Genomic DNA, 57269 nt, shown 5'->3' on the forward strand with positions numbered 1-57269 from the left:
TTTCTGTGGAGGAGCCGTTAGAGGAAGGGGTGGAGTATACCTTTATTCCAGAAGGCGAGTATGCATGCATGTATCATAAAGGCCCATATGAAGAGAATAAGGAGACGTATCAATTTTTTCTCGAGGAAATCCACCGTCAGTCGTATGAAATCGTTGGAGATGCCATTGAAATCGGCATCATCGATACCTCAGTCTCCGCAGAGGAACAGGAATTTGTGACAGCCTACCAGATTCCAGTCCGGAAAAAATAAGGAAGCACCTATTTGTTTTGCAAAAAACTCTTTTTTCTTTTTGAACACCCTTGACCTTAAAGTTACTTGAAGGTTTACACTGAATATCGTTGGTCAAGGAGGGCTTAAGATGACAGAATCATCAGCAGTACTTAAAGAAACACCTGTAAAAAAATTATTTTTATCCTATTTGATTCCTTCGGTACTAGGCATGCTGCTTATGTCCGTGAATATATTGGTTGACGGTATATTTGTCAGCCACGGTGTCGGGGAGGAAGCTTTGGCGGGAGTCAACATTGCGGTTCCAATCTTTTCTGTCTTTTTATCTGTATCCCTTTGGATCGGAATGGGCGGAGCCACTATGTATTCCATATCTCTGGGCAGAAGTGAAATAAAGGCAGCCCGTTCCATCTTCACGCAGTCTTTTGTAGTGGCCATTGGAATTGTCAGTGTAATGGCGGGGCTGAGTTTATGGAAGGAAACAGAGCTTGCTTATTTCTTTGGGGCTAATGACCATATTCTTCCTTACGTGTTGGATTATCTGCATATTATATTGTTATACGGAATTGTGTTTGTCCTTGAAAATATGTTAAGCATTTTTGTCCGCAACGATGGAAATCCTCGTTTGGCTATGGTTGCGCTTATCCTGACATCCCTGTTCAATATTCTATTTAATTATATGTTCATATTTAAATGGAACTGGGGTATTCAGGGTGCCGCTTATGCAACGGTTTTATCTGCGGGCATCGGATTTTTCGTCCTATTGTTCCACTTTCTTCGTAAAACAAAAACATTGAAGCTGGTGAAATGTAAGCTTGAGTGGAAAGCCATCAAGCAAATCATGATCATCGGTTTTCCTAGCTTCATTGTTGAAAGTTCCAGTGCCGTCTTAACGATGGCATATAATATAACATTTATGCATTACACCGGAGAACTTGGCGTTACAGCATTCGCGGTCGTCAATTACATCCATGTCATGTTCTTGTTGTTATTTTTCGGGGTAGGGGCGGCACTTCAGCCAATATCGAGCTTCCATTTTGGCGCAAAGCTGTTCTCGCGATTAAAGCAATTCCTGAATTTAGCCGTTAAGACAGGCATCGCATTAGGGATTGGAACACTGCTATTAGGTTGGCTCTTCGGGGATGTATTCGTCTCTATGTTCGGAGTGAAATCGCAGGCTGTATATGAGTTCACCATTAAAGGAATTGGCTTATTTTTTATTAGCTATCTATTCATGTCATATAATTTGGTATATGTTGAATATTACCAGTCCATCAGCCGTATCCGCTTATCAGTGATGATCGTTTTGATGCGCAGTATCATCCTGTTATTGCCGCTATTATGGATATTGCCCGAAATCTTTGGTGTGAATGGGATCTGGCTTGCTTTCCCGGTTGCTGAAGGGATAACGGCCGTATTATTGTTTATCTGGAATAAAAAACATCATCCTGTACCGGAACCGGTTTAATGGAAGGGCTGTATCGTCAAAGATACAGCCCTTTCGGTTATTTTATGCACCGAATGGATGAGCCCGCGAAAAATATGTCATAATGGATTGTAACAACATACGCAAATCGAGAGAGAATCGCGAAAGGTGACAATAAATAGATGATTACATTACAAATGAAAAAAAAATATAGCGATAAAATCCGTAAAGGGTATCCGTTAATTGAAAAAGAAGCTATTCAATCGCCATTTAAGCTGAAAGAAGAAGGGGAGCTTATCCATCTTGCCGATGAGAAAAATAACTATCTTGCTACCGGCTATTATGGCATTCAGAATAAAGGAATCGGCTGGGTGTTGACTCGCAATAAAAATGAACAAATCGGCCGCTCCTTCTTTTCCGAAAAAATGGGGGAAGCCTTTCGCGCGCGAAAGCAGTTGTTTGAAGATGAACAAACGACGGCATTCCGTGTTTTTAACGGTGAAGGAGACGGTATAGGCGGTTTCACCATCGATTATTATGACGGTTTTTATATGATCCAATGGTATAGCAAAGGCATTTATTCATTCCGTCCAAATATTCTGGAAGCATTGGAGGATATGGGCGACTATAAGGGAATCTATGAGAAGAAGCGTTTTGACCATAAGGGCCAGTATGTGGAAGATGATGATTTTGTTTCAGGCGAAAGAGGAGACTTCCCGATCATTGTGAAGGAAAATGGCGTGAACTTTGCCGTTAATCTGAATGACGGGGCAATGACCGGCATTTTCCTCGACCAGCGTGAAGTCCGCAAGGCGATTAGGGAAAAGTATTCAAAGAATGCCGAAATGCTGAACATGTTTTCGTATACAGGCGCTTTTTCAGTGAATGCCGCTCTTGGAGGAGCCAGTATGACGACAAGCGTGGACGTTGCGAACCGAAGCCGTGCCAAGACCGAGGAACAATTTACTGTGAATGGCATTGATCCGAAGCAGCAGCAAATTGTTGTGGATGATGTATTCCAATACTTCAAATATGCTGCACGTAAACAGCGCAGCTTTGATTTAGTTGTCCTAGATCCGCCAAGCTTTGCCAAGACAAAGAAACGAACATTCAGTGCGGCCAAGGACTATAAGGAACTATTGAAAGAGACCATCGCCATTACGAAAAATAGTGGTGTGATTGTAGCATCTACAAATAGCTCGGCTTTCAATATGAAGCACTTCAAAGGTTTTATAGAAGCGGCCTGCAAGGAAATGAAAGTCCGCTATACCGTTTTGGAAGAGTATAGTCTGCCTTCTGATTTCAAGCATATCCGCTCCTTCCCGAAAGGCAATTATTTAAAGGTCGTTTTTATCAGAATAACGAAATAACACACGATAATCATGGAGTGGATCCGTCTCGGGTCCGCTCTTTTTTTGTAAGATATGAAAGGGGAATCCCGCTTTTGTCAATGCCCCGTCTTAAGCTTGTCGGGTAGGCAGGCGCTTTCCGCTTTAGTTTTTATCCAGCTGCAAGCGCCACCTCCTCGAGGTCTTAAGCCTATCTCTGTTAAAGGCAAAGAGCAGCCTTTAAGCAGAGCTTTTCTTAAGCTTGTCGGAGGTAAACGGCGCTTTCCGCTTTAGTTTTCATCCAGCTGCAAGCGCCACCTCCTCGAGGTCTTAAGCCAATCTCTGTTAAAGGCAAAGCCCAGCCTTTAAGCAGAGCTTTTCTTAAGCTTGTCGGAGGTAAGCAGGCGCTTTCCGCTTTAGTTTTTATCCAGCTGCAAGCGCCACCTCCTCGAGGTCTTAAGCCTATCTCTGTTAAAGGCAAAGAGCAGCCTTTAAGCAGAGCTTTTCTTAAGCTTGTCGGAGGTAAGCAGGCGCTTTCCGCTTTAGTGGAATAGGATACAATTGCTTTTTTATGCGAACGGTTGCATAATTGGTTTATTGAATTTTTAGAATAAAAAAAGTGTTTGTTCTGATTGATTAACTGCAGTATTAAGGAGAGGGGATTGCTTACTATGATTACAAGAACAGCTTTATACCACCGCGGGGAAAATAATTACTGCTATGGGTACGATAAGAATACCTTACATATACGAGTCCGGTTGGCTAAAAAGGAAGCCACTCAAGTATCTTTAAGAATCGGGGATCCATATAAATGGGCTTCGGGTGGCGGGGGCGGAAATCTGAATGCTGAAGGGGCTATGGGATGGATAGGCGGCACGACGATCCCTATGCAAAAAGAAGCTGAGACAGAGTTATATGAATATTGGGTTGCTTCTTACATGAATGATACTAAACGGTTCCGTTATGCATTTATTGTGGAGGATAGCGATGAAAAACTTCTTTTCGGCGAGAAGAAGATTGTGGAATTAGAACCGGAAAATGAAGAAGCCGCCTTACAGGAAATGAATAATTTCTTTTGTATGCCTTATATGAATGGCGCTGATGTCGCTGATATTCCTTCATGGGTAAATGAAACTGTATGGTATCAAATTTTCCCCGAACGCTTTGCAAACGGCAATCCTGATATTACTCCAAAGGATGCAGTTGAATGGGGAAGTGAACCGACGCCCTCCAATATGATGGGGGGAGATTTATATGGAGTGCTCGACAGGTTGGATTATTTGCAGGAGCTCGGCATAACAGGCATCTATTTCTGCCCGATTTTTCACGCTGAAAGCAACCATAAATATGACACTATAGATTATATGGAGATCGACCCGCAATTCGGGGATAAGGCGGTCTTTAAGAAATTGGTGGAAGAGGCCCATAAGAGAGGTATCCGAATTATGCTGGATGCGGTATTCAATCATGCCGGCTGGCAATCGCCTTTTTTCCAGGATGTCCTGAAAAATCAAGAGGCATCTCGTTACAAGGATTGGTTCCATATAAAAAGCTTCCCTGTATCCCACGAAGCAGGCAATTATGAAATGTTTGCATTTTGCCATGAAATGCCGAAGTTCAATACAGAAAATGAAGAGTGTAGAGCATATTTGTTGGATGTGGCCCGCTATTGGGTGGAGGAATTCGATATCGACGGCTGGCGCCTGGATGTGGCGAATGAAGTCGACCACGTCTTTTGGAGGGATTTCCGCAATGCTGTGAAAGCGATCAAGCCCGATCTCTATATTTTGGGAGAGCTTTGGCATGATGCCATGCCTTGGCTGCAAGGAGACCAATTCGATGCGGTGATGGACTATCCGGTCGGGGATGCGATTACTGAATTTATCTGCCACGGTAAAATGAATGCCGAACAATATAAACATGCCATAAGTGAAGCTGTAGTCCGATATCCAAGAAATATGAATGAAGCGACTTTTGCCTTATTGGACAGCCATGATACAGATCGAATTGTGACGAGGGCTGGAGGCAATCTGGATAAAGTCAAATTGGCTTATTTACTCTTATTTAGCTATACAGGCTCACCTTCTATTTATTACGGTGGAGAAATCGGCCTTGAGGGAGGCGCAGATCCTGGATGCCGACGGGCAATGCCGTGGAAGGAAACGGAGAAACCGAATGATTTCAATCTGTTTATGAAAAAGCTCATTCATTTACGTAAAACAATACCTGCCTTCCGTTCCCAAACATTCAAATGGATAAAGGCCGATCGCAGCGATGTCCTGATATTTTGTAAGGAAGCGGACCAGGGCGATGTCTATTTCATGATAAATACAGGGAATAAAGCTGTAAAATTGCAGCTGCCGGAGGTATTGGACGACAAGCTTAAAGATCTGTTCAATGAGGAGGAAATTACATTGCCGGCTACTTTTGAATTGGGCGCTAATGAGTATTATGTGCTGCAAAAGTAGGGGCTTTATCCCATTAAAGGAATGGCTTAAAGTTGATGCAATATTCAATGGGTTGTATAGTAATGTATAGTTCTCGGCGCTGGAGGTTCGAGCAACTGTTAGAGGGGGGAATGATGTGGCTACGTTATCAGACGTTGCAAAGAAAGCGAACGTGTCCAAAATGACCGTGTCCCGTGTCATTAACCACCCAGAGCAAGTGTCCGAGGAATTAAAGGATCTCGTGCATAAGGCCATGGAAGAATTGAACTATGAGCCGAATTATGCGGCCCGAGCGCTTGTTCAGAATAGGACACAAGTGGTTAAGCTATTAATCCTTGAAGAAATCGATACAACAGAACCTTATTATATGAATCTATTGACTGGCATCAGCAGGGAATTGGACAAGTATTATTATTCCCTGCAGTTGGTTACCCGCAAATCACAGAGTATCGGTGCCTATGACGGGTTGATTGCTACAGGGGTCCGTGAGGCGGATTTTACAGATTTGTCATGGAAATTCAACAAGCCGATTATTCTGTATGGCGAAAACAATCACGGATTTGATTTTATCGATGTGGATAACAGTGCAGGAACGGAGATGGCTGCAAGGCATGTGTATGAATGTGGATTCCGTCACATCCTGTTTTTTGGCATCGATTATAGAAACGAGTTATTCATGCAGGCCAGGCTGTCCGGATATCAACGTGTAATGGATGAAACAGGGCTCGAGAAGGATGCTTATTTTCTGAAAAATAGCTCTAATGTGGCTGAAGAGAAAATGAAGGAATTGCTTGAACACATACCGGGCAAGTTTGCTGTCGTATGCGCCTCCGATCGATTAGCCATCGGTGTGGTGCGGGCTGTTGCTGCATCAGGAAGAGCGTTCGGTAGTGATATTGCGGTCACTGGTTTTGACGGTGTCTTTCTTGATAGGATTTCTTCTCCGAAGATTACGACCGTCCGTTCGCCCGTCATTGAAATGGGAGAAGCATGTGCACGGATGCTGCTGCAAAAAATCAATGATAAGGGAAAACCACAGCAATCCATCCGGTTTAGGCCGGAGTTGATTATAAGAGGTTCTACAACGGGGCAGCCTGACCATTAGAACGATTTTGGCCGCAGGGATTTATACCTGCGGTTTTTTGTGTGCGCTGTACAGGAAAATATAGATACGATGCCTTATTTCATTCTGTTATCGGTAACAACCATAATCATGTTGCAACCGTTTTCAGTATTGGATAATAATAGATATATAGTTAGTAAGTGTTATTTGAAAATAAAAATGGAAAAAAGATAAAGGTAGAAACGAATGTCTTTTTTCGAAATAAACTAGGGGGTACGTGTCATGAAGTCCATGAAAAAATATGGATTGCTTATTATGGTTTTTGCATTAATCTCTTTAATGGCGGCCTGCGGCAACGACAAAAAAGAGGAAGGCACAGCTAAAGACAACGACAAGACGTTAACGATTTCTGTGGAAGAAAGCTACAAAGGCTATATCAATGACATTAAAGATAAATTTGAGAAGGATAATAATGCTAAGTTGAAAGTCAACTATAAGAGCAGTTTCGACCAGTTAGATGCTCTTGCATTGGATGGACCGGCAGGAAAAGCGCCGGATGTTATGCTGTCCCCGTATGATCGTGTGGGTTCTCTTGGGCAGCAAGGCCATTTGATGGAAATTAAAGAAAACGACCAAAACAAATTGGATGCAAAAGATTTAAAGACAGTAACAATTGACGGCAAACGCTACGGCAATCCGTTCACTATTGAAACATTGGTCCAATTCTATAATAAAGATTTAGTAGATAAAGCTCCTGCAACAATGGATGAGGCTGAGGCGCTTACAAAGGATCCGCGTTTTGCTTTCGCGAATGAAGCAGGCAAATCGACCGCATTCCTAGCGAACTGGAATGATTTCTATGTACTGTACGGGGAAATGGCAGGATTCGGCGGTTATGTATTCGGAAAAGACGGCACTGACCCTAAAGATGTAGGCCTTGCCAACAAAGGGTCAATCGAAGGGCTTGAATATGCGGCTAAATGGTATAAAGAACATTGGCCAAAGGGAATGCAGGATGTAAAGAGCGCGCCTGATTTCGTCAATAAAATGTTCATCGACAAAAAAGCGGCTTCCATTATTGGCGGACCATGGTCTGCTGCCCAGTTTAAAGAATCTAAGGTTAATTACGGAGTAGCTGAAATCCCAACATTGCCGAACGGTAAAAAGTATACGCCATTCGCTGGCGGTAAAGCATGGGTAGTCAGCGCTTATACGAAACACTCCGACTTGGCGCAAAAATGGATCGATTATGTAGCGAATGCCGATAACAGCTACAAATTCTACCAAGCTACTAACGAAATTCCTATCAATAAAGAAGCGCAGGATAAAGTGAAGCAAGACAATAATGAATTGGCTAACGCAGTTATCAGTACGTACCAGGTGGCTCCTCCAATGCCAAATATTCCTGAAATGAGCGAAATTTGGGCAGTTGGCGGTACATTGATGTCTGATGTGAATGCCGGTAAGAAAGACCCTAAACAAGTGGCTAAAGCAGCAGTAAAGACGATCAATGAAAATATCGAACAAAAATTTAACAAGTAAAGCTGATAAGAGCCAAACAGTGACAATGCTGTTTGGCCTTCTCTTATCATACGGGCACAAAATGAACAGAAGAGGGGAAAGGCTATGAACAAAGGACAGGTGCGGCAGATTCAACCTCGTAAAGCTATGCTGTTGTCTCTCATTCCAGGATTGGGGCAGTTCTATAACAGGCAGGCCTTTAAAGGTGCAGTGTTTCTTATCATTGCGGCTTTATTCGTTGCAGAGATGGCGGCTTACGGATGGAATGCGGTAGAAGGGCTGATTACACTGGGAAGTATCCCGATTCAGGATAACTCCCTTTATTTAATGATCGAAGGCGGATTGCAGCTGATTATCATGGTTATATTCATAGGCTTTTATATCATCAATATGGCCGATGCGAAGAAAGTGGCTATGAAATGGAAATTGGGCATAGATGTCAATACATCCATGAGAAGTATATTGAGCAATGCAGCGGATAGCGGCTTTCCGTACTTGCTGACATTGCCGGCTTATTTGTTGATGACATTCGTCATTATTTTCCCTGTGCTGATTACATTTCTGATGGCTATGACCAATTATGATTTCTATCATATCCCGCCTGCGAAGCTGCTGGACTGGGTTGGACTGAAGAACTTTACCAATATTTTTATCCTTAGTTCTTACAGGGAAACCTTTATCTCTGTCTTTTCCTGGACATTGATCTGGACAATATGCGCCACGACATTGCAGATTGCATTGGGCATTTTGACAGCGGTCGTCGCTAATCAATCTTTCATAAAAGGAAAGCGGCTTTTCGGAGTTATTTTCTTGCTTCCATGGGCGATTCCCGCCTTCATTACGATTATGAGCTTTTCAAATATTTTCAATGACAGCCTTGGCGCCATTAATACGCAGGTCATTCCGCTCTTGAACGCTATTCCGTTCGTGCATATCGATTCGATTGCTTGGAAAACGGATCCTTTCTGGACGAAGACTGCGCTGATCATGATCCAGGGATGGCTTGGCTTCCCATACATTTATGTAATGGTATCGGGTGTTCTTCAATCCATTTCCAATGAATTGTATGAAGCGGCCAAAATAGACGGAGCAAGTGCTTTTAAACGGTTTACGAAGATTACGCTGCCGATGATCCTATTTGTGACAGCACCTGTGTTCATTACGCAATACACGTTTAATTTCAACAATTTCTCTATCATTTATCTGTTCAATAATGGAGGTCCGGGAACGGTCGGTTCGGGAGCCGGCTCAAGCGATATCCTTCTTTCCTGGATATATAAACTGACGACAGGGCAATCCCCTCAGTATGGAGTAGCGGCAGCTGTGACTTTGATTATTTCATTTGTCGTAATCGCTGTTTCATTGATCGCGTTCAAGAAAACAAATTCCTTTGGAAATGAGGAGATGATGTAAGATGGGCAACTGGAAAAATAGTCAACGTTTTTCAAACGGTCTCCAAAAGGTTCTGACATATGCTTTTCTGATTCTTTTATCGATCGTCATCCTTTATCCGATTATTATAACAGCTTCGTCTGCTTTCAAGCCGAGTAATATTGTGTCATTCAGCCTGGACTTCCATTCGGATTGGGTGCTGACCAACTTCACTAAGCTATTCCAGGATACTCTTTATCTGGATTGGTATAAAAATACGTTGATCATCGCCGTATCAACGATGGTTATACAAGTAACGGTCGTCACCCTGGCAGGTTATATATACAGCCGCTACCGTTTCGCGGGGAGAAAACAAATTTTGGTCCTATTCCTGATTGTGCAGATGATCCCGACGATGGCCGCTTTAACTGCATTTTATGTATTGGCTATGCTGATCGGCGCTTTGGACCAATATTGGTTCCTTACCCTTTTGTATATCGGTGGAGGCATTCCAATGAATACATGGCTGATGAAAGGCTACTTCGATACGATTCCGCGTGATTTGGATGAATCGGCAAAGCTAGACGGAGCCGGACATTTCCGTATTTTTGCGCAAATCATTTTACCGCTTGTCCGCCCAATGATAGCTGTACAGGCATTATGGGCCTTCATGGCGCCATTCGGGGATTTCCTGCTGGCAAAGTTCCTGCTGCGTACGCCTGAAAGCTTGACGATTGCGGTAGGCCTGCAGCAATTCATAGCGAATCCTCAGCAAGAAAAAATCGGTCTGTTCGCAGCGGGAGCAATCCTTGCTGCCTTGCCAATCTGTCTCTTATTCTTTTTCTTGCAGAAAAATTTCGTGTCAGGCCTGACACAGGGCGGCACAAAAGGATAAACCTTATTTTACTAACAGTTAATCAACAATCAAGATAAAGGATGATGTGAGTATGAAGAAGAACGTTCCATTCCCGTTGAATTATGCCAGGAATAGCGTATCACCGCAGAGGATGTTCAAGGGGAGGAAAGAGATGGGGTGGGGGAAGCTGCTGCTGCTGTTTGTTTTTTTGAATGCATGTATGATTCTGCCCACTTCTCTTCATTTCACAAAAGCCAAATCTTTCGACTTGTTCGATGTGATGCCGGAAACCATTGGCATGATTAATCAAAAGACAGTTGAAATGATGCAGAAGCACCCGATTATCGATGGAACAATGGGCGGTCGCATCGTAGAACAGCCTATTGCAGGGCCTGAGGGGATTATTTTGTTCAGCCTGGATCAGCCGGCACAGACAAAAGCTGAAAATGCGATTATTTTTAGCCGAAAAGAGATGATCCTGAAAAATGAAAAGGGATATGATTTCACGGTCCGCTATAAGAATAACGAATCAGATGCTGACGTGGAGAATACCGATCAATTGAAAGCGTGGCTTAACGATCAATGGTATACACAAAATAAGGCATTTTTATACTTAACGATGGTGCTGATGGTCGGGTCGATACTCGTCGGCAGTACGACCATGCTGGCGCTAGTGGCTGCTCTTTTTCTGTGGCTGGCTAAAAAGAGCAGAATGACGGCTATTGAAACTTTTAAGGAAGGGTTCCATATGACCATCTATTCACTTGGTTTGCCGACTTTGGTAAGCATGTGTGCGGGTATCCTCCATTATGACGTAACGCTCATGATTGCCATTCAATCGCTTGGTATGGTTTTGATGATCGCTTTTATATTTTTTAAGACAACATTCGTTCAAGAAGAACGCAGGACAGAAGCAAATAGTAGGGGGAAAAAGGCATGATACAACGTATATTCGACATCCATCCTTGGAAATTGTCCACAACAGCACTTGATAAAGACCATAAGCGCCTGCAGGAGAGCTTGACTTCCATAGGCAACGGTTATATGGGAATGCGCGGCAATTTTGAAGAGGGATATTCTGGCGATACACATCGAGGCACGTATATTGCCGGGATCTGGTATCCGGATAAAACACGGGTAGGCTGGTGGAAAAATGGCTATCCCGACTATTTCGGCAAAGTAATAAATGCCATGAATTTCATAGGAATCGAAGTGCTGATCAATGGCGAAAAAGTCGATTTGAATAAGGACGAAGTTTCCGACTTTTATATGGAACTGGATATGAAGGAAGGCATTTTCCGCAGGGAATTCACAGTCATTAAAAAAGGGGAAGCGTACAGCATCCATGCTGAACGGTTCCTAAGTGCCGACCAGAAGGAATTGGCGGTTATACGGTATGCAGTGAAACCGCTCACTGCACCGGCCCATATTACTCTGGTATCATATCTGGATGGGAATGTCAGAAATGAAGACGCCAACTATGAAGAAACCTTTTGGGTGGAAATGGCACAAAATGCGGATGAGCTTGGGGGCTATTTATCGGCGAAGACGAAGGAAAACGATTTCGGGACCCCTCGATTCACAGTTGCTGCAGCCATGTCCAACAAGGTGAGTGTCGAGGCAGAGCAAGGATTCCGCACAGACAGTCTATATTGCGAGCAATCCTATTCATTCAAGCTTGAGGCGGATCAGGAAGCTGCCATAGAAAAGAGAGTGGTTATTGCTACATCAAGAGACACAGAGGAAGGCCTAGTTCTTCAGAATGCCGAAAAAATGCTCGGTAAGCTGCAGCATGTCTGTTTGGAGGAGATAAAGGAACGCCATATTCAAGCATGGGCCGAGCGCTGGAAAAAAGCGGATATAGTGATCGAAGGTGATGATGAAGCACAACAGGGCATCCGCTTTGCCATTTTTCAGCTCTTTGCCACTTACTACGGAGAAGATCCGCGCTTAAATATTGGGCCGAAAGGATTCACCGGCGAGAAATATGGAGGGGCTACCTATTGGGATACGGAAGCCTTTGCTTTGCCATTATATTTAGCGATTGCTGGAAAGGATGTTTCACGCAATCTATTGAAATATAGATACAATCAATTGGAGCAAGCAAAGAATAACGCCAGGAAGCTCGGCTTGGACGGCGCATTATATCCGATGGTGACATTCACAGGAGATGAATGCCATAACGAGTGGGAAATCACATTCGAGGAAATCCATCGAAATGGCGCTATCGCTTATGCAATCTATAATTACACCACCTATACAGGCGATAAGGAGTACCTGGAGGAATACGGACTTGATGTATTAGTGGAAATCAGCCGTTTCTGGGCCGACCGTGTCCATATGTCCCAACGCCTAGACCAGTATATGATCCATGGCGTGACCGGCCCGAATGAATACGAAAATAATGTGAATAACAACTGGTACACCAATTTTATGGCCTCTTGGACTCTGCGTTATACATTGGAGCAACTTACAGAATATAAAGAAGAACAACTTAAAATAACAAAAGAAGAGAAAGCGAAATGGCAGGATATTGTGTCGCGGATGTATTTGCCATACGACAGCAAATGGCAAATTTTTGTCCAGCATGATACCTTCCTGGATAAAGAATTGCGTTCGACTGATACGCTATCAGCAAGTGACCGCCCCATCAATCAGAAATGGTCATGGGATAAGATTCTGCGTTCATGCTTCATTAAACAAGCGGATGTTCTGCAGGGCATCTATTTATTCAGTGAGGACTTCGATTTTGACACGAAACAGCGCAATTACGAATTCTATGAACCTCTGACTGTCCATGAATCAAGCCTTTCGCCTGCCGTCCATTCCATTCTGGCTGCCGAGCTTGGCAAACAGGAAAAGGCTGTTGAACTGTATAAGCGGACAGCGCGGTTGGATTTGGATAATTACAACAACGATACGGAGGATGGGCTGCACATTACGTCTATGCCTGGCAGTTGGTTAAGTATTGTACAAGGGTTTGCCGGTATGCGCACAACTAAAGGGCGTTTATCGTTATCTCCTTTTCTTCCAGCCGGCTGGGAAGGCTATACGTTTAAACTTACGTACCGTGAGAGATTGCTAGAGGTCTCCGTAAGGGAGCAAAATGTAACAGTCACTTTACTTGAAGGCAAGGCTTTCACTCTCACTCTATATGGTATGGATGTTCTTCTGGAAGGTTCAGTCACCCGGTCGGAAAGGGACGTGGAATAGGTATGGTCAAGGCAATCATTTTTGATTTAGATGGGGTACTGGTTACTACTGATCACCTGCATTATAAAGCGTGGAAGAAAATTGCGGATGAATTGCACATGCCTTTTGATGAAAAAATGAATCATCAATTGCGGGGAGTCAGCCGAATGGATAGCCTGGAATTCCTCCTTGGAACAAGGTCAGGGGAATTTACGGATAAGGAAAAACAGGCATTGGCAGAGCGGAAAAACAAGCTATATCGCAGATTATTGGAGGGGCTTTCCTCCAATAATCTGATGCATGGGGTATCCGGCCTGTTGGATTCTCTTGAAGGGAAGGGCATCCGGATGGCTGTTGGGTCATCAAGCAAGAATGCGACGTTTATATTAGAGAAACTGGGCCTGCTGGATCGGTTTGATTATATTGTCGATGGAAATATGATTCAAAGAAGCAAGCCGGATCCCGAAGTTTTCATGAAAGCGGCTGAGGGATTGAATGCATTGCCGGCGGATTGCCTTGTAGTGGAGGATGCAGCAGTTGGAGTGGAAGCAGCACTGCGGGCAGGAATGCATGTCGCCGCAATCGGTGATGCCTGCAATAGCGGCGGTGTAACATATCACTTAAAAACGATGGAAGACTTGCTCAAATCAATTTGAATGCCAATCGGTATCGGTTAACAGCTGCCTATTTGTCCCATTAGGCAGCTGTTTTTATTCAATGCTGGGCTGAGCATTTTATTGTCCTTTATATACCCCTGATGGTATAATGGGTTTATCAAATAAAAAGGCAAAGCCTAAAGGAGGGAATGAATGATGAAGGAAGTAACGGTATATTCGATGAATAACTGTGCGTACTGTGATATTTTGAAGCAATTCTTGAAAAGCCAGAACGTTTCTTTCGAGGAAATAAAGGTTTCAGATCAGCCTGATATCGTTCAGATGTTGTTGAATTCCTCCGGACAAATGGGATTGCCGCAAACCAAAATTGATGGTCAATGGGTGGTCGGTTATCATCCTGATGCGATCATGAAAATCCTGGATGCTTGATTCTTGGCTAATGCCATAAGGAAAGCGTAAAATGAGGACAATATACAATGAATCCCTTGAAGGAGGAAAAGGCAAATGAAAGAGATTTCAGCAAAAGAAGTAGAACAGTTAGTGAATAAAGGACAGAACCCAACAATCATAGATGTACGGGAAGACGATGAAGTGGCACAAGGAAAAATCCCGGGAGCAGTCCATATTGCTTTAGGAACGATTCCTGAACGCATGAATGAATTGGATAAATCAAAGGAATATATTATGGTTTGCCGTTCAGGCGGAAGAAGCGGAAATGCCACACAGTTTCTGGAACAACAAGGTTATCAAGTAACAAATATGACTGGCGGCATGCTTGCCTGGGAGGGCAAAACCGAATAAGCCATCTTTAGGCAGTTTGCACTGAATGCTAGAAGGAGGATGAAATAAATGAATGATGTAACAGTATATACAACAAATACATGCCCATATTGCACAATGATGAAAAATTTCTTAGATGAGAACCAGATTTCATATAATGAAGTGAATGTCAGTAAGCATCCTGAACAGATGCAGCAGCTGGTGAATACAACAGGCCAAATGGGTGTGCCGCAGACACAGATCAATGGCCATTGGGTTTTAGGCTTCGATCCGGCAACTGCCATGCAATATTTGCGCAAGTAATGAAAAAGGCGACGGGAAACCGTCGCCTTTTGCTGTAACCGACAAGGAAGAATATCGCTGCCATAGATGAAAAACTTTCCGCTTTAGTTTCCATCCAGCTGCAAGCGCCACCCCCTCGAGGTCTTAAGTCAATCTCTGTTAAAGGCGAAGAACAGCCTTTAAGCAGAGCTCGCCTTAAGCTTGTCGGGGGTAACCAGGCGCTTTCCGCTTTAGTTTCCATCCAGCTGCAAGCGCCACCCCCTCGAGGTCTTAAGTCAATCTCTGTTAAAGGCGAAGAACAGCCTTTAAAACAGAGCTCGCCTTAAGCTTGTCGGGGGTAACCAGGCGCTTTCCGCTTTTGGTGCTAATCTACCGATCTGTTTGTGCGCAGCTCACAACGCAATCTCCAAATGTTCGTACATCGTTTAAATAATCATAGTCTGGAGTCGATCCGAGTCTGTTGAACATCCGCACCGCACAAATCTCCAATGAAGGAATAACGAGCAATGTTACACCCGTATAGCCTAGTATTTGAAAAGCGCCTTCCGGAACAGAACTGCCGATTTCAGAACGCTGTGCGTCGGTTTCCTTAACGAACCAGAGAAACCCGTTCTGCGGATCGTCCTTATTTATAGTTGATGGGCTGTGGAGAGTAGTAGCCAGTTCGATTAATTCGGCAGGAACGAGCTGGCTGCCGTTGATTTTCCCTTTTTTAAGATGCAGATAGCCCCAATAGGCCAGTTCCTTTAAGGAAATATACATATTCATTTGGCTGCCGTCTTTGTTAGAGTGAAGGGCATAGGGCGGGGAGCCTTCCTCTGAAAGAACCGGAACAAGCTGTTTGCTTGCCTGTGAATGCCAGTCTGTATGGGAAAATCCTAATTTATCAAAGGCTTCCTTTCTGGCGATTTCTTTTACGGATAAGCCGGAAACTTGTTTCACAATAGTGGTAAGCCACTCAATATTAATGCCTCTATACGCCCAGCCGCAGCCTGGAGGAAATTCCTTGATGATTGTATTTCTCTCCATTTTTAGACCGTGAGTATGCGTCAGTAAATGCCGGATTGTAACGCCATCTAAAAGAGGGGAATCCAGATGCGTCAAATAGGCAGTTACCGGATCATCTATACTCTGTATGTACCCTTTCATTACACAATAGGCAACAGCAAATCCTATATAGGATTTGCGGACAGAAGCTACATAGAACTGGTGGTCTTCATCTATTGGTGATGTATTTCTCTCATTTGAAGCATGGCCCCAGTATTTTTCCGCTACTATTTTATCGCGGTGTATGACCAAGCATGCAGCAGCCGAAGCATGCAGTTTCTCCATGCTATCCTCCACATGATTGATGATCGGCGAATAGTGGTTTAAGTTCTTTTTTAGCAACATATGAAAACCTCATTCCTATAAAGTCTACATATACCCTATTCTCTATAGCGGACGTATTATCCTTTTCCGGCCAGGCAAATGGATGAAACGGTATCGATGATCATTTGCAACTGGAATTGCCTTTTATCATCGGATTCATCATGGATTCCAGATAGGATGGAATGATGGATGACCTCTATGCCGCAATAAGCGAGAATGCCCTTATCAATCGTTTTTACCATCGTTTCCTTAAGACCTCTTGCAGTCAGGGAAGCTTCCGTATCGCCTGCGGTTTCTATAACAATTGCTTTTTTGGCAGTTAAGAGGGGTACCGGCCCGTCGGGGGTAGACTGGAATGCGTATCCTGAGCAAAGGATCCTGTCGAAGTATCCTTTTAATATGGCCGGAGCCGCATACCACCAGGTCGGATAAATAAAATAAAGGTAATCCGCCTGGTTAATGAATTGATGTTCTATTTTTACATCTCCTTTAAAGCGGCCAAGCTTATTTCCTGCCATCTCCTGACTGGTCAGGACCGGCTGGAATAAGGGATGGTAAAGATTCCGTATTTGGACGTTCTGGCCAAGCATTTTTAAATGATTTTCTATCGTTTTCAAGATTGTGCCGTTGAAGCTGTTTGTCGTGGGATGGGCAAAGATAAGTAAATGATTCATCTTGAAACGCCTCCATCTTTTCATAAGGTGATGCCTTCAGTATATATGTTTTGGGGTGAGGAGGCTTGGCGATATTGTTACAGGGAGCCGAATGTAGAAAATTGTCTGAGAACAGCAGTTGTATTTCCATTATGTAAGTGGTATTATGCAAGTAACTTTAAGAGAACGGAGGGTTTCCGATTATGATTTTTTGCAGATTACGTTTCCAAGCTTTGAACGGCGCTAACTGAATAGTGTTCAAAGGCTCTGCATGTCTGCGGGGTAAACGGGATTAGTCTGCCTATTTTAAGGGAACCCATTTAGATGTGGCCTGTAAAAGTCCGCTTCCTGAAAATAGTTTAATTATATATGTCTGATTCTTTCTAAAGATGAACGCTGAGAAGCCCTCTTCCTATATGGAGGGGCATTTTAGGCATCGATTCAAATCAGGCACCCGTTTTAAGAGTAGACACATGCATCCGGCCTGTGTTTTTTTGTGTTTAAAAAGAGAAAATGGTTTTCCCAATGGAACTTAGGGAATTCTTAAAGAATCAGCAATGGACTGGAGGAAAGTCAATATGATGGAACAACGTGAAAAAGCGATATTAGTCGGTGTCAATCTTCAAAAGGAAGATGACTACGATTTTGACTATTCGATGGAGGAATTAGCGGAATTGGCTGCAGCTTGCGATGTGGAAGTAGTCGGGCAAGTGACACAAAAGCTGGAAAGGGTAAATAACTCCCACTATATCGGAAAAGGAAAGATCGAGGAGGTAGCTGCTTTAAAGGAAATGCAGGATGCAGATGCGGTCATCTTTGATGATGAATTATCTCCCTCGCAAATACGGAATTTGGAAAAAGATCTTGATTGCAAAGTCATTGATCGGACGATTCTAATCCTGGATATTTTCGCCCGAAGAGCGAAAACACGTGAAGCCCAGCTTCAAGTGGAAATGGCAAAGCTTCAATATATGCTTCCGCGTTTGATCGGCTTGCGGGCTTCGTTGGGCCGACAAGGGGGGGACGGCGGAGCTGGATTGACGAACCGTGGAGCAGGGGAAACAAAGCTGGAGTTGGATCGTCGCCGAATCGAGGAGAAAATTACGTTTTTAAGAAAAGAATTAGCCGTTCATGTGGCCCAGCGTGAGGTGCAAAGAAGGCAGCGGAAGAAGAATGAAGTGCCTGTTGTTTCTCTTGTAGGATATACCAATGCAGGTAAATCGACCATCATGAATGGGATGCTTGATCTTTATAATGAAGCATCCCATAAGCAAGTGTTTGAAAAGGATATGCTTTTTGCAACGCTGGAAACGAGCATCCGCAAAATCGAACAGCCTGACCATAAATCCTATTTGCTGACGGATACAGTTGGCTTCGTCAAAAAACTGCCTCACCATCTCGTAAAGGCCTTCCGTTCTACACTTGAGGAAGCAGCTAATGCAGATTTACTGATTCATGTTGTCGATTTTTCGAATCCGCATTATCGGCAGATGATTGAAACAACGAATGATACGTTGAAGGAAATGGATATTGAAGGAATACCGACGTTGATTGTCTATAATAAAGCCGATGCAACCGAAGAGGAATATCCACGTGTAGAAAATGATAAGATTTTTATATCCGCGAAGAAGAAGGAAGGCTTGAAGGAGCTAAATGCAGAAATCCGCAAGCATATATTTAAAGACTACACAACTTGCAAAATGCTGATCCCATTTGGAGAGGGCAATCTGATTTCCTATTTCAATAATCATGCACACATCCTCCATACCTCCTATGAAGAAGAAGGCACTTTATTGGAGTTGGAATGCAAGCTTGCCGATTATGAAAAATACAAAGAATACGTCATTCAATAATGAAGACAGAAAAAAGACCTTAGCAGGAACTAAGGTCTTTTTTCTCGCAGTAAATTATTAGTTTAAGTAGGTTTATGTCAAATCTAATTTTATTGTAAGCGCATGAAGCCCTACTTTCAATGTTTTCAAGGCTATTGTAATGGACTATCCATAGATTCTTGGCATTTCCTTCACAAACAACAGATTGCTTGAAGAAAGAGTGAAGAATAAGAAATGGAATTCATCTTTTTTATCCGAATGTGTTTTCTTCATTATGGTCTTCTTTTTCAAAAATGAGAACAGTCGAACCAGTTTCCCCATTCTGGAGCTGGGGCATAGTGCATTTCAATTGATAGCCATTCTCCCCATAATGGTTTAAATAATTTGCCAATTCTTTTAGAGATTCTTTTGAATTCAATGCTTGATCAACGCTTGAAACTCTGTATTTATAAATGATCATTCGTTTTCCTCCGTCATTGTTCATTGGTTGAGCTTCACATGCCGTTCTGCGTAAAGAGTAAAGAAATGTGTGCGAGGAATTCTATTACTTTGGACATGGCTGTTTAGCTAGTTTTTGGTCTGTTTTATTTTTTCCTGACAAACCATTTATATACAAATAGAGGGGGTTATGCGAGAGAAAAAGGAGGCCTACTTCTTTTTGAAAAGTAGGCCTCCTTATATTTAAGCAATGCGCTGTACGTCTACATACAGGATTTGAAGATTATCCATTTCAGTTATGGTAAATGCATATCCTTCACCCTCAATGACATCTCCAACATGGACATCATATTTTTGGGAGAGGATCCAACCGCCGATCGTATCGACTTCTTCCTCGGATAAGGTTGTCCCGAGCAGGTCATTTACATCTTCCACAAGCACTCTACTGCTTAACAGATAGTGATGCTCTGAAAGCTGGCGAATATCGGGTACTTCATCGGTGTCATATTCATCCCGGATTTCCCCGACAATTTCTTCTATAATATCTTCGACTGTCACAATACCGGAAGTTCCGCCGTATTCATCAAACAGCACAGCCATTTGCAAACGGTCTTTTTGCATCCGCAGAAGCAATTCATTGATCGGAATTGTTTCAATGATGCTGATGATCGGTTTTACAATCCCTTTAAGCGGCCGGTCTGTCAGCTGGTGTGTACGTAATGCGCTCATTATATCCTTGGTGTTGATGATTCCGACGATATTATCCTTGTCCCCATCCACAACTGGATATCGCGTATATTTCTCAATTTCGATTGTATCCCAAACCTCTTCTAATGTAGCTTCAAGCGGAAGGGTCACAATATTGGTGCGGGGCACCATAATTTCTTTGGCAATCCGATTGTCGAATTCAAAGATATTATTTACATATGTTAACTCAGTTTGGTTGATTTCTCCGCTATTATAGCTATCTGATAGAATCATCCGCAATTCCTCTTCGGAGTGGGATGCCTCATGTTCAGTAGCGGGCTTAAAGCCAAAAATCCCGACCAGCATCCGCGCTGAACCATTTAATAACCATATAAATGGAAACATAATCTTGTAGAACCACATGATTGGCGTGGCAAACAGTAAAGTGATTGTCTCTGCTTTTTGAATAGCAATGGTCTTCGGAGCCAGTTCCCCTATGACTACGTGCAGGAATGTCACTACGACGAACGCAATAATGAACGAGAGGATGTGGCTGATGGAAGAACTGATATTAAAGTAATGGAAAACTGGATAAAGCAGTTTTTCCACAGTCGGTTCCCCGAGCCAACCAAGGCCCAACGCGGTAACCGTAATACCTAGTTGGCAAGCAGACAGATAATCATCCAAGTGGGTGACTACATGCTTCGCCGCTGTAGCGCCTCTTCGCCCTTCTTCGATCATCTGGTTGATTCGTGTCATTCTTACTTTAACCATAGCGAACTCTGCCGCCACGAAAAAACCAGTCAATGCAATTAAGATTGCTACAAGTATCAAATTAAAAATCTCCAAATTAAGCCTTACTGGAAGTAAGGCGTACACCTCCTGTGATGTCTAAAGTTGATTAAATGGTTGTTATTCATCATCATTGCTCTGGAAGAAAATCATAACAAATTTCAGCAGCTCAAACAGTGACATAAGGGCAGCTGCAACGTATGTGAGGGCGGCGGCATTCAATACTTTCTTGACGCCATGCTCTTCATCGTTATACAGAATTCCCTCAGCTACCATCAGATGTCTGGCTCTGCTGCTTGCATTGAATTCAACCGGCAATGTGACCAATTGGAAAGCCACGGCTGCTGAAAAGAGGATAATGCCGATCCCGATCAGGTTGGATTGGGACAGCAGAAGGCCGCCAATAAATAACAGCGGGGCTATTCCTGAAGCAAAATTGGCAACTGGAAAAAGCTTGGAGCGCCAAATTAAAGCACGGTATGATTGTTTATGCTGGATAGCATGGCCGATTTCATGGGCGGCAACCGATATGGAAGCGATGGACTTGCCATAATAAACGTCCTCCGATAACCGTACAACTCGATTGGTTGGATCGTAGTGATCGGATAAAGTGCCTGGAACCACTTCAATCGGTATGTCGCTAAGGCCGTTGTCATCCAATAGCTTTCGAGCCGTTTCAGCACCTGAAAAACCGGTCTTGGTCGGTACCTGAGACCATTTGTTGAAGTTGCCTTTCACTTTGAATTGGGCCCAGATAGACAGCCCAAGTGCTAGGAATATAAGTAAATCCATGGGGTGAAATAACATGTTTTGTTCAGTTTGCCTCCTACATTAATAGAATTAATAATGCTTGGATTAATGCGAAGCTCTCATGGGACAGCTGTTTGCGGACCAAGTCATTTTTATTGATGCTCTTTTCCTGCAGCAGTTCCACTATCTCCGAAACATTTTTTTCCAAGCCTTGAAGCTTACTCTTCAATTCTCCTAAATCTAAATCGTTGTTTGCTTCTTCATTAAACCGTTTTTTTATATCCTCGAGTGACATGTTTTTATTTTTTAACTCTTTGATTGTATTCAATGTCTGTACAGCTTCATGCGTGTAATACCGGTAATTCGAAGGTGTACGCTCAGCGGTCAATAAACCGATGTTTGTATAGTAATCAATCGTCCGTTTAGAAACATTTGTCATTTGTGCCAATTCGCCTATTCTTATTCTCCCGATCCCAATGAAAACCCCTCCTACAACTGTCACGTGCTAGTTAGGATATAAAAGCGCTGGTCTGCCTATCCCTTCAATGAGTGAAAATAAGGAATAATGCCAACAGTGCATATATCTATGTTAATAATATCATAAGCTAGTTATCTTAAGAAAAGCTTAAGATTGAAAAAATATTCATTATTGTTATAAATTCCTTCTTTTTCCCTGATTTAAACGTCTTTTAAGTCCTATTTCTATTTTAAAAGAAATAAAGAGTATATGGCAGTTTACACAGTGAGTTTTCATCATTGACATGAAAACACTTTCATTTTATAATCGTTCATGAAAATAATTTTCATAAGGGAGGTACATTTTGGTGGGTATTTTCTTCGAGAAAGCTCAGAAATTTGGTAAATCATTTATGCTTCCTATTGCGGTATTGCCTGCAGCAGGACTTTTATTGGGGATTGGGGGAGCCTTATCAAATCCGAATACACTGGTAGCCTATCCATTTTTGGATACACCATGGCTGCAATACATATTTCAAGTGATGAGTTCGGCAGGCAATATTGTCTTTGCGAATTTAGCGCTTATATTTGCAGTCGGAATTGCGGTCGGATTGGCTAAAGGAGATAAAGGAACGGCCGGTTTAGCGGCCGTGCTTGGATATCTGGTAATGAATTCTACGATTAATGCCATGCTTAGCATCACAGGGAAGTTAGCTGAAAATGCAGATATGGCATCAGTTGGCCAAGGGATGATCTTAGGTATCCAGACACTGGAGACAGGCGTTTTTGGAGGGGCGATTGTAGGGATTGTCACTTCTATCCTTCATAACCGTTTTAATAAAATTGAATTGCCCCAATTCCTCGGTTTTTTTGGCGGATCACGTTTTGTTCCAATTATTACATCGTTTACAGCTATCTTTTTAGGAATTTTAATGTATCTTGTTTGGCCGCCTATTCAATCAGGAATCTTCCAACTTGGTGGATTAATAGATAAGACAGGCTATATTGGTACATTCTTTTACGGATTTATATTGAGATTACTAGGGCCTTTTGGATTGCACCACATTTTTTATATGCCATTCTGGACTACAGGTTTGGGCGGATCAATGGTGGTCGATGGACAGATGGTAGAAGGGACACAAAAAATATTCTTCGCTCAGCTGGCAGATCCTAGTACAAAAGAATTCTTTATTGGCACAGCTAGATTTATGTCTGGCCGTTTCATCACTATGATGTTTGGGTTATTGGGAGCGGCTTTGGCCATATACCACACAGCCAAACCGGAAAGAAAAAAAGTGGTTGGCGGATTAATGTTGGGAGCTGCATTGACAAGTTTTTTAACAGGCATTACGGAGCCCTTGGAATTTTCGTTTTTATTTGTCGCCCCAGCTTTATATGTCGTCCATGCTTTTTTTGATGGATTGGCATTTATGATGGCCCATATCTTCCATATTACGATTGGTCAAACGTTTTCAGGGGGATTTATCGATTACATCCTCTTTGGCGTCTTACAGGGCAATGCTAAGACAAACTTTATATGGGTGCCTTTAATAGGAATCGTCTGGTTTGCGCTCTATTATGTCACCTTCAGAATGTTGATTGTTAAATTCAATTTTAAGACACCAGGCCGTGAGGAAGAGCAGCTAGGAGGCAATGAAATCACAGTTTCGGCTAGTGAAAGAGCGGGAACTATTACAAAAGGACTTGGAGGAGTAGCAAATATTGCTGATGTGGATTGCTGTGCGACCAGATTGCGTGTAACCGTTTTGGACCATCAGCTGGTGGATGAGGATATATTGCGAAGTACAGGCGCAAAAGGTGTTATTCAAAAAGGGAATGGCATACAGGTTATTTATGGTCCTCACGTCACGATAATAAAAAATGAAGTAGAAGAGTTAATGGGGGCATAATAAATGAAGAATATGTTGGATCAGGTTAAAGGTCAGTTGATTGTATCATGCCAGGCTTTGGATACGGAGCCCTTGCACAGCTCATTTATAATGGGACGCATGGCAATAGCGGCGAAGGAAGCAGGGGCAGTGGGGATTAGAGCCAATTCGAGGGAAGATATCGTTGAAATCAAAAAACAAGTAGACCTTCCGGTTGTCGGTATTGTAAAGAGAGATTATCGCGATTCAGATGTATATATTACAGCTACCATGGCTGAAGTGAAAGAGCTAGTGAACAGCGGCTGTGAAATGATTGCAATGGATAGCACACATAGATTAAGACCTAAAGGACAAACGCTTAAGGAATTTTATGAGGAAATAAAAAGGGAATTCCCGGAGGTTTTATTAATGGCGGATATTTCCACAGTAGAGGAAGCTATTTATGCTGAGCGTCTCGGTTTCGATTGTGTATCCACTACCCTGATAGGTTATACACCTGAAACGGAAGGCCAAAAGGTATACGATCAACATTTTGCTATCTTAAAAGAGGTTGTGGCGTCTGTTTCTATACCCGTTATAGCAGAAGGGAATATAATGACTCCAGAGATGGCAAGGAAGGCGCTAGAGGCAGGTGTGCATTCTGTGGTTGTTGGCGGTGCAATCACAAGGCCGCAGCAGATTGCCAAACGATTTGTGGAAGAGATGAATAAGTAAACGAAAAGCGAATCCTTGCTTCAGAGGATTCGCTTTCTTTAAAGATTCAGTTCATACGATTATGTTATTTAATCCCGTTTGGGTTCCCTTCTCATATGATGGATTGCCTGTAAGGTTTCTTCTCTATTTTGGCGTAATTCAGGTACTTCGAGCAACAACATGCTCATGATGTCTATTATATAGAGAATGGATAATTGGCTATTAATAAAATTATCTTGGTCTATTATTTTTAAACTTGAGGTAAAGAGTACCTCATCTGATGTTTGGGTGAGAGAAGTATGGTCAAAATTTGTAATACTGATTACTTTTGCACCTTTTTTGCGAGCTATCTGGGCGGCGTTAATGACTTCTAAACTATTTCCAGAATTAGAGATGCAAAAGATAAGATCATTGGGTTGTGTAAGGGTTGCTCCCATCAGCATCATATGGGGATCATTTATTGCATCAACAGGTAACCCCATACGGAGTAACCTATATTTAAGTTCCAAGGCGGTCAATCCGGAACTTCCTAATCCGAAAATCATGATTTTCGAGGATTTTCTTATAAGTTCAATAATTCTATTCAGTTGGTCGTGGTCTAATAAATCATTGGTAGAGTGAATGATGTCATTATAAATATGGTTAACTAATTCAAAGGTATGATGGTCTTGATCTGGTATTTTGATTTCTCTGTTCAACAAAATCTTAAATTCAACGAAGCTCTCCACGCCTATTTTTTTGCAGAAACGAGTAATGGTAGAAGTAGAGGCGGTTGTTTTTGCAGCTAAATCTTTTATATTGATATTCAATACTTTTTCTTTATGGTTAAGAATATAATCTGCTATCTCTTTTTCCTTATGGGAAAACATCGGGTAATTCATTTGGATGCCTTCCAATACATGATATTTTTTCATTTTTTACCCCGTCCTAAAGAATGTAGTCTATGTCTTCTATTATCTCAAAAAAAAGGGATTATTAGTATGTATTGTTTACTGAGCAATTAATGATCCTAAAAATGGTAAGCTGCCCGGTATTTTATGTGCTTATGCGAAATTCAATCCAATGGATGAATAGCTTGTGATATAGTCGTTCTTATATTACATTCATAGAATAAGAGGATGAATTTTACATCCGCTCAAAGGAGGAAAGGGATATGCCTTTGGATATAAAGTCAGGACTCGCAAACTAACTAAAAGAGGAGTGCCTGATTATTGATTAAAACGTGTATTCATTCATTTATAGAACAGCAGGAAGAACCTTTTCATGGAAATATAGTAGTGAGCAGGAAGGGACAGATTGATCATAGGGAATCATTAGGTTTTGCGGAAAGGCAGACGAAGGAACCCAATACTAGTTCACATGTATTCAGAATAGGCTCTGTCACAAAGACACTCACAGCCATGGCCATTCTCCGGTTAAAGGATAGCTGTGGACTTTCCCTGTCGGATTGCCTATCAACCTATGTACCAGCGTTTCCGAATGGAGGCCGCATAACAATAGGGCATTTGCTTAACCATATGTCCGGTATCGGCAATGTAACTGCCCAACCCGATTTTTTAGCGAAATCCATCCAGTACAGAAATCCCGATGAATTGGTGCAATGGATTGCTTCATTGCCTATTGAATCTAGACCCGGCGAAACGTTTGCCTATAATAATTCCGGTTACATCCTGCTCGGTAAAGTGATTGAAGTATGTACGGGTATGGAGTATGGAACGTTTATGGACCAATGTTTATTTAAGCCACTGAACATGAATAATACAGGATTGGAATGCAGTGGCGTGGCGGTGGAAGGAATGGCGACGGGCTATGAGCTTTCCGCTGATCGAACAATGAAGCCAGCAGCATACATCGATATGAGCAATTCATTTTCGGCCGGCGCTTTGTTTTCTACAGTGGATGATTTATTCAGTTTAAATAGAGCTTTAGAAGTGAAAAGTCTTCTAAAAGAGGAAACGCATGAATGGCTATTTGAAAAGCAGGAACAGCTTCCTTACAAGGCTGGCTGGTTTAAGGCATCCACTGAAGCAGGAAGCGATCTATTCTTTCATCATGGAGGCATCAACGGATTTACATCCTCTCTTATGAGGCTGCCCCGGAAAGAGATTGCAGTTATTGCTTTAAGCAATGCATCTTCTTTATTAACATCTACTATGGCTGCTGCCGTGATAGACTATATGGATCGTTCATATGAATAAAGTAATCAGCTGTCTCTTTTAAACAATGGCTGGCAAATGAAGTAAAGACAAGATGGGAAATGTGCGGAAGGGAAGTGCAAGGAATATGAAGGCTGTCATTTTCGATTTTGATGGGACACTGGCGAATACTTTGCCGCTATGCTTTTATGCTTTTCAACATGTCTTTAAAAAATACGATCAGGCTGACTATGCGCCGAAGGATATTGTCGCTATGTTCGGCCCTTCCGAAACAGGGATTATTGAATTGAACTTAATGCACCCTGATAAAGCCGGCGCTATTGACCTTTACTACGAGCTTTATGAATCAGAGCATGATCAATATGTCCAGCCGATTCAGATGATTGAAAAAATGCTGCAAAACCTGAAGGATAAAGGGTATAAATTGGGCATCTATACAGGGAAAGCCAGAAAAAGCCTGGATATTTCTTTGAAGGCATTGAACATAGGCGATTACTTCGATGCAGCTGTCACCGGCGATGATGTTTCCTGTCCAAAGCCGGATCCGGAAGGGTTGCTGAATGTGTTGAAGATACTTAATGTACCAGCTAATGAAACCATATATGTGGGTGACAGTGAGGGAGATATCATGGCCGGAAAGGCGGCAGGCATGGGAACAGTGGGCGTCCAATGGATGCCCACGTACCAAAGCGCTGTTTTTCCAGTAAAACCGGACCATATGGCAGATTCCTTTCAGTCATTCCTTGATTGGATGGATTGAGGGAGAATAATATGAGTGATAAATGGGTGGAATGGGCAAGGCGTATCCAAGCTTTGGCGCAGTCAGGCCTTGCTTTTACAAAGGATGAGTTTGACCTTGAACGGTATAGAGAGCTCAGGAAAATAAGCGCAGAAATTATGGCGGAATATACAGACAGCAAAATGGAAGCTATTCAGGAACTTTTTTCACAGGAAATCGGTTATCAGACTCCGAAGGTGGATGTCCGCGGGGTCGTTTTCAGAGAAGGGAAAATATTGCTCGTCAAAGAGAAGATGGATGACAAGTGGGCTTTGCCCGGAGGGTTTTGCGATGTAGGCTTATCGCCGACAGAAAATGTCGTTAAAGAACTTAAAGAAGAAACAGGGTTTTCTGTAAAAGCTGTGAAGTTGCTGGCTGTTTTGGATACCGATAAGGATCCAAAACAAACACAGCCCTTCCATTTCTATAAATTATTTATCCAATGTGATATTGTCGGCGGAGAAGCGGAGAGCGGAACGGAAACAAAAGCTGTAGCCTTCTTTGATGAGGGGCAGCTGCCGCCGCTTTCTTTGAGGAGAAATACGGAATCACAGCTTCGGATGCTTTTCGAATACAGCCGCAATCCTGATAAGAGCACTATGGTCGATTAATAGAAAGGCAGGACGCAAGCGTGCCTGCCTTATTGACATTTATGAGGATAAAAATTAGAATTATCATACAGTTCTGTAAATAATTTAACTGTGTGGAGGAGGCTACCGTATATGTCAAAGAAACATGAGGTTTTATTCAATCAATTGAACGATTACCGTTCGCAGGTCATTAACCTTCTCTCATCCGTCAGTGAAGAGCAGGCTGACGTTATTCCAGCAGGGTTTCATAACAATATTCGTTGGAATGCCGGGCATATCTATCTGGACCAATATTTATGGATACAGCATTTGACAAGGGAACCGATATACATACCGGAGGAGTACCATAATTGGTTTGGCTATGGGACAAGCCCGACAGTCTGGCAGACATCACCTCCATCCATGAAGGAAATAATCCAACAGTTGAAGAACCAGCCGAAGTATATTAAAGAAAAATACGGGGATTCATTGGAAGTGGAATACGCTCCTGTCGAGTCGGGCATGAAGACATTGCCGCAGGTCTTGGTCCGTACGATTTTCAATGAAGGAATCCATCTTTCCCATATACAATTAATTAAGCGCTTTCTTTAAAGTGACGGTATTTATACAATAGTAAAATAATTGTTTCACATGAAACATTGAGAAAGGCTATTCGTTTCACAAAGGTTGTCCAATAAGCCTCTGAAAGAGAGGGGCATAGTTATTGAAAAGGCAAGAATGCGGGCAGGTGAGCATTCTTGCCTTTTTTATTCGCCCAGTCTTAAAAAAGTAGAGCATTGATCGAAACGTTCTGTGCACCTAGGGAATGCTCAGTAGCAAAGACTTTCAGCCGCAGAGAAAAACCACCCGATAGTATGGGTGGTTTTGATGATCAGACTGTGAATGGAATGATCCTTTCTTTAAGATTGATGCACCTTATCCTTATCTGGTACAGGTGAAAGTTTTCCGTCCTCCATATGATAGACGCGGTCGCAGTATGTCAGCATACGCTCATCATGGGTAACCATAATGGCTGCTTTATTGCGGGCCTTTACCTCCTTGGCGATCAATTGGACAACTTCATGCGCCCGGTTTGTATCCAGGCTGGCAGTCGGTTCATCCGCCAAAATAATATCCGGTTCATTGATAAAGGCACGCGCTATGGCTGTCCGTTGCCGTTCACCGCCGGAAAGCTGGTCCGGGAATTTAGCCAGCTTTTTGCTTAATCCCAAATCCTTTAACAGCTCTTTGGCAAACATGCGGTCTGACGTTTCTACTTTTCCGCCCATTCTCTTAACTAGCAATAATTGATCGAGAACGTTCAAGTAGGGAACGAGATTGGAGGTCTGAAGAATAAATCCGATTTCCTTCAGCCGTATTTTAGATAGTTCCTTTTGTGTTTGTCCGGCAATTTTTATGTCGTTAATCATGACATCTCCCTCTGACGCTTGCAATAGAGCGCCGGCAATAGAGAGGAATGTACTTTTGCCGGATCCTGATGGGCCGATGATCGCCACAAATTCACCTGGTTTAACAGTAAGAGATACGTGGTCGAGCGCTGTTACTTTATTTTCACCCTCATGATAAAATTTCGAAACATTTTTTAATTGTATGCCTGCCATTATTCAACCCTCCCAATCGCTTGAAGCGGATCAATTTTTGTGATTTTCCGTACAGATAGGACAGAACTTAAAACTGAAACAACCAATAAGACAATTCCGTAAAGTATAACCAGCTTTGGATCCAAAGCGAAAGGCATGCCTTCCGGAAGGATAAAGGCCACTAGGTATGCAAGAAGAGCGCCTACAATAATACTTGTGAGGGAGAGAAGGAATACTTGGGAGACAATCGCTCTTCCCAGGAATCCGTTGCTTGCTCCGATTGCTTTCATAATGCCGAACTGATTTGATTTCTGCAACGTTAAAACGTAGAAAAAGACAGCAATTACGACAGCGGAAATGGCAAGAAGGAACACGAGCATCATGGTTATCGTGCCGTTTTCTTCTTTATGTCCAGGCATTCCTTGAATAGCTGTGTTTTTAGTAACGATTTCAAGCCCTGGAATGTCTTTTTCAATTTGATCTGGATTTAGGTTATCGCCTTGAAGCATAATGGCGTTAACTGGTTGTTTGACACCGTCATCCGATTGCGGCGCTGCAAAACGGAGGCTTTGGAACTTCTCTATTGGAGCATACACAGTCGGTACGTGGTTATAGGTTTCATTATGCATGAAGCCGACTATTTTCATTTTTTCCTTAGAGCTTTCTACTTTGACTGAATCCCCGATCTTAAAACCTTTGTCTTTTAGGGAATCGTTGACGATGACACTGTTTGGATCTGATGAGTCAATCGTCTTTCCTTCGGTTACATCAGGGACTACAAAGCTGCCAGGCTCAGCGCCAAGAACGGTGACATCGTATTTTCCCCCTTCTTTGACATGCTTTTTGTCCTTCATGATCGTTACGCTGACTGCCCCAAGTGGAGCCGCATTTGTTACGTGCTTCTGATCCTTCAGCTGTTTACTATAGCTTTCCGTTATGATCGATCGGGTCATAGAAGCGCGCGAACCTTTCTCAAACGCTACATGGTTGGCATCGATATTTTTAAAAGAAGCTGCACTTAATGAATTTAGGCCTGTCCCTAAACCTGATAATAAAAAAACGAGCCAGGAAATGAGAACAAAAATAAGGCCGATCATTAAAAAACGCAGTTTTCCATGCTTTAATTCCTTGATTGCCAGAAACATAGTATTCCACCCCTTATATATACAAAAATAGATTAATCAAAATTGACTAACTATTATTAGTATATAGCCGCTTTAAAAAAATAGTCAAGTTTGACTAATCGAAAAAAGAAAAAGGAATCATATACCGATTCCTTTTGGAGTAAGAGCATTCTATTTTTATACTTTACGAAGTGTGTTGGTCAATGGTTTCCTCAAGAAAGGCAATCTCTGTTTGCAGCATGGTCCATTTGTGCTTAATAGCCAGGTTGACGCCGATCCCTTCTTCATGGTCTGGCATCTTTTCCAATTGTTCCAGCAGTTTTTTGCTGTTTTCCAGACGGATGGCCAAGGCCTTCAATGTATCTTCAATCGGTAAATGGTCGATGAACATCAGTCCGACATCTCCTTGGAAGTGGATGCTCTCGGGAGCTCGTAAATTATCGAGCAATAATTCATAAAAATAAGCAGTCCCTTTTTCATTGATCGTATATACTTTGCGGGGAGGACGGTTGCCTTCTTGTTCAAGATGCTCATCTATATAGCCTTTCCGGCTTAGCTTATCCAATGTGGCATAAGCGGTCGGTTTTTTCATATCCGTAATATTATTTAAATTACGTTCAATAAATTCGTTAATTTGGTAACCATGTTGGCTTTGGGACATCAGTAATCCTAAGATAACCAATGATCGTTGGTTCATGGAGAGATCCTCCTCTATCTTTTTCTATCTATTAGTATAGCACTCTTGGCAGGTATTTATCCTGCCAAGAGTGCATGGTCCTATGAATTAATGAGCCCATGCCTGCACTTTTACGATGCCTGAACTACCTCTCGAATCAGAGACAGAGAGCTGATAGGTTGAGTCGGGCAAAGGATTCTTTAATTCTTGGTCTATGCTTTTTCCTGAGCTGACAGTTCCTGTTGCTTCTGTTCCTGAAGGGGATGTTAACGTAAATAACAATGTATGTTCACCCTTATTTTCAATTGAAATATGGAGATTGTCTCCGGATAGGCAGGATATCGGATAGGTCTTCATTCCTGTGTAATGTTTCGTTTCATTTAATAGATAAGTATTCTGTACAGATAATAAAGCTGTATCGGGTCTGAGCTGTTTTTGGATGAACGGATCGCTTGAAGCGTTCTTAATTTCCGGCGATGCGCTGGCCTTTGGATAGTCAAAGTAGGCGTTAGAAACGAATCCGGCGATGGAAAGGACAACAATGCTGCCAATTATGACATTTTTGATTGTATACATAGATGCTTCTCTCTTCCTTTCATGGTAGCTTAATGGCTTTTTTCGGGCTGCTTTATTCAAAATATGACACCAAATGAAGCGATAGTCAATGAGCGAATAGCAGGTTTACTCTCTGCATATGGAGGTATAGGGATATAAATGAAGGAATGTTCACGCAATTGGGCATAGTATAAAGAAATGAGATTACAGGAGGAAGAAGAGGGTATGAAAATACTGCCGATGTTTAAATTAACGTGCATTATTGTGATCAGCTTTATCTGTTCTTTTATTATTTTATATGCCATAACAGCAATGCTGGGCTTTAAGCTGGCTTCTTCAGAAAAAGAAGGCCATGTTGCTCTGGATCGTCCATCTTCTTATATTGGAATAAATGTGAATGCTGAAAAGATCATATAAATAAAGGATTTCCTCTTAAGCTCCCGAATTCTATATAAGGATAGAATGGCAGGGGCTTTTTTATTTATTTGCTGTTATCTTTTATCCTGTTGGAATGGGATGTGATTCTATGATTGAAAAATGGACTAGAATAGGTTCCGAATATATACATAAATCGCCGTTTGGACATATACGCAAGGATGTGTGTGTGCCGGACACCGGATGGAGTGCTCATCGATGATTTTTATGTACTTGAATATAACGATTGGGTCAATGCGGTTGTAGTGACCAAGAATCAAGAGATTGTATTGGTTCAGCAATACCGTTACAGTGCGGACGATTTTTTTCTTGAAATACCTGCCGGTAAGGCAGAAGAAGGGGAATCGATGGAAGAAGCTATTGTCAGGGAGGTCAAGGAAGAGACTGGTTATATATCTGACTTGCCGCCTATATGGCTAGGTTCTTATTTTGTTAATCCGGCTACGCAGACGAATCGAATCCATATATATTTACTGAAGGAAGCAAGGAAGGAATATGACCAGCAATTGGATCCGGCAGAATGGATTGATATAAAAGTGATGCCTATACCAGCCTTGGAGGCACTGCTGGGAGCGGGAAAGATTAAACATCTTTTTACAGCAAGTGCATTCCAAATGGCGAAAGAATATATATAGAAAAAATGGAATAAGGAAAGGTGATACGAATGTAGAAAGAGATAGGCCCGTTTATTAATGCGTATATATAAAAGAAACGTTTTTATCAGAAGGATCATAGGTGTAGACTTTGAAAGCGGGAGTGAGCACCCAGGCGCTTGCCAATCGCAAAAGTAATAAGATATACAGGTCAAATAAAAAGGAAAGGGGAGATACCCTTGTAAGAAGCTACCCACTCATAAAAAATCAATAAAGAGGGGTAGAAGTGATGAAAACTAAATCGTTTACTTATCTATGGATTGGCCAATCAATGGCCAATGCCGGCGATATTTTTTATATTGTCAGCTTGATAGCGTCCATTTATCAAATGACGGAATCTACTTTTGTGACAGCCTTTATTCCTTTCACTGTGACGATTTCACAGTTTATTTCTGGCTTTGTTGCTCCATTGGTCATAGATCGCGCGAGTTTAAAGAATATATTGGTCTACTCTCAATTGGGGAAAACGATCCTGCTTGTTGCGCTTATGGCTTATACCACATTGGAAAGCGGCGGGCAAAGCATTTTAATAGTAGTTTTCCTTATAGTCGCCTTCATTGCGTTCCTTGACGGGTGGGCAAATCCGGCTAAAGGAGCTTTGGTTCCAAGATTGGTTAGCCAAGAAGAATGGATGAAGGCAAACGGATTTATGTCCGTTATCGACCAGATAGTGCAACTGGGAGGCTGGCCGGCAGGCAGCCTTTTAGTCGCTTGGGTCGGTCCGCCTCCTTTGTTGTCCATTACCTGTGCAATGTATGCACTAGCGACTGCTGCTATGGCACTTATCCAAGAAGGGGCTAATATGGATCAGCCTAAGGGAAAGAAGGGAGCGGCGGATTCACTGAAGGAAGGCTGGTCGATTATTTGGAAGCACCGCCCAATCCGTTATCTGACTATTATTTCGTGTATGGAATCAATGGCGAATGTCGTATGGATTGCAGCTATTCTGTATGTGTACGTCGATGAGCAATTGGGTGTATCGGAGGCGTGGTGGGGTTTTATTAATACCAGCTTTTTCGCCGGGTTGCTTATTGGCGGGTTTATAGCAATGAAGAGTTCGGGGTTTATCGAAAAAAATATGTCTGTTATCTTTATTTCGTTCGGTATAGGAATTAGTATTGTAACATTATTGTTCGGCTTTACGACTATTCCATACGCTGCTTTAGGTTTTTCCTTTGCCTTCGGGATTTGCAATGAAATACAGCAAATAATTGTAACGACAACTCTTCAAAAAAAGACAGACAGTGGGCAATTGCCCAAGATTTATGCAGCACAGGGCGCACTTTTTGGTTTAATGTTTGGAATTTCATCGCTTCTGGCAGGCTTTTTAGCGGATATAGTAAGCGTCCGCTTTCTTTTTGCCGGCGCATCGGCCATTTTGCTTATAGTTGCAATGGTGGCGTGGAATCAGAAAAAGAGCTTGTTTAACCGCAAAGAATTAGGATGAATATAAGAAAAGGCCTGGATTTTATCCGGGTCTTGTTTTGTTGCAAAAATATATCCATATAAAAATAACTGGATGTGTCAAGTTATTTGTGTCTATTTTTCAAACTTTTTTAATGTAAACGCTTGCAAATTTCACAATTCGGACATAAAATAGAAAAAAGGAAATTAAATGGAAGGGATGGTAAAATGACATTAACGATGATTGTGGTGTTCCTCAGTAAGGTTGTTATGGTCGGTTGCTATTATATCGCTCCTTTATTCATTCCGTTTTGGATGTGGCAATACTTAGCCAGTAAAAAAAGAAAAGAAAAGGCAGCTGCGGCGAACCAGTTGGTTGCTTTAGATGTTAATTTAACAGAAAATTTAGAAAAAGCTTAGAGAGCAGAAATATGTCTCTAAGCTTTTTGTTTTTTTAGGACTAAACGATCGTACCGGACTTTCTATTTGTCTGCTGGGTAGTTTATGCCTATTTGTTTTCTTGCTTCTTCCATGATATTGGCTACGGTGATGGACCGTTGGAATGTGTTAATGCCGGATTCTGTTTTTCCTTGGTGGATCAGTGAGATGAATTCTTCCAATTCATAAAACATTGTATTGTCCAGCTGCTTCTGTGATAAATCTTCTTTCCGTCCATCTCGATAGGCTAATGTCACATGGGAGGGGGAGCTGATTTTATCGATGATGATGGTACCGTCTTCTCCCTGGATTTCATTTGGCATCGCGGAGTCAGTGATTTTTGAATACATGATCACTGCTTCCATTCCATCATAATCAAGCAGGATGCTTCCCTGTCCATCGACTCCTGACGCCAGTTTCATGGCGCTTGCCTTTATGTTCTTTGGTGCACCGAATAGATTGACTAACGGATACAGGCAATAGATCCCGATATCCATAAGGGCTCCATTTGATAATGCCGGGTTAAAGGCATTCAATATTTCACCTTGTTTATAGGCGTCGTAGCGGGAGGAATATTGGCAAAAGGATGCCACGTATCTGCGTACAGGCCCTATTTTATGTAAATGTTCTTGAATGATTGCAAAACTTGGAATCATGGTAGACTTCATCGCTTCCATCAACAATACATTCGAGCTTTTGGCGACGGCAATCATTTTCTCGACTTCTTTTTTATTGGAAGCCAGAGGTTTTTCGCATAGCACATGCTTTCCATGCTTCATGCAAAGGATGGCCTGCTCCGCATGCAGGGAGTTAGGGGTGGCGATATAAACAGCATCAATGTCAGGGCTTTTAGCCATCTCCTCCAGGTCTGTAAACACTAATTCAGCGCTGTGCTTTTCAGCGAATGCTTTTGCTTTTTCTTCGGTTCTTGAATAAACAGCCTTCAGCTTGAAATTCTCTGAATGCGAAGCAGCATCCAAGAAGCGGTCTGTAATCCAGTTGGTTCCAATTAATCCGAAACGAATCATTATTTGTTCCTCCTTTATGTGTTGTCCTTTATGTAAAGGTACCACAATTATGCGGCTGCCTACCTGTTTTATCACAAAAGAGCCTTCCATATATAATGAAAGGCTTTATGAATTGTGTGTATTTGAGATTAAATAAGATTGGTTTTATACCATTGGCCGGCCATTATCACCTCTGATTGCGTCAACTGGTGGCCATGGTCTTCCCACTGCAACTGGACCTTGGCATTTGCGCCGTCAAGCAGGTCTCTTAGTTCGCGTGCCTCGGATTGGGGGCAAATAGGGTCGTTGGTTCCGGCAGCAATAAAAACAGAAGTTCCGGTCAAATCGGGAAGTTCAATTCCACGTCTTGGAACCATCGGATGGTGGAGAATCGCTCCTTTTAGTGCGTAACGATGGTGGAACAATAAGCTTGCCGCAATGTTAGCTCCATTGGAATAACCGATCGCCACGATGTTGTTTCGGTCAAATTGGTGCATTTCAGCTGCCTCAATCAAAAAATCATTGAGTTCATCTGTCCGCAAAATCAAGTCTTCCTCATCAAAAACCCCCTCTGACAAGCGGCGGAAGAAGCGGGGCATCCCATTCTCCAATACATTGCCGCGGACACTCAATACATTGGCTTCCGGGTCGATCATTTCGGCCAATGGAAGCAGGTCATGTTCGTTGCCTCCCGTACCGTGCAATAGCAATAAAGTAGGTTTATCTGGATTGGTTCCTTTTTTAAATAGATGTTTCATACAAGCTCTCCTCTACATATGGATTATTTGGATGAATCAAGCTCCCTTAGTTCAAATGGAAGCAGCACTTGTTCGATACGTTCTCTTTCCGGCTCATACCAAGATGGAAGCATTAAATGTGTGCCCATTTCCTCATGGGATTCATCTGTTGCAAATCCTGGCGGGTCGGTGGCGATTTCAAATAGGATATGGCCAGGTTCCTTAAAGTAGACAGCATTGAAATATTCCCGGTCCCGGACAGGTGTCACAGGAAATCCGTTTTTCTGAAGCAAGTCCTTCCAGATGAGCTGGTCTTCATCGTCTTTAGCTCTCCAGGCAATGTGGTGCACGGTTCCAACGCCCAGTTGCCCCGGTGCCATTGGTGATTGCTTCACATCGATTATATTGCCTAGACTGCCTATCGATTGGTAGCGGATGAAGTCTTTATCTTTACCCACCTTTTTCAGGCCCATAACGTTCTCGAGCAGATTACCTGTCTGTTCTGGATTGGCGGATAATAAAGTTGCGCCTGCAAAGCCTTTTATGGCTACTTCTGGCGTGATATCACCGGCCGTCCACTGATTGGCAGGCCCATCTTCTCTTTCGACAAGTTCCAGATGCAGTCCATGTATATCATCAAAAAGGATGGAATGCTCACCGAAGCGTTCCGTTTTGGCATATTGGACTTGATAGGTCTGTAGCCGTTTTTCCCAGAAAGGGAGCGCTCCTTTAGGGATGGCGTAGGATGTGATGCCGACCTGCCCGCTGCCGGCGCTACCCTGGTGGGCTCCAGGCCACGGAAAAAAGGTGATGATTGTTCCAGGTTGTCCGCCTTCATTTCCAAAATATAAATGATAGGTGCCGGGATCATCGAAATTGATTGTTTTTTTCACGAGGCGCAATCCGAGGAATCCAGCATAAAAATCAGCGTTTTCCTGAGGGTGCCCGACGATGGCAGTTATATGGTGGATGCCTTTTGTTTGTTTTGTCATGTGAAAAACTCCTTTCATTGAAATATATATGCCGGTTATATTTCTAATTCATTTATCTTTAATTCGAGATAATTGTACGCTGCATCAGAATGAACGTCAATGTTTTTGCTTTTAATTAAGAACATCGGGCAGTATTTATACATTTTGTCGAAAATATTGTTTTAAAATATGACATTTTGTCTATTAAATCTGCTTTTAATAGTTTGTAATATAGTGTATAAAGTGTAGATTTGGTGATTGGGGATCCGTTCTTCAGCCAGCAAGTGTGCAATAGGTACCATATAGGGTTGCCGTTCTGATAGGCTATCTCTGTTTGGGCCAAAAGAATGAAGGAGGCGAATGTATGAAAGAAGATTTCATGTTTAGTTTACCGACCCGGATTGAATTTGGAACAAAAAAGATCCATAGCTTGATTGAATATGTCCGTGAATTGGGAGGGAGCCGGATCATGATCCTGACAGATAAAGGGATCGGCAACGCCGGGATTGTCAAAAAAGTGACGGATATCCTTGACCATGGAAGGTTCCGTTATCTCATTTTTGATTCCATTAAGGAAAATCCGAAGGATAAAGACTGTATGGATGCTTATCGCCTTGCCAAAAAAGAGAAGGTCGATCTTTTGATTGGCCTTGGGGGAGGGAGCAGCATTGATACTGCAAAAGCTGTTGGCATCCTTCTGGAGCATGGAGGCTCACTTCAAGATTGGTATGGCATAAATACTCTTCAAAAATCGATTACACCCCTTATTTCCATTCCCACTACTTCTGGAACCGGCAGTGAAATTACCTTTTTTTCAGTTATAACCGATACGAATTCCAAACAGAAAATGAATATTCTTGATAAAAAAATGGCAGCTAGAATCGCCTTGCTTGATCCGGAACTGACTTTTACACTTCCGGCACCCATTACCGCATCAACCGGCATGGATGCCCTCACCCATGCTATTGAAGCCTACACTTGCAATTTGGCAAATCCGCTTACGGATGCAATGGCTCTGTATGCAATGGAGTTGATTGTACAAAATCTGCCGCGTGCCTATCGAGATGGAGCCGATGAGGATGCCAGGAAGCAAATGATGCTTGGCAGCCTTCTTGCAGGCATCGCTTTCGGCAATTCGGATGTGGCGGGAGTGCACTGCATGGCAGAAGCTTTAGGCGGCTTATATGATACGCCTCATGGGGTAGCCAATTCCATGATTCTGCCTTATGTGTTCGAGTACAATATTCCTTCCAACATACCGAAGCATGCGGAAGTGGCAAAAAGGCTGGGAGTCCAGCCAGCCGGCAAAACGACTGAAGAAATTGCCTATGAAGGGGTGGACAAGCTTTATTGGCTGGCAGAGACAGTGAACATTCCGGAAATGGCCGATGTGGACAACATTGAACCTGAGGATTTTGCTTATTTGGCAGAAGGAGCTACCCGGAATGTATCAGCGTCAAGCAATCCAAGGCCATTGTCCGTTAATGAATATATGTCCTTGTTCCATGCAGCGTACAAAGGAAAGAAAGGGAGGATACTATGGAACAAGTAAAATTGAAAAGGACCCTCGGTTTTTGGGCAGCTTATTCAGCGTCGGTCGGTTTAGTGGTTTCTGGTTCGGCTATGGTTGTGCTTGGCAACGGCTATGGAAATGGCGGACCGGCATTCAGTATCATCGCCTTTGTTTCATTGATTGTCATTTTGTGTGTCGCCCTGTCTTATTCCGAAATGGCAGCGATGATCCCGGGGGCAGGGATGGTAGGGGAGTATACAACTCCTGCTCTTGGTAAACTGGCCGCCATGTTCGGGGTCCTTGCCGGATATATCGTCCTTGTCGGAACAGATGGAGGCACTAATATGATCGTCGGAGGCCAGTCGTTTGAAACGTTGACCGGTGTTCCCTGGTATATTGCTGTTCTATTGATTTTAGCATTTTTAGCTGCCGTCAATATGCTGGGCGTCGCTGTTTTCGGAAAGGTGCAAACCATTCTTGCTCTTTCTATGATGGCTTTATTGGCCATTCTTGGCTTGATGGGGATTTTGGGAGTCGGTACGCAGGAACAGCTGTCTGAGCAGCCTCCGTTTTCGCCGCTAACGTGGAAGGAGCAGGCAGGCACTCTCGGCATAGCCATTTGGTTGTTCATCGGAATGGAGTTCGTTACGCCTTTAGCGGAAGAAATCAAAAATCCGGGCAGAAATATCCCGCTCGCCATGCTGTTTGGCTGCTTCACCATTTGGGTCGTCGATTTACTCTTTGGCTTAGGTGTAACTAAGTACATCCCGCTAGACCGGTTGGCGGAGTCAACCATTCCTCATGTGGATGGAGCGGAAGCCATGCTCGGATCAGTCGGCCTCGTTTTAATGGGCATTGTATCCATCATAGCGGCTATCACCACTTGCGATACGTATTTAGCAGCGGTTCCGCGGATGCTGTACGGCTTATCGCGGCAAGGATTATTGCCGAAAATATTCGCATATTTACACCCGAAAACACGTACGCCGTGGGTAGGGATCTTTTTTGTCATCGGCTTGACCCTTATTGTTCTCATTTATGCGTTTGTTAATAATGCGAATATTGATTTTGTAACGACCATGATTTCAGTCGCATGTGGGACATGGTTGATTTCCTATATCATTACACAGGTAGATGTCATTGTATTGCGCAAACGATACCCGAATGTATCCCGTCCATTCAAGACGCCTTTATATCCACTTCCTCAAATTGTCGGTATTGTAGCTTGCCTGTATATGATTTACACATTGTATATAGATATGACAGTTCTAAAAATATCTCTGGTTGTAATCGCTATTATCCTTTTGTTCGGAATCGGTTACTTAAAGGCCACGCGCCAAAAGTTATTCCAGCCGGTACCCTTAGATTCAATATTCAAAGGAATTGAGGAAAGAAGTGAATTCGAGTACGAATCCAGTTCGGAGGGAACAGGACAAAATCAAACGATCGAGAAGGGGTAAAGATGGGTATATATTCAATAGTCAATCAAAGGGCCTCGGCTAATCTGGGGAGAACAACTGATTTATTCAAACAACAGATGCCTATATATTCGGCAGATAAAGATGCAGTCCGGATGGATGGAAGCAAATTCGGGTTTGAACATGTGAGCGCTTTCTACAAAGTTATCAATAAATGGATGGGGCGCATTTATATTCTGCAATGGCACTTTTCCATGAAGAGCAGCCATCAGTTTGAAGACCAGCTTATTACTCTATCATATAGCGGGAAAAAACGGGGCAAGGTTGATGGGTTCCCCAGTTTTCGGTCCAAGCAGAACCATTCTTTGTGCATGGAGTTGAATAAGGATAAAGAGCTTCTTGCTATATGTAAACTAGGGGACTACGAAAAGCTGTCCCTGTCCTATTCAAAAAAAGAAAATAGATGGACGGTTCAACTTTGGCCGAATTACGGGGAGTTCATTTGGATCCTCATACCGCCCATCCGATATTACCGCAAGCCAGAGGCCAAGGAAGTGGAGCAAACAAAGCAATTATTCAACAAACTGGCTTATTATCTATCCGGAAGGGGTTTGAAACAGAATGAGCAAAGACAGAATGTATATCAACAATAGGTGGACTGATGGAAGCAACGGAGAAAAAAGGCCGGTCATCAATCCAGCTACAGAAGAAGTGATTGCTGAAGTGGCTGATGGTACAAAAGAAGATGCTGAAAAGGCAATAAAAGCTGCGCATCAAGCATTTTACGAAAATGGCTGGGGAGATACTTCGGCCAGGGAACGCTCAGAATTATTATTAAAGGCAGCCATTAGGCTTGAAGAAAGAGCGAGCGAGATTGCCAGAATAGAGACAATCAATAATGGGAAAACGTTGCCGGAAGCAGAGGGCGATGTAGCCGATGCCGTCAACCAGCTCAGATATTATGCCGGAATCGCCACCAAACCGAGCGGCCAGGTCTATGATGTTCCGGAAGATATTCAGGCGATGGTGGTGAAGGAGCCGATAGGGGTCGTGGCGCAGATTGTCCCTTGGAATTATCCGCTGGTCATGGCGGTCCAGAAGCTAGCACCTGCCTTGGCTGCCGGATGTACGGTCGTCATAAAACCGGCTGAACAAACGCCTTTATCCTTAATCGCCTTTTTTGAGATTCTTGATGAAATTGGGTTTCCGCCAGGAGTGGCCAATCTAGTATTGGGTGCAGGTGAGACAGTGGGGGCAGTTTTAGCGGAAAGCCCGATGGTGGATATGATCTCATTCACTGGTGGGACAGACACGGGAAAATTCATCATGAGAGCAGCTGCGGACCATATTAAGAAAGTCAGCCTTGAGTTAGGGGGGAAATCTCCTAATATCGTATTTGAGGATGCGGAATTCAACAGTGCAGTCGACTATGCCATGTATGCTATTTTTGCCAACCAAGGGCAAGTATGTTCAGCGGGTTCGCGTCTGCTCCTTCAGGAAAGCATCTATGACAAGTTTGTTTCCGAATTGGTGGAGCGGACAAAGGGTATAAAGGTCGGTTCTGGATTGGATAAAGAGACAGAAATGGGTCCATTGATTTCACAGGAACATATGGAAAAGGTCCTTTCCTATATAGAAATCGGAAAGAGGGAGGGGGCTGAACTGTTGTGCGGCGGCACGAGAATGTTTGATAAAGGCTATTTTGTAGCCCCTGCCATTTTTACAGGAACCACTCCGGACATGCGTATTGTACGGGAGGAAATATTCGGTCCCGTGTTGGTTATTCAAACCTTCAAGGATGAAAAAGAAGCCATCAGGCTGGCGAATGATAGCGACTATGGATTAGCGGGGGCTGTCTTTACGAATGATGGCGCAAAAGCCCTGCGTGTCATCAAGAAATTAAGAGCCGGAATCACATGGATCAATACGTATCATCCGACATTCAATGAAGCTCCATGGGGCGGATATAAGCAAAGCGGAATAGGCCGGGAGTTAGGTACATTCGGATTCGAGGAATATTTGGAAACGAAGCAAATTAACATTAATTTAGATGTGAAGCCGAGCGGCTGGTATAAGTAAAAGGAAGGCAGAGTCTCCGCCTTCCTTTTACTTATACTGATAATTTGTGCGGGATATATAAATATCTTTCGATTTCGCAGGCATACTGAGCGAGATAAGGCATTGTGCGGCATAGTAGGTAACCATGATCCAACTATCATGATAGGCGATAGGAGATACAAAGAGATTCCATGAAAGGATGCTGTCGGAAGCGATGAATAGCAAGCTGCCTAGGATAGCTGTCCGGCTGTGTGTCATGGCTGCGGTCCATCCCATCAATGAAATGGCAAGGATATAAAGGATGACAGGCGCTATTAAACCGTTTTCTCCCTGTCCTTGCAATGAGCCTGCCAGCTTGAAGCCCATAAATAACCCATATGCGATTAATGGAATAAAGCTCATAGCGGAAAGGACCTTCCTTTTTCTCCTGCTGGCAAAGTACGCTATATAAAAAAGATGTCCCACTAAAAATGAACCCAGTCCAAAAATGAACGAATAAATGATCAGCGCGTCGCCCAATGTGCAAAAAAGCAGACCTGCCAATATCCATTTTTTTGATAGCGGACTTGGTGTTATCAAGACTAAAAGCATCAATAAGCACATTGGCAAAATCTTAAACATAAGCCGGATTGCCTCATTCTCCTTTGGAATAAAAAATATGAATAAGAGAGCTGTTATAAAAAATAAAACCAGTATGATGTTCTTTTTCAAAGCCAATCATCCCCTTAGCATGATATGAGATATACATATATTCGCTGTGAAAACGAAAAAACCTTTTTGGCCATGAAGACAACGGAGGGTATGCCATTCATCTGCAGCTTCCTTTCTTCATACAATGAAAGAAGGAAATGGCCTATATGTGCCGAATGTATGAGTATTGGGAAATGTTGTCGGAAAAAAGGAGGATACGCCATGGCAATGATGGAGCAGGACGTTATTGGCAGAGAGGAATATGCGTTGGATTATACAGAGCTTTCTCCGAGCTATCGAATCGATTTGAGGAATCCCACCAATGAACATCTTGATCAATTCATTAAAGCCAACCAGGTATTGGACTGGTCACAGGTTACCTGGAAGGACATTGGAAAGCCCTATGAAGTTAAGAGTGTTGCGCAGTCGAAAAAGACATATGAAGATGAAAATGGCCCTATGTCTGTGAAGGCTTCATGGGAGTTCTTCAATAAATCATTCCATGAATGGTTCGTTAAAGATGTGCCTGCCGAGCTGTCGCAAGCGAAAAAAGATATGTGGAAACATCTTGCCCGGTTTCGTTTTCATGATGTGAAGGAGGCTTTGGGTGAAACAATCCGTTTATCCATCTGGAATTACGCACATCGTATATCGGATGGAATTTGGGATCCCCGCGGGAAGAGAGCTTTATTCGAAGGCCTCGATGTGGAAAAACCGCGTATTTTATTCCTGGGAGCCGCAGAAGGGTATGAGGCAATGCAGTTTTCGGCGATGTATCCTGGCGGCGAAGTGGTGATGGTGGATTACGATGAATTTTGTGCAACCGACCGATTCGGTTTATTCCCAGAACAATATCCTTTCCTTGGTATAAACCCATCTTCCGGCCATCCAAAAGTATGGTATAAGGATGACATGAAAATAGAGTATATAGTGGATGATATCCGGAACTTGTCGTTTGGAAGGGAATTTGATGTGGTCATCAGTGTGGGCTTGCTGGAGCATTTCCCGGATGAATATAAGCAGGAAGTGATGGACTGGCACCGTAAGTTTCTCAAGCCTGGAGGGTATGCCATTATGACTACACCGAGATCACAGCTTAAATCCAAATTATTCTACGAGATCATGGCAGATGTTATGAACCATACGTATAGAGAGCTGATGGATATTAAACAAATGGGGCTATATGTCTATGAAGGTGGATTTGAAATCCTTCGCCACGGCTATATTAAAGTGCACAACGGGATTGTTGCGCGCCCGCGTTAAGACATAGAATGTTTTGCCGATAAAGCCCGGGATGGTGTCATTCCAGTGACAACTGTTCCGGGCTGTGCTTTTTATACATATTGTCTCTAGGATGGGGAAAAGGGTAGTGACACTCTTTGCCTAAATAAAAGAGGCGCAATAGTTGATTGAACGGGGAGTGAAACGCTTTTGGATAAAAAAAAGATTATTGAACTTAAACATGTATCGCTGCATTTCGGAAGCAAGGAGGTACTGAAAGACATCAGTTTGAATGTGTATCCTGGGCAGATTATCGGTTATATCGGACCGAATGGGGCGGGGAAAAGCACAACCGTTAAATTGATGCTCGGTTTAATCGAGCATTATAAGGGAGAAATACGGATATTTGGCAGAGATATTAAGGATGATCCGATTTCCTATAAAAATAGAATCGGTTATGTCCCTGAAACAGCAGAGTTGTATGATAGCTTAACAGCCAGGGAATACCTCACTTTTGTAGGAGAATTATATGGGCTTGCTGGAGATGGGATTGAAAGGAAAGCGTTGGAGCTTCTTTCAGTATTCGGCATTTCAGAAATCTTTGATTCCAAAATTACGACCTTTTCCAAAGGGATGAAGCAAAAGATCATGCTGGTTGCCAGCCTTCTGCATAATCCGGATATTCTATTCTTGGATGAGCCATTGAGCGGATTGGATGCAAATTCTGTCATTGTCGTGAAGGAAATATTGGCACAGCTCGCTGTAGAGGGCAAGACGATCTTCTATTCGTCGCATATTATGGATGTAGTGGAGAAAATCAGCAGCCGTATCCTGCTGCTGAATGACGGTACCATTATGGCGGATGGAAGTTTCAAAGAATTGCAGGAACTCAGCAAAGAGGGAAGCCTGGAACAAATCTTCAACCAATTGACAGGCTTCAGTGAACATAAAGCGCTTGCAGAAACATTTGTCGCCGCCGTAAATAGGGATGTGTAAACATGAAAGATTTTAAAATATTGTACGCTGTAGACCGTTTTCGCCCGTTATTGGAGAAAGTGGGGGTCGATTATCCGGTCATGAGGAATATTCTGCAGCTGAAGCTCCTGATGGATGCCAGGAGAGTTCCTTTGGCATTGGGCAATCAAACACGTAAAAAGGATAAGGAAACCAAAGATAAAAATATGTTTCTTAGCTCTTTATGGATTTATGCTTTGTGCGGATTATTCTTGATTATTTTTGTCGTAATGAATCAGAATATCGTCTATCAAATGAGCTTGTTTTTTGCCGTTGTCATGTTCATGCTGATGACGTCCCTTATTTCTGATTTTTCCTCTGTATTGCTTGATACGAAGGATAAGAACATCATATTATCAAAGCCTGTCAGTTCCGCCACGCTAGGAATGGCTAAGACCATACACTTAATGATTTATATGTTTTATATAACAGTATGCCTCGGAGGCCCTGGGCTGATCGCAAGCATACCTCGGTATGGCCTATCGTTTGCTGTTGTCATGCTGATTGAACTGATTGTCATTAATTTATTCGTCATTGTATTGACCGTCCTTCTTTATTTGGTCATTTTAAAATTTTTTGATGGAGAAAAATTGAAGAACGTCATCAATTATTTTCAAATTGGGCTATCATTGGCGCTTGCTGTTGGGTATCAGCTGATTATCCGTATCTTTGATATTGTGGATCTCCACATTGTATATACGCCGCATTGGTGGCATATCCTTCTGCCGCCGCTCTGGTACGGCGCGCCGTTCGGCCTTGTTATGGGGATGCCTGCAACTGGCATAATGCTGGCACTCACTATACTCGCTTTAGTTGTTCCAGTCATCGCGATCATAGTGTATGCAAAAGGCATGCCTGCCTTTGAAAACAGTTTGTTAAAGCTGACGCAGGTTAATAATGCAGCCAAGCGGAATAAAAAAAGCGTTATAACCTTCATGTCAAAAATCATATGCACTTCCCGGGAAGAAAGAATCCTGTTCGTGTTCGCCAACGATATTCTGCGAAATGAGCGTGAATTCAAGTTGAAGGTGTTTCCATCACTGGGATTATCGCTTGTCCTTCCCTTTATCCTTATTTTTACGAGTATCCAGGATACGGGCTTGAAAGGAATAAACGATTTCGCTTTTTATAGCATCTATTTCACCGGATTGATGGTGCCGGCGGTGGTGTCATTCGTTCAATACTCCGAGAAGTATAAGGGAGCTTGGATTTTTACGGTTGCACCTGTCCGTTCTGTCGGTTTATTGCATAAGGCAGCTTTAAAAGCAGTGACAGTCCGATATTTAATGCCGCTTATACTTATCCAGAGTGTATGCTTCACTATTCTGTTCGGGGTATCGGTTCTGCCGGATTTATTGGCCGTCTTTTTGAATTTGTTGCTGGTTGCGCTGATTTCGTATTCTATTATCCACCCTTATCTTCCTTTTTCAGTCAGCTATGGTGCAATCGAATCAAGCGGTGCCAAGCTGTTTTATGCGACATTCATTATATTTGTCCTTACTTCGATACATATGGGGATAAACCGGCTTGGGAATATGGCTTTATGGATCTACATCGCCGTATTGGCTGTGAGTGTTGTATTCTTTTGGAGCCGTTTTTTTCCGGAAAGGAAGGGGAAAAGGGCAGTAGATGCGAAGAATCGTCCAGCCGCATTTTAAAGGACATGATTGCCGAAGAACGGATCTGCCGCGCTCATAATTTGCATCCCTTATCTTATCTATAAAACAACAATCTTGTAGAATACAGCCACAACTAAAGAAAAAGGAGCTTCGAAATGCTTTCAAACCAACAATTAAATGAAATAAAAGAATTACAGAATCTATGCGAGGAATATGACGGCATCCAATTAAAGCTGAATTGGCCCACGCTTGAAACAAGAGAAGAAATGTGTGAAATACCCTATTATGAAGATAAAAAATTAGTGGCGTTCATCGCTTATTATAAATTCGGAAATGAAGTGGAGATTTGCGGTATGGTCCATCCCGACTACAGAAGGAAAGGGTTATTCACTTTGTTATTCAGCCGTTTGCTTACGATGTTTCCGGAGGATGAACCGATCTTATTGAACGCTCCAGCCGACTCAGCTGCGGCAAAAGGATGGCTGGAGTCTGTACAGGCAACCTATGCTTTTTCCGAAATGCAAATGAAGTGGAGGCCGGGCCGGTTAGAGCAACTTGGGAAAGAAGTCACTTTAAGGAATGCGGCTAAGGGCGATATCCCTACTATGATGGAATTGGATAAAGTGTGCTTCGGTATTGAGGATGCCGCCATCAAGGATTATGAAAAGACAACAGAGGAAGCCAAACTGAAACAAGATTATCTGATTGAAGCTGAAGGAAAGGCCATCGGCAAGATTCATCTTTCACGTCTGGATGGAGAATCGTGGATTACCGGGTTTGCCATTTATCCAGATAAGCAAGGCAATGGATATGGGAAAACGGCATTGATCAAGACAGTTCTGCAATTGTCGGCAGACGGCTGTGAAGATATACGCTTGGAGGTGGCGTTAAAAAATAAAAATGCCCTTCGGTTGTATGAGCAATGCGGTTTTAAGGCATACCATACCCAGGATTATTATTTATTCGGCAGATAAAATGATATACCCCCGTATCTTTTTTGCTCAGCGGACCGTTTAGGTAATAGAGAGAGTGTAAAGGAGTGAGTGCAATGAATGGCAGCGAGTGTAACAGAAAGGAAGAAGAGGACTACGGGCGATTCATGGAGCATTACAATGCTTTGAGAAAATATTGCTTATTCCTGTGCCGGAATTTATCTGATGGAGAAGATTTATTGCAGGATACGATGCTGAAGGCGATGCAACGATACGGGGAGGCCGAGGAGCTCCATCAAGCCTTGTTCCGTAAGATCGCTTACCACGCCTGGGTTGACAATAAGCGAAGACAAGACATCGAGCTGATGGAGAGAGTGGAAGACGTGTTTATTGTAGATCCGCTGTCTTCTGAAACAGCTAAAGAGGTATTGGAACGCATGCTTCACCTATTAACGGCGAAGCAAGCAGTTGTGTTTATTCTCAAGGAAGTGTTCCAGTACCGCTCTAAGGAAATCGCCTTCATGCTGCAGACGAATGAAACGGCAGTAAAGGCGTTGCTGCATCGTTCGAAAAAACGGCTTTTATCTTTTGAAGAGGATGAAGAAGCACAGGAACAGGACCTAGATGAAGAAAAAGAAGAGATGATGCAATGGCTATGGTCTTCTATAACCCGCAATGAACCACAGTTGTTGATTAAGCGGCTTCATCATCTGCTTTCCTTGCACCCAATTCATTCTGTTCATGGCCGTACAGAAAGCTCTACTCATTCGAAGCACTCTCTCTATTTGGCTGCATAGCAATTTAACGAGGGAGGCATAAAGATGACTGCGATTCCATATGTAATTGAACAGACAAAAAGTGGAGAGCGTTCCTATGATATTTATTCAAGACTATTAAAGGACCGAATTATCCTGATCGGGGAAGAGATTACGGATGCTCTTGCCAATACAGTGGTAGCACAGTTATTATTCTTGGCTGCAGATGACCCGGATAAGGATATATCGATTTACATCAACAGTCCAGGGGGAGCGACATCTGCTGGGTTTGCCATACTTGATACGATGAACTTCATCAAGCCGGCAGTAAGTACAATTTGTATCGGCATGGCTGCATCATTTGGGGCATTGCTGTTGATGGCCGGAGAAAAAGGAAAAAGATATGCCCTTCCAAACAGTGAGGTAATGATCCATCAGCCGCTAGGAGGAGCAAGAGGGCAAGCGACTGAAATCGAAATATCGGCCCGTCGCATTTTAGTACTGAAAGAACAGATCAATAAAATGATAGCTGATTTGACCGGGCAGCCATTAGAGCAGGTGAAGCATGACACCGACCGCGATTATTATATGGATGCCGAGGAAGCTTTGAAATATGGAATTATCGACGCCGTACTGCACAAATAAAGGAGAAAGCCGCCCATGGTTGACCATGGGCGGTTTTTCTTTAAAAGAATGGAGCTCGTGCAATTTTAACAGGGACAATAGCATCGATTTATTGATTGTATCTTTCAAGGGAGTAGTTTACAATATATTCCACAAACAGATGCGAGGAGGGGATGGATTGAAGCGGGTAATGGTGATAGGAGTATCGTCTGGTGTTGGGAAATCGACATTCAGCCAGAAGATGGGCGCAATTATGCAAATGCCTGTCTTTCACCTGGATGCTTATTTTTGGAAGCCTGGCTGGGTGGAATCCTCCGTTGAGGAATTCACGGCTGTCCAGGAAGGGCTTGTCGGACAGGATCAATGGATTATTGATGGAAATTACAGTTCCACCCTTCCGGTCAGGTTGGAAAAAGCGGACACTATTGTTTATTTGGAAATGCCTCTTAGCACATGCCTATTCCGTGTTTTTAAAAGATGGGTATGTCATATTGGGAAAACAAGAATCGACATGGGCGAAGGCTGTCCGGAAAAAATCGATTATGCCTTCATTAGATTTATTTTGAGAACGTATAGGAGCAGAAAGGCCGCGATGAGGGAGAGATTACGCGCACTCGATGGAACAAAAGACGTCATTCAATTGAAGAATAAGAAGGAAATGAATCAATACTTGCTTAGTCTGAAGGCCCAGCAACAAGTAGAAAAGAGGGGATAGGATGAGTGCGGTCGATGTGCGCTTTACAGAGCGGATGGAAAGAATATGGCAGTCTGCTTTGTGGGAGGGAACTCAGGCAGGAAGCAATGAATTACGGCCTGTCCATATGCTGCTTGCCTTGTTGGAAGAGAAAACGGGTGTCCTTGGAGAGATTTCATTGCGCATTTCGAGCAATGCAGGTGTGATCCGACGGTCATTAGAGATAGGGAATAAAGGGCCAACCAATGAAGAGCCAGCGATGTCTGCCGAAGCATTGGAAATTATCGGCATAGCTAAAAAATATAGGGAGCATTACAACCAATCCTACCTGAATGAAGGGCATCTGCTGAAGGCATTGATTTGCTCACGGCAGGTCGATACTTATTTGACTGCAGCGGATCAGGCCATCATGCTTGAATTGGGTACAACTTCCCGTGATATGGTCTGCCGGCTAAGCATACTGGACATAGATGAATCAATCATAGGAATTTCAAGGGCAGTCCGAGGAGGATTGGGAAGAGTTGTTTCATTTTGTAGAGTGTTCTTTTTCGCCAGAGTGGAGGCTGACAGTGGAAGATGGATGCAAACAGAATCCTTCCACTGTCTTTATTGCTCGAGGAGAAGACAATCGGATTGTTGGCTTTGCTGCCTATGATAGTTATCTATCCCGAAAAGGCTATTTTGGTCCGATGGGTGTGGCAAAGCATGCAAGAGTAAAGGGGCTTGGCAGAGTGCTCTTATTGCAATGCCTGCGAGATATGAAAAAAACGGCTATGAATATGCCGTTATAGGAGGGGCTGGCCCTCTGGAGTTTTACGAAAAAACGTGCAGGGCTGTAGTCATTCCTGCTTTTGCTGATTAGATCTAACGTATAGGAGGAATTCGTCTTCCGAAATCACCCGAAATCCGTTGATTCTTAGCATCGCTGAGGTTACACCTTCCCCTTGGCTTTTCGTTCCCTGGAAGGATCCGTCGTATATAGTCCGGCTTCCACAGGATGGGCTATTTTCTTTTAGGACAACCGTATGGGCCTTCAGCTTCTGTGCATATGCTAAAGTACGCCTTGCGCCTTCTATAAAAGCATCTGTTACATCAATCCCGGATACAGTTAATACTTTGGCTTTTCCTTCTAAGACATCCTTGCCGGTTCCGCCTTGTATTTCCGCCGGTTCACGAGGGACCGGCAAGCCGCCGAGCAGTTCCGGGCATGCCGTGGCGGCTTGCTTGTTTTGGATTAACCTTTTTATTTCCTGATCCAGGCAATGTGTCGCATTATATCTGCAGGAATGCCCTGCTAAACAGGAACTGACCAAATACATGAACAACTTCCTTTCTGGATGGCCTAGTTTTTTTTAGCATACCACGAATCGGAGGCTTCCGGATGATTGTTTACACATTGGTCACAGACATTCTTCCAGTGGTGTTTAAATGCTCTTTCTATTAGGTAAAAAGTAATATAGAAGAGAGGTGCATGATGATGAATGCAAATAATGTGAACGTGTTGAAGTGGGTGACAGGGGGGTTAGAGGCTTTTTTGGGAATTCCTTTTATCGGGGGAGCCACTATTATCAGCTTAGGCTGGACTCCGTTGGCAGTCATGCTGATTTTGCATATTTTAGCGGTGGTGTTTGCTTACAATAATGGATTGAAAGCTCCCGGCAACATTTTGGGCATCGTGGCATCCGTTATCGGCTGGATTCCTTTTGTCGGTATGATTCTACATATATTAACAGCCATTATCGTGTTAATCGATGCTGCACAAAATCAAAAAACATTGATATGAACAGTAAAGGCATCTATCCGATAGGGAGAGACGCCTTTTTTGTTTACTTTGCTTTTACCTGAATATCGCCGTTTACTGTCTCGAAAAGGACTTTATTTAGATGATTCCCATTTTCGAACAAGGATGTCTTCTGTTTGAAAATAGTGCAATCTCCATGCAGAGTCGAGGCTTTAATGACCGTATTTTCCGGTATGCTGGATACTTTGACCGCAATGTCTCCACTCACTGTTGTAGCTGCTGCCTCCTGCTCCAAAGAGTGCGGCTCTATCCTTAAGTCGCCGGATATGCTCTGAAGCTGGAATCGCTCAATATTGCCCTGCGCTTCTATACAGCCGCTGACTGTTTCTGCATGAAGGGAAGCAAGATGGGAATGGCGCAGAGAAATATCGCCATGGCGGCTGTTGCACTTAATAACGGCGCATGTTACATCATTGATTTCTATATCGCCATGGGTAGTGGCCAGCACTACTTCCTTTGCTGTTACATCCGATACATCGATATCGCCATAAACAACCTTTGCTTCAGAAGATGATAGCGTCAGATCATTCAGGGAAAGATCGCCGTGGTGGGCATGAATTGAACTGTCATCCATAGAAGAATTCTGTAGGGCTATATCACCATGCTGGCTTTTAATGGTCAAATGGCCGCAATGGACCTTGTTGAGCGTTGTATCTCCATTTGTGCTGGTCAGAGAGACCTTTTCTACGGTTAGTTGCTTCAACTTTACATCGCCGCTTGCTGTCTGGATCAATAAGGTTTTCAAACCGGATGAAGGAATGCCAATGTGCAGCTCTGGATATAAGGTTTTATTGAAAAATGAAAAGAATAATTTAGATTTATGTGTTGATACGCACTGCAATACATCCCCAGCCACTTTTATGGAAGGCTGGTGGGAAGACGAGCATTCAATCGTAATTTCCTCAAAAGGGGTAGATGTGACAGTAATATCATATATGTTTGTATCAATGTGCAATTCGTTTATTTCTGCACCATTAAAGGTAGTTCTTTCACCTGTAGTGGAGGAAATAGACTCCTTTGTAGCATGGGCGGGCTCTTCAGGATCGGTGCTTACTGTAGGATGTATGCTGCATAGCTCCTGGGCTATTTCCAGAGGATCGCCAAGCTTCGCCGTTATTTGTTCCTCTGTTTCACCAGACAAAGCCCCATTGTCGAAATGTTCATTGAAGTCATATAAAATATCTTGGACATCATCCTTTGATAGGTTGGTTAAGTGAGTCTGCAATAAATCAAGGAATTCTTTCTTATTCATCGTAATCACTCTCCATAATTATTTGGTCCACTGCTATCGAGAAAATCTTCCATTCATTAATCAGTTGTTGTGTGTATTTACGGCCTTTTTCAGTAAGATGATAGTATTTGCGCGATGGTCCTTCACTGGATTCCTTTAAATATGTGGTGAAGTATTCTTCCTTCGTTAATCTCCTCAACAGAGGGTAAACAGAACCTTCCGATATTTCGAACTTCTCGGATATGCTTTGGACCAGTTCATATCCATAACGGTCCTTCTTATACAGTAAAGAAAGCACACAGAGCTCGAGAACACCTTTTTTAAATTGTACGTTCACTCAGACACCGCCTTCACTATTGTTTAATATTTAGTAGTAACTATAGTATGACACTCAGTATTGTTTATTGCAAGGTATTGTTCAAAAAATTCTAAAAACAAATAAATACAGCGAGCAATAAGCAGGAGAATTGCTGTCTTTTATGAAATAATAAACGTGATTCTAATTTGAGGAGGTCTTTTTATGTATCAAACAGTGGATGAATTCTTGAAGGATTGGAATGAAGAAGCGCAAATCACTCAAAAAGAGCTGGATGTATTGACGGATGAATCGCTGCAGCAGCAAGTGGCTCCAGGCCATCATAAGCTTGGGGAACTGGGGTGGCACTTGGCGGGCGTGCTAGGTTTTTTCTCGAGAGGATTAGGGATTCAATTCGAGGGGATAGGGAAAGATGCTTCCGTTCCTGCATCTGCAGAGGAAATAGCTGCTACGTATAAACGACTGACAGCTGATTTTGCGAAAGCGATTAAAGAGCAGTGGAAAGACAGCGACCTTGCAGAAGAAGTAACAATGATGGGGCAGCAATCAACTAAGAATGAGTTGGTTAAACGTTTGCTTAACCACCAAACGCACCATAGGGGCCAAATGACAGTCCTTATGCGCCAAGCGGGCTTAGTGGTACCTGGAGTGTATGGACCTTCCAAGGAAGAAATGGAAGCAATGAAAAAGTAATTGTGTATGGGGCGGCCGTTTTGGTCTGCCTCTTTTTTATGGATCCGTATGCCCATGGAAAAGGCTTGGCTAATAACCCCGCAAAATTTCAGCTCCGAAAAGATCTGCACTCATTTAATCAAACGTTTGATTAGATGGTCCTTTTCATATAATGGGCTAATTAGTCAATCGTTTATCTATAAAGCTAATTTGTTTACATTTTTTTTTATGAAAAAGTCCACTATATAAGTAGCGTACCTTATGCAATCTATAATCTATCCACTATTTTCGGATTTTTTTAGGAGAGCTAAGAATCAGGAGTTGCTTTGTGCGGCTATTTCATTCATGAATATAAACTACCTTATCTAAATGGCTGGTCTCTGCATGTTATTATTCATTTTGTTTAGACCTTCTGCTGCAGGTAGATAAAGGAGATTCGCATGACTAAACAACACTTTGTCGGTATACATAAGAATATCGTATTAACGGGCCTGATGATTGGGATGTTTTTCAGTTCATTAGAACAAACAGTTGTTGGAACAGCCATGCCAACAATTGTCGCGGAGTTGAATGGCTTCAGCATTTTTGCTTGGGTTACCACTGCTTATATGATTGCCTCTACAACTGTGGTTCCGATTGTAGGGAAACTGTCGGATATATACGGGAGAAGAAAGCTGTATCTTTTGGGGAGTGTCATTTTCATATTGGGTTCCGGGCTGTGTGCAACAGCTACTTCCATGGAGCAATTAGTTTTATACAGAGGATTGCAGGGGATTGGGGGCGGCATGATTATGCCCTTATCGCAAACAATCATAGGAGATATTTTCACAGCGGAGCAAAGGGCCAAATGGCAAGGGGTTTTTGGCGCTTTATTTGGCCTCAGTTCTGTCCTCGGCCCTTTTTTGGGTGGGTTGATCGTGGATTATGTTAGTTGGCATTGGATTTTCCTCATTAATCTTCCTTTTGGCCTTTTATCGGCAGGTCTTCTTTTTGTCGGGTTGAAAAATGAAGCTATTAAGAAGGGAAAAGTATATATCGATTATTGGGGTATTTTCACTTTAATACCTACTGTGATTCTTTTGTTGCTGGGCCTTACATTTGGCGGCGATAAATTCGCCTGGAATTCGGCCACTTCCTACACATTATTTGGAGCAGTGATCGTTCTATTTACTATCTTTGGCTTCATTGAACGAAAAGCAAAAGATCCGGTGCTGGACCTTCGTCTTTTCAAAAATCGAGTATTTGCGGTATCGAATGCCCTTGGGTTCTTTCTTGGATTAGGCATGTTCGGTGCGGTAATGTTCGTGCCGATGTATATGCAGGGAATCCTCGGAGTTTCTCCAACACAAGCGGGGTCGACAATGACTCCAATGATGATATCACTTATTTTGGCGAGTATTATCGGGGGCAGATTATTGTTGAGATTAAAATTCCGGACAGTATTAACAGCTGGAATGATCATTGCAGCCTGCGGTTTTTATCTCATGAGTACAATGGGGCTGGATTCCACTCAAGGGCAGGCGTACACCTATATGGTTGTATTGGGATTTGGAATGGGCCTCGTCATGCCAACGATAACGATTGCTATTCAGAATGAATTTACCTCTTCCCAATTGGGAACTGTAACGTCAGCGGCGACTTTCTTCCGTTCAATCGGAGGAACAATCGGAATTACAGTCCTGAATTCAGTCATGAATCAGACAATCGTATCCAATATGGCGGCTGAGGCAGGGGCCACTAACGAAACGCTTGTACAAAAAGCGCTTGAGTCATTGGCTGAGAAAACAGACGCACTTTTTGGGCTTCTTGTTGACCCTTCAAGGATTCCGTTCCCGGAAGAACTCAGGAATCTGGTTGTTCAAGGAATCAGTGTAGCTTGGTCCAAGTCCTTCTCTGCGGTATTCCTTACCGGACTCATTTTTATTATCTTTGGCATAATATCAGCCTTATTTATAGGAAATGGGAGAATTATGAGGGATAAAGACAAGCAAGGTGAAAAATAAAATGACTAAGAAGCCATTCGGTCTCCCGAAGGCTTCTTTTTAGCATGGCTAATTTCTTTGGATGAAAGGATGACTACATCTTGAAAGAGTCATAAAAAAAATAAAGTTTTTACAAAAACGCTATTTCAATATAATTAATTTCGTGGTATTGTAAGGGTGTAAAAAGAAAGCCCTTTCAAACGTGTAGAGACAATCGAATGAATGACAGGGTATAATGCATGTTTTACATTTTTTTTTAGATAAGAGGTCTGACATCAGACCAGCTGAAGTAAAAATATGTCGGTTTGTACAATCCAATACGGCAATTATACATTGAGCAAGCTATTTAAGATGGATTGTACAGAAAATGACGAGATTTTCAGTGAAAAATTTAGTATCGGAGGAGTCATCATGAGTCAAGAACATCCAGATTTAATCCCTCAAAGTGAAAGAACAGGAAGTCCTAAACAATTATTCTGGATTTGGTTTTCTCTTAATCTTGGAATAATGGGGCTGGTGTATGGCGGTATTATTGTCAGCTATGGTCTCAACTTTGTTCAGTCCGTAGTGGCTGCATTGCTTGGTGCAGGTTCATTTGCCTTAATCGGATACTTAAGCTTGCCAGGTAAATTAGGACAAGCGCCTACCTTTATTCTATCGAGAGCAGCATTCGGTACAAAAGGAAATTTAATTCCTGCAGTGCTTGCTTGGATCTGCCTAGTCGGCTGGCTAAGTGTAGGGAATGTTCCGACTGGTATTTTTTCCATTAATGCCATCGTTTCAGCATCTGGCATGGAAGTTACAACTATGACACAAGTGATTGGACTTGTGGGACTGGCAATCGCTATTATGGCTCTTTCTCTTGTGAATCAAGATACATTAGTTAAAGCACAAACCATTTTCACATATATCTTCGGTGCACTGACTGTAGTGGTACTATTCATCCTTGTG

Annotated in this window: 60 protein-coding genes (2 of these 60 running past the window's edge); 42 read left to right on the plus strand and 18 right to left on the minus strand. The window is 42.8% G+C overall.

Annotated features, from left to right (window positions below):
* The 14 genes from ABC357_RS21760 to ABC357_RS21825 all read left to right on the plus strand — a co-directional run.
* Nucleotides 1-251: the 3' end of a MerR family transcriptional regulator gene (locus ABC357_RS21760; RefSeq protein WP_412889614.1), read on the plus strand. 574 nt of this gene lie to the left of the window's left edge; 251 of the gene's 825 nt are visible here — the last part of the coding sequence; the start codon falls outside the window, past its left edge; its stop codon occupies nt 249-251.
* Nucleotides 252-360: 109 nt separating this feature from the next.
* On the plus strand, nt 361-1698 hold the full coding sequence (locus tag ABC357_RS21765) for an MATE family efflux transporter (RefSeq protein WP_412889615.1): 1338 nt from the start codon (nt 361-363) through the stop codon (nt 1696-1698).
* Nucleotides 1699-1838: 140 nt separating this feature from the next.
* A complete protein-coding gene (locus ABC357_RS21770; RefSeq protein ID WP_412889616.1) occupies nt 1839-3026 on the plus strand; it encodes a class I SAM-dependent rRNA methyltransferase in 1188 nt (395 codons plus the stop codon).
* 629 nt (nt 3027-3655) lie between these two features.
* Nucleotides 3656-5452: a glycoside hydrolase family 13 protein gene (locus ABC357_RS21775; protein WP_412889617.1), complete on the plus strand. Its 1797-nt coding sequence runs from the start codon at nt 3656-3658 to the stop codon at nt 5450-5452.
* A 115-nt stretch (nt 5453-5567) separates the two neighbouring features.
* A complete protein-coding gene (locus ABC357_RS21780) occupies nt 5568-6536 on the plus strand; it encodes a LacI family DNA-binding transcriptional regulator (protein WP_412889618.1) in 969 nt (322 codons plus the stop codon).
* 240 nt (nt 6537-6776) lie between these two features.
* Nucleotides 6777-8036, plus strand: coding sequence for an extracellular solute-binding protein (locus tag ABC357_RS21785; RefSeq protein ID WP_412889619.1), 1260 nt, complete (start codon nt 6777-6779; stop codon nt 8034-8036).
* Nucleotides 8037-8120: 84 nt separating this feature from the next.
* Nucleotides 8121-9428: a sugar ABC transporter permease gene (locus tag ABC357_RS21790; protein WP_412889620.1), complete on the plus strand. Its 1308-nt coding sequence runs from the start codon at nt 8121-8123 to the stop codon at nt 9426-9428.
* Nucleotide 9429: 1 nt separating this feature from the next.
* On the plus strand, nt 9430-10281 hold the full coding sequence (locus tag ABC357_RS21795) for a sugar ABC transporter permease (RefSeq protein WP_412889621.1): 852 nt from the start codon (nt 9430-9432) through the stop codon (nt 10279-10281).
* Nucleotides 10282-10333: 52 nt separating this feature from the next.
* On the plus strand, nt 10334-11182 hold the full coding sequence (locus ABC357_RS21800; protein ID WP_412889622.1) for a DUF1189 domain-containing protein: 849 nt from the start codon (nt 10334-10336) through the stop codon (nt 11180-11182).
* On the plus strand, nt 11179-13455 hold the full coding sequence (locus ABC357_RS21805; RefSeq protein ID WP_412889623.1) for a glycoside hydrolase family 65 protein: 2277 nt from the start codon (nt 11179-11181) through the stop codon (nt 13453-13455). The genes ABC357_RS21800 and ABC357_RS21805 overlap by 4 nt, the downstream gene beginning before the upstream one ends.
* A 2-nt stretch (nt 13456-13457) precedes the next feature.
* Nucleotides 13458-14090, plus strand: coding sequence for a beta-phosphoglucomutase (pgmB, locus tag ABC357_RS21810; protein ID WP_412889624.1), 633 nt, complete (start codon nt 13458-13460; stop codon nt 14088-14090).
* 153 nt (nt 14091-14243) lie between these two features.
* Nucleotides 14244-14480, plus strand: a complete 237-nt coding sequence (locus tag ABC357_RS21815) for a glutaredoxin family protein (protein ID WP_412889625.1) — start codon at nt 14244-14246, stop codon at nt 14478-14480.
* A 75-nt stretch (nt 14481-14555) separates the two neighbouring features.
* On the plus strand, nt 14556-14852 hold the full coding sequence (locus ABC357_RS21820) for a rhodanese-like domain-containing protein (protein ID WP_412889626.1): 297 nt from the start codon (nt 14556-14558) through the stop codon (nt 14850-14852).
* Nucleotides 14853-14900: 48 nt separating this feature from the next.
* Nucleotides 14901-15134 carry a glutaredoxin family protein gene (locus ABC357_RS21825; RefSeq protein WP_412889627.1) on the plus strand — a complete coding sequence of 78 codons (234 nt, stop codon included), beginning with the start codon at nt 14901-14903 and terminating at the stop codon, nt 15132-15134.
* 348 nt (nt 15135-15482) lie between these two features.
* Here ABC357_RS21825 and ABC357_RS21830 read toward each other — a convergent pair whose 3' ends face one another.
* Nucleotides 15483-16505 carry a serine hydrolase domain-containing protein gene (locus ABC357_RS21830; protein ID WP_412889628.1) on the minus strand — a complete coding sequence of 341 codons (1023 nt, stop codon included), beginning with the start codon at nt 16503-16505 and terminating at the stop codon, nt 15483-15485.
* Nucleotides 16506-16561: 56 nt separating this feature from the next.
* Nucleotides 16562-17158 carry an NAD(P)H-dependent oxidoreductase gene (locus tag ABC357_RS21835; protein WP_412889629.1) on the minus strand — a complete coding sequence of 199 codons (597 nt, stop codon included), beginning with the start codon at nt 17156-17158 and terminating at the stop codon, nt 16562-16564.
* 557 nt (nt 17159-17715) lie between these two features.
* Between ABC357_RS21835 and hflX the strand changes: the two genes are divergently transcribed.
* Nucleotides 17716-18990 carry a GTPase HflX gene (gene hflX / locus ABC357_RS21840; RefSeq protein WP_412889630.1) on the plus strand — a complete coding sequence of 425 codons (1275 nt, stop codon included), beginning with the start codon at nt 17716-17718 and terminating at the stop codon, nt 18988-18990.
* Between the two features lie 229 nt (nt 18991-19219).
* On the opposite strand, the gene ABC357_RS21845 is transcribed toward hflX, so the two are convergent.
* The 4 genes from ABC357_RS21845 to ABC357_RS21860 all read right to left on the minus strand — a co-directional run bounded on the left by ABC357_RS21845 (nt 19220) and on the right by ABC357_RS21860 (nt 22138).
* Nucleotides 19220-19429: a DUF4177 domain-containing protein gene (locus tag ABC357_RS21845; protein WP_412889631.1), complete on the minus strand. Its 210-nt coding sequence runs from the start codon at nt 19427-19429 to the stop codon at nt 19220-19222.
* 221 nt (nt 19430-19650) lie between these two features.
* On the minus strand, nt 19651-20943 hold the full coding sequence (locus ABC357_RS21850; protein WP_412889632.1) for a hemolysin family protein: 1293 nt from the start codon (nt 20941-20943) through the stop codon (nt 19651-19653).
* A 63-nt stretch (nt 20944-21006) separates the two neighbouring features.
* Nucleotides 21007-21693 (minus strand): zinc metallopeptidase, encoded by a 687-nt coding sequence (locus ABC357_RS21855; protein ID WP_412889633.1) that lies wholly within the window; start codon nt 21691-21693, stop codon nt 21007-21009.
* Nucleotides 21694-21712: 19 nt separating this feature from the next.
* On the minus strand, nt 21713-22138 hold the full coding sequence (locus ABC357_RS21860) for a MerR family transcriptional regulator (protein WP_412889634.1): 426 nt from the start codon (nt 22136-22138) through the stop codon (nt 21713-21715).
* A 322-nt stretch (nt 22139-22460) separates the two neighbouring features.
* Between ABC357_RS21860 and ABC357_RS21865 the strand changes: the two genes are divergently transcribed.
* Both ABC357_RS21865 and ABC357_RS21870 read left to right on the plus strand, forming a co-directional pair.
* Entirely contained in the window at nt 22461-24002 is a 1542-nt protein-coding gene (locus ABC357_RS21865) for a maltose/glucose-specific PTS transporter subunit IIC (RefSeq protein ID WP_459562758.1), read from the plus strand.
* A gap of 12 nt (nt 24003-24014) precedes the next feature.
* Nucleotides 24015-24695 carry an N-acetylmannosamine-6-phosphate 2-epimerase gene (locus ABC357_RS21870; protein WP_412890102.1) on the plus strand — a complete coding sequence of 227 codons (681 nt, stop codon included), beginning with the start codon at nt 24015-24017 and terminating at the stop codon, nt 24693-24695.
* A 68-nt stretch (nt 24696-24763) separates the two neighbouring features.
* Here ABC357_RS21870 and ABC357_RS21875 read toward each other — a convergent pair whose 3' ends face one another.
* Nucleotides 24764-25588 (minus strand): MurR/RpiR family transcriptional regulator, encoded by an 825-nt coding sequence (locus ABC357_RS21875; RefSeq protein WP_412889635.1) that lies wholly within the window; start codon nt 25586-25588, stop codon nt 24764-24766.
* 297 nt (nt 25589-25885) lie between these two features.
* On the opposite strand from ABC357_RS21875, the gene ABC357_RS21880 reads away from it, so the two are divergent.
* From ABC357_RS21880 to ABC357_RS21895, 4 genes are all read left to right on the plus strand, one after another.
* Entirely contained in the window at nt 25886-26872 is a 987-nt protein-coding gene (locus ABC357_RS21880) for a serine hydrolase domain-containing protein (RefSeq protein ID WP_412889636.1), read from the plus strand.
* Between the two features lie 85 nt (nt 26873-26957).
* Nucleotides 26958-27590, plus strand: a complete 633-nt coding sequence (locus tag ABC357_RS21885) for an HAD family hydrolase (RefSeq protein ID WP_412889637.1) — start codon at nt 26958-26960, stop codon at nt 27588-27590.
* Nucleotides 27591-27601: 11 nt separating this feature from the next.
* Complete coding sequence (locus ABC357_RS21890) at nt 27602-28219, plus strand: NUDIX hydrolase (RefSeq protein WP_412889638.1); 618 nt, start codon at nt 27602-27604, stop codon at nt 28217-28219.
* 111 nt (nt 28220-28330) lie between these two features.
* Complete coding sequence (locus ABC357_RS21895) at nt 28331-28789, plus strand: DinB family protein (protein ID WP_412889639.1); 459 nt, start codon at nt 28331-28333, stop codon at nt 28787-28789.
* A 308-nt stretch (nt 28790-29097) separates the two neighbouring features.
* Here ABC357_RS21895 and ABC357_RS21900 read toward each other — a convergent pair whose 3' ends face one another.
* The 4 genes from ABC357_RS21900 to ABC357_RS21915 all read right to left on the minus strand — a co-directional run bounded on the left by ABC357_RS21900 (nt 29098) and on the right by ABC357_RS21915 (nt 32214).
* Nucleotides 29098-29799 carry an ABC transporter ATP-binding protein gene (locus tag ABC357_RS21900; protein ID WP_412889640.1) on the minus strand — a complete coding sequence of 234 codons (702 nt, stop codon included), beginning with the start codon at nt 29797-29799 and terminating at the stop codon, nt 29098-29100.
* Complete coding sequence (locus ABC357_RS21905) at nt 29799-30923, minus strand: ABC transporter permease (RefSeq protein ID WP_412889641.1); 1125 nt, start codon at nt 30921-30923, stop codon at nt 29799-29801. The genes ABC357_RS21900 and ABC357_RS21905 overlap by 1 nt, the downstream gene beginning before the upstream one ends.
* Before the next feature lie 163 nt (nt 30924-31086).
* Nucleotides 31087-31599: a PadR family transcriptional regulator gene (locus tag ABC357_RS21910; protein ID WP_412889642.1), complete on the minus strand. Its 513-nt coding sequence runs from the start codon at nt 31597-31599 to the stop codon at nt 31087-31089.
* An 87-nt stretch (nt 31600-31686) separates the two neighbouring features.
* Nucleotides 31687-32214 (minus strand): hypothetical protein, encoded by a 528-nt coding sequence (locus ABC357_RS21915; protein WP_412889643.1) that lies wholly within the window; start codon nt 32212-32214, stop codon nt 31687-31689.
* A gap of 144 nt (nt 32215-32358) precedes the next feature.
* On the opposite strand from ABC357_RS21915, the gene ABC357_RS21920 reads away from it, so the two are divergent.
* The 4 genes from ABC357_RS21920 (at nt 32359) to ABC357_RS21935 (ending at nt 35045) form a co-directional block, all read left to right on the plus strand.
* Nucleotides 32359-32550, plus strand: coding sequence for a hypothetical protein (locus tag ABC357_RS21920; RefSeq protein WP_412889644.1), 192 nt, complete (start codon nt 32359-32361; stop codon nt 32548-32550).
* 179 nt (nt 32551-32729) lie between these two features.
* Entirely contained in the window at nt 32730-33203 is a 474-nt protein-coding gene (locus tag ABC357_RS21925) for an NUDIX hydrolase (protein WP_412889645.1), read from the plus strand.
* A 247-nt stretch (nt 33204-33450) separates the two neighbouring features.
* Nucleotides 33451-34668: an MFS transporter gene (locus ABC357_RS21930; RefSeq protein WP_412889646.1), complete on the plus strand. Its 1218-nt coding sequence runs from the start codon at nt 33451-33453 to the stop codon at nt 34666-34668.
* A gap of 185 nt (nt 34669-34853) precedes the next feature.
* Complete coding sequence (locus tag ABC357_RS21935; protein WP_412889647.1) at nt 34854-35045, plus strand: hypothetical protein; 192 nt, start codon at nt 34854-34856, stop codon at nt 35043-35045.
* Nucleotides 35046-35107: 62 nt separating this feature from the next.
* Here the strand turns inward: ABC357_RS21935 and ABC357_RS21940 are convergent, their stop codons facing one another.
* The 3 genes from ABC357_RS21940 to ABC357_RS21950 form a co-directional block, all read right to left on the minus strand.
* The gene (locus ABC357_RS21940) at nt 35108-36091 is read right to left on the minus strand and encodes a Gfo/Idh/MocA family protein (protein ID WP_412889648.1); all 984 of its coding nucleotides are present in this window, start codon (nt 36089-36091) and stop codon (nt 35108-35110) included.
* Between the two features lie 128 nt (nt 36092-36219).
* Entirely contained in the window at nt 36220-36828 is a 609-nt protein-coding gene (locus ABC357_RS21945; protein WP_412889649.1) for an alpha/beta hydrolase, read from the minus strand.
* A 23-nt stretch (nt 36829-36851) separates the two neighbouring features.
* Entirely contained in the window at nt 36852-37799 is a 948-nt protein-coding gene (locus ABC357_RS21950) for a ring-cleaving dioxygenase (protein ID WP_412889650.1), read from the minus strand.
* A gap of 343 nt (nt 37800-38142) precedes the next feature.
* Here ABC357_RS21950 and ABC357_RS21955 point away from each other — a divergent pair, with 343 nt between their 5' ends.
* The 4 genes from ABC357_RS21955 to ABC357_RS21970 are packed head-to-tail and all read left to right on the plus strand — an operon-like array spanning nt 38143 to nt 42788.
* Entirely contained in the window at nt 38143-39330 is a 1188-nt protein-coding gene (locus ABC357_RS21955) for an iron-containing alcohol dehydrogenase (protein WP_412889651.1), read from the plus strand.
* Nucleotides 39318-40751 carry an APC family permease gene (locus tag ABC357_RS21960; RefSeq protein WP_412889652.1) on the plus strand — a complete coding sequence of 478 codons (1434 nt, stop codon included), beginning with the start codon at nt 39318-39320 and terminating at the stop codon, nt 40749-40751. The genes ABC357_RS21955 and ABC357_RS21960 overlap by 13 nt, the downstream gene beginning before the upstream one ends.
* A 2-nt stretch (nt 40752-40753) precedes the next feature.
* Nucleotides 40754-41362, plus strand: a complete 609-nt coding sequence (locus ABC357_RS21965) for a DUF3156 family protein (protein ID WP_412889653.1) — start codon at nt 40754-40756, stop codon at nt 41360-41362.
* Entirely contained in the window at nt 41331-42788 is a 1458-nt protein-coding gene (locus tag ABC357_RS21970; protein ID WP_412889654.1) for an aldehyde dehydrogenase family protein, read from the plus strand. The genes ABC357_RS21965 and ABC357_RS21970 overlap by 32 nt, the downstream gene beginning before the upstream one ends.
* A gap of 27 nt (nt 42789-42815) precedes the next feature.
* On the opposite strand, the gene ABC357_RS21975 is transcribed toward ABC357_RS21970, so the two are convergent.
* A complete protein-coding gene (locus tag ABC357_RS21975) occupies nt 42816-43478 on the minus strand; it encodes a lysoplasmalogenase (RefSeq protein WP_412889655.1) in 663 nt (220 codons plus the stop codon).
* Between the two features lie 201 nt (nt 43479-43679).
* On the opposite strand from ABC357_RS21975, the gene ABC357_RS21980 reads away from it, so the two are divergent.
* The 9 genes from ABC357_RS21980 (at nt 43680) to ABC357_RS22020 (ending at nt 51107) form a co-directional block, all read left to right on the plus strand.
* Complete coding sequence (locus ABC357_RS21980; RefSeq protein WP_412889656.1) at nt 43680-44720, plus strand: class I SAM-dependent methyltransferase; 1041 nt, start codon at nt 43680-43682, stop codon at nt 44718-44720.
* 168 nt (nt 44721-44888) lie between these two features.
* Nucleotides 44889-45674 (plus strand): ABC transporter ATP-binding protein, encoded by a 786-nt coding sequence (locus ABC357_RS21985; protein ID WP_412889657.1) that lies wholly within the window; start codon nt 44889-44891, stop codon nt 45672-45674.
* Nucleotides 45675-45676: 2 nt separating this feature from the next.
* On the plus strand, nt 45677-47350 hold the full coding sequence (locus ABC357_RS21990; protein WP_412889658.1) for a hypothetical protein: 1674 nt from the start codon (nt 45677-45679) through the stop codon (nt 47348-47350).
* Between the two features lie 116 nt (nt 47351-47466).
* Nucleotides 47467-48285, plus strand: coding sequence for a GNAT family N-acetyltransferase (locus tag ABC357_RS21995; protein ID WP_412889659.1), 819 nt, complete (start codon nt 47467-47469; stop codon nt 48283-48285).
* Nucleotides 48286-48359: 74 nt separating this feature from the next.
* A complete protein-coding gene (locus ABC357_RS22000) occupies nt 48360-49040 on the plus strand; it encodes a sigma factor-like helix-turn-helix DNA-binding protein (RefSeq protein WP_412889660.1) in 681 nt (226 codons plus the stop codon).
* A 24-nt stretch (nt 49041-49064) separates the two neighbouring features.
* The gene (gene clpP, locus ABC357_RS22005) at nt 49065-49643 is read left to right on the plus strand and encodes an ATP-dependent Clp endopeptidase proteolytic subunit ClpP (RefSeq protein WP_412889661.1); all 579 of its coding nucleotides are present in this window, start codon (nt 49065-49067) and stop codon (nt 49641-49643) included.
* Entirely contained in the window at nt 49612-50337 is a 726-nt protein-coding gene (locus ABC357_RS22010) for a P-loop NTPase family protein (RefSeq protein ID WP_412889662.1), read from the plus strand. The genes clpP and ABC357_RS22010 overlap by 32 nt, the downstream gene beginning before the upstream one ends.
* 1 nt (nt 50338) lies before the next feature.
* Complete coding sequence (locus ABC357_RS22015; RefSeq protein ID WP_412889663.1) at nt 50339-50971, plus strand: Clp protease N-terminal domain-containing protein; 633 nt, start codon at nt 50339-50341, stop codon at nt 50969-50971.
* Nucleotides 50886-51107 (plus strand): GNAT family N-acetyltransferase, encoded by a 222-nt coding sequence (locus ABC357_RS22020; protein ID WP_412889664.1) that lies wholly within the window; start codon nt 50886-50888, stop codon nt 51105-51107. The genes ABC357_RS22015 and ABC357_RS22020 overlap by 86 nt, the downstream gene beginning before the upstream one ends.
* 48 nt (nt 51108-51155) lie before the next feature.
* Here the strand turns inward: ABC357_RS22020 and ABC357_RS22025 are convergent, their stop codons facing one another.
* Entirely contained in the window at nt 51156-51635 is a 480-nt protein-coding gene (locus ABC357_RS22025) for a 2-thiouracil desulfurase family protein (protein WP_412889665.1), read from the minus strand.
* A 152-nt stretch (nt 51636-51787) separates the two neighbouring features.
* On the opposite strand from ABC357_RS22025, the gene ABC357_RS22030 reads away from it, so the two are divergent.
* Entirely contained in the window at nt 51788-52099 is a 312-nt protein-coding gene (locus ABC357_RS22030; protein WP_412889666.1) for a hypothetical protein, read from the plus strand.
* Nucleotides 52100-52142: 43 nt separating this feature from the next.
* On the opposite strand, the gene ABC357_RS22035 is transcribed toward ABC357_RS22030, so the two are convergent.
* Complete coding sequence (locus tag ABC357_RS22035) at nt 52143-53369, minus strand: DUF4097 family beta strand repeat-containing protein (RefSeq protein WP_412889667.1); 1227 nt, start codon at nt 53367-53369, stop codon at nt 52143-52145.
* Entirely contained in the window at nt 53362-53685 is a 324-nt protein-coding gene (locus ABC357_RS22040) for a PadR family transcriptional regulator (RefSeq protein WP_412889668.1), read from the minus strand. The genes ABC357_RS22035 and ABC357_RS22040 overlap by 8 nt, the downstream gene beginning before the upstream one ends.
* A 183-nt stretch (nt 53686-53868) precedes the next feature.
* Here ABC357_RS22040 and ABC357_RS22045 point away from each other — a divergent pair, with 183 nt between their 5' ends.
* The 3 genes from ABC357_RS22045 to ABC357_RS22055 form a co-directional block, all read left to right on the plus strand.
* Nucleotides 53869-54357: a DinB family protein gene (locus tag ABC357_RS22045; RefSeq protein WP_412889669.1), complete on the plus strand. Its 489-nt coding sequence runs from the start codon at nt 53869-53871 to the stop codon at nt 54355-54357.
* Nucleotides 54358-54776: 419 nt separating this feature from the next.
* Nucleotides 54777-56339 carry an MDR family MFS transporter gene (locus ABC357_RS22050; RefSeq protein WP_412889670.1) on the plus strand — a complete coding sequence of 521 codons (1563 nt, stop codon included), beginning with the start codon at nt 54777-54779 and terminating at the stop codon, nt 56337-56339.
* Between the two features lie 390 nt (nt 56340-56729).
* A protein-coding gene (locus ABC357_RS22055) for a purine-cytosine permease family protein (protein ID WP_412889671.1) crosses the window boundary here: on the plus strand, nt 56730-57269 show its start. It continues 855 nt past the right edge of the window; only the first 540 of its 1395 coding nucleotides appear in the window; it begins with the start codon at nt 56730-56732; its stop codon lies off the right edge, out of view.

It is taken from the genome of Bacillus kalamii (assembly GCF_047238185.1).
Lineage (GTDB): Bacteria > Bacillota > Bacilli > Bacillales > DSM-1321 > Bacillus_AD.

Excerpts from the sequence above, each read along its gene's own strand:
- ABC357_RS21765 (WP_412889615.1), top strand. The coding sequence starts at position 361 with ATGACAGAATCATCAGCAGTACTTAAAGAAACACCTGTAAAAAAATTA.
- ABC357_RS21770 (WP_412889616.1), top strand. The coding sequence starts at position 1,839 with ATGATTACATTACAAATGAAAAAAAAATATAGCGATAAAATCCGTAAA.
- ABC357_RS21775 (WP_412889617.1), top strand. The coding sequence starts at position 3,656 with ATGATTACAAGAACAGCTTTATACCACCGCGGGGAAAATAATTACTGC.
- ABC357_RS21785 (WP_412889619.1), top strand. The coding sequence starts at position 6,777 with ATGAAGTCCATGAAAAAATATGGATTGCTTATTATGGTTTTTGCATTA.
- ABC357_RS21790 (WP_412889620.1), top strand. The coding sequence starts at position 8,121 with ATGAACAAAGGACAGGTGCGGCAGATTCAACCTCGTAAAGCTATGCTG.
- ABC357_RS21795 (WP_412889621.1), top strand. The coding sequence starts at position 9,430 with ATGGGCAACTGGAAAAATAGTCAACGTTTTTCAAACGGTCTCCAAAAG.
- ABC357_RS21800 (WP_412889622.1), top strand. The coding sequence starts at position 10,334 with ATGAAGAAGAACGTTCCATTCCCGTTGAATTATGCCAGGAATAGCGTA.
- ABC357_RS21805 (WP_412889623.1), top strand. The coding sequence starts at position 11,179 with ATGATACAACGTATATTCGACATCCATCCTTGGAAATTGTCCACAACA.
- pgmB (WP_412889624.1), top strand. The coding sequence starts at position 13,458 with ATGGTCAAGGCAATCATTTTTGATTTAGATGGGGTACTGGTTACTACT.
- ABC357_RS21815 (WP_412889625.1), top strand. The coding sequence starts at position 14,244 with ATGATGAAGGAAGTAACGGTATATTCGATGAATAACTGTGCGTACTGT.
- ABC357_RS21820 (WP_412889626.1), top strand. The coding sequence starts at position 14,556 with ATGAAAGAGATTTCAGCAAAAGAAGTAGAACAGTTAGTGAATAAAGGA.
- ABC357_RS21825 (WP_412889627.1), top strand. The coding sequence starts at position 14,901 with ATGAATGATGTAACAGTATATACAACAAATACATGCCCATATTGCACA.
- ABC357_RS21830 (WP_412889628.1), bottom strand. The coding sequence starts at position 16,505 with ATGTTGCTAAAAAAGAACTTAAACCACTATTCGCCGATCATCAATCAT.
- ABC357_RS21835 (WP_412889629.1), bottom strand. The coding sequence starts at position 17,158 with ATGAATCATTTACTTATCTTTGCCCATCCCACGACAAACAGCTTCAAC.
- hflX (WP_412889630.1), top strand. The coding sequence starts at position 17,716 with ATGATGGAACAACGTGAAAAAGCGATATTAGTCGGTGTCAATCTTCAA.
- ABC357_RS21845 (WP_412889631.1), bottom strand. The coding sequence starts at position 19,429 with ATGATCATTTATAAATACAGAGTTTCAAGCGTTGATCAAGCATTGAAT.
- ABC357_RS21855 (WP_412889633.1), bottom strand. The coding sequence starts at position 21,693 with ATGTTATTTCACCCCATGGATTTACTTATATTCCTAGCACTTGGGCTG.
- ABC357_RS21870 (WP_412890102.1), top strand. The coding sequence starts at position 24,015 with ATGTTGGATCAGGTTAAAGGTCAGTTGATTGTATCATGCCAGGCTTTG.
- ABC357_RS21875 (WP_412889635.1), bottom strand. The coding sequence starts at position 25,588 with ATGAAAAAATATCATGTATTGGAAGGCATCCAAATGAATTACCCGATG.
- ABC357_RS21885 (WP_412889637.1), top strand. The coding sequence starts at position 26,958 with ATGAAGGCTGTCATTTTCGATTTTGATGGGACACTGGCGAATACTTTG.
- ABC357_RS21890 (WP_412889638.1), top strand. The coding sequence starts at position 27,602 with ATGAGTGATAAATGGGTGGAATGGGCAAGGCGTATCCAAGCTTTGGCG.
- ABC357_RS21895 (WP_412889639.1), top strand. The coding sequence starts at position 28,331 with ATGTCAAAGAAACATGAGGTTTTATTCAATCAATTGAACGATTACCGT.
- ABC357_RS21900 (WP_412889640.1), bottom strand. The coding sequence starts at position 29,799 with ATGGCAGGCATACAATTAAAAAATGTTTCGAAATTTTATCATGAGGGT.
- ABC357_RS21905 (WP_412889641.1), bottom strand. The coding sequence starts at position 30,923 with ATGTTTCTGGCAATCAAGGAATTAAAGCATGGAAAACTGCGTTTTTTA.
- ABC357_RS21910 (WP_412889642.1), bottom strand. The coding sequence starts at position 31,599 with ATGAACCAACGATCATTGGTTATCTTAGGATTACTGATGTCCCAAAGC.
- ABC357_RS21920 (WP_412889644.1), top strand. The coding sequence starts at position 32,359 with ATGAAAATACTGCCGATGTTTAAATTAACGTGCATTATTGTGATCAGC.
- ABC357_RS21925 (WP_412889645.1), top strand. The coding sequence starts at position 32,730 with ATGTGTGTGTGCCGGACACCGGATGGAGTGCTCATCGATGATTTTTAT.
- ABC357_RS21930 (WP_412889646.1), top strand. The coding sequence starts at position 33,451 with ATGAAAACTAAATCGTTTACTTATCTATGGATTGGCCAATCAATGGCC.
- ABC357_RS21935 (WP_412889647.1), top strand. The coding sequence starts at position 34,854 with ATGACATTAACGATGATTGTGGTGTTCCTCAGTAAGGTTGTTATGGTC.
- ABC357_RS21940 (WP_412889648.1), bottom strand. The coding sequence starts at position 36,091 with ATGATTCGTTTCGGATTAATTGGAACCAACTGGATTACAGACCGCTTC.
- ABC357_RS21945 (WP_412889649.1), bottom strand. The coding sequence starts at position 36,828 with ATGAAACATCTATTTAAAAAAGGAACCAATCCAGATAAACCTACTTTA.
- ABC357_RS21950 (WP_412889650.1), bottom strand. The coding sequence starts at position 37,799 with ATGACAAAACAAACAAAAGGCATCCACCATATAACTGCCATCGTCGGG.
- ABC357_RS21955 (WP_412889651.1), top strand. The coding sequence starts at position 38,143 with ATGAAAGAAGATTTCATGTTTAGTTTACCGACCCGGATTGAATTTGGA.
- ABC357_RS21960 (WP_412889652.1), top strand. The coding sequence starts at position 39,318 with ATGGAACAAGTAAAATTGAAAAGGACCCTCGGTTTTTGGGCAGCTTAT.
- ABC357_RS21965 (WP_412889653.1), top strand. The coding sequence starts at position 40,754 with ATGGGTATATATTCAATAGTCAATCAAAGGGCCTCGGCTAATCTGGGG.
- ABC357_RS21970 (WP_412889654.1), top strand. The coding sequence starts at position 41,331 with ATGAGCAAAGACAGAATGTATATCAACAATAGGTGGACTGATGGAAGC.
- ABC357_RS21980 (WP_412889656.1), top strand. The coding sequence starts at position 43,680 with ATGGCAATGATGGAGCAGGACGTTATTGGCAGAGAGGAATATGCGTTG.
- ABC357_RS21990 (WP_412889658.1), top strand. The coding sequence starts at position 45,677 with ATGAAAGATTTTAAAATATTGTACGCTGTAGACCGTTTTCGCCCGTTA.
- ABC357_RS21995 (WP_412889659.1), top strand. The coding sequence starts at position 47,467 with ATGCTTTCAAACCAACAATTAAATGAAATAAAAGAATTACAGAATCTA.
- ABC357_RS22000 (WP_412889660.1), top strand. The coding sequence starts at position 48,360 with ATGAATGGCAGCGAGTGTAACAGAAAGGAAGAAGAGGACTACGGGCGA.
- clpP (WP_412889661.1), top strand. The coding sequence starts at position 49,065 with ATGACTGCGATTCCATATGTAATTGAACAGACAAAAAGTGGAGAGCGT.
- ABC357_RS22010 (WP_412889662.1), top strand. The coding sequence starts at position 49,612 with ATGGAATTATCGACGCCGTACTGCACAAATAAAGGAGAAAGCCGCCCA.
- ABC357_RS22015 (WP_412889663.1), top strand. The coding sequence starts at position 50,339 with ATGAGTGCGGTCGATGTGCGCTTTACAGAGCGGATGGAAAGAATATGG.
- ABC357_RS22025 (WP_412889665.1), bottom strand. The coding sequence starts at position 51,635 with ATGTATTTGGTCAGTTCCTGTTTAGCAGGGCATTCCTGCAGATATAAT.
- ABC357_RS22030 (WP_412889666.1), top strand. The coding sequence starts at position 51,788 with ATGATGATGAATGCAAATAATGTGAACGTGTTGAAGTGGGTGACAGGG.
- ABC357_RS22035 (WP_412889667.1), bottom strand. The coding sequence starts at position 53,369 with ATGAATAAGAAAGAATTCCTTGATTTATTGCAGACTCACTTAACCAAC.
- ABC357_RS22045 (WP_412889669.1), top strand. The coding sequence starts at position 53,869 with ATGTATCAAACAGTGGATGAATTCTTGAAGGATTGGAATGAAGAAGCG.
- ABC357_RS22050 (WP_412889670.1), top strand. The coding sequence starts at position 54,777 with ATGACTAAACAACACTTTGTCGGTATACATAAGAATATCGTATTAACG.